The 56,128-nt window shown below is 65.5% G+C and carries 58 protein-coding genes (2 of these 58 running past the window's edge); 30 read left to right on the top strand and 28 right to left on the bottom strand.

Features of this window, described 5'->3' with window-relative positions; all coding sequences use genetic code 11:
• The 3 genes in view from apaG to IFT67_RS06385 are tightly spaced (at most 41 nt apart) and all read left to right on the top strand, a layout consistent with a single transcriptional unit that may run on beyond the window.
• Window positions 1-300 carry the 3' portion of a Co2+/Mg2+ efflux facilitator ApaG/CorD gene (apaG, locus tag IFT67_RS06395; protein WP_056488567.1) on the top strand. It extends 99 nt beyond the left edge of the window, so 300 of the gene's 399 nt are visible here — the last part of the coding sequence; its start codon lies off the left edge, out of view; the stop codon is at window positions 298-300.
• Entirely contained in the window at window positions 297-1,079 is a 783-nt protein-coding gene (locus IFT67_RS06390; protein ID WP_056055436.1) for a LysR family transcriptional regulator, read from the top strand. The genes apaG and IFT67_RS06390 overlap by 4 nt, the downstream gene beginning before the upstream one ends.
• A 41-nt stretch (window positions 1,080-1,120) precedes the next feature.
• Entirely contained in the window at window positions 1,121-1,648 is a 528-nt protein-coding gene (locus IFT67_RS06385) for a GNAT family N-acetyltransferase (protein WP_342450570.1), read from the top strand.
• A 159-nt stretch (window positions 1,649-1,807) separates the two neighbouring features.
• On the opposite strand, the gene IFT67_RS06380 is transcribed toward IFT67_RS06385, so the two are convergent.
• Complete coding sequence (locus tag IFT67_RS06380) at window positions 1,808-3,079, bottom strand: serine hydrolase (RefSeq protein WP_192145625.1); 1,272 nt, start codon at window positions 3,077-3,079, stop codon at window positions 1,808-1,810.
• Window positions 3,079-3,933 (bottom strand): ABC transporter permease, encoded by an 855-nt coding sequence (locus tag IFT67_RS06375; RefSeq protein ID WP_192145623.1) that lies wholly within the window; start codon window positions 3,931-3,933, stop codon window positions 3,079-3,081. Before IFT67_RS06375 ends, IFT67_RS06380 begins: the two co-directional genes overlap by 1 nt.
• An 81-nt stretch (window positions 3,934-4,014) precedes the next feature.
• Here IFT67_RS06375 and IFT67_RS06370 point away from each other — a divergent pair, with 81 nt between their 5' ends.
• Complete coding sequence (locus IFT67_RS06370; protein WP_192145621.1) at window positions 4,015-4,791, top strand: GcrA family cell cycle regulator; 777 nt, start codon at window positions 4,015-4,017, stop codon at window positions 4,789-4,791.
• Between the two features lie 511 nt (window positions 4,792-5,302).
• Here the strand turns inward: IFT67_RS06370 and IFT67_RS06365 are convergent.
• A complete protein-coding gene (locus tag IFT67_RS06365; RefSeq protein ID WP_192145619.1) occupies window positions 5,303-6,157 on the bottom strand; it encodes an outer membrane protein in 855 nt (284 codons plus the stop codon).
• A 159-nt stretch (window positions 6,158-6,316) separates the two neighbouring features.
• Here IFT67_RS06365 and parE point away from each other — a divergent pair, with 159 nt between their 5' ends.
• The 7 genes from parE to queE all read left to right on the top strand — a co-directional run bounded on the left by parE (window position 6,317) and on the right by queE (window position 14,396).
• On the top strand, window positions 6,317-8,323 hold the full coding sequence (gene parE, locus IFT67_RS06360; RefSeq protein ID WP_192145617.1) for a DNA topoisomerase IV subunit B: 2,007 nt from the start codon (window positions 6,317-6,319) through the stop codon (window positions 8,321-8,323).
• Window positions 8,324-8,749: 426 nt separating this feature from the next.
• Complete coding sequence (locus IFT67_RS06355) at window positions 8,750-9,580, top strand: hypothetical protein (protein ID WP_192145615.1); 831 nt, start codon at window positions 8,750-8,752, stop codon at window positions 9,578-9,580.
• An 80-nt stretch (window positions 9,581-9,660) separates the two neighbouring features.
• Entirely contained in the window at window positions 9,661-10,851 is a 1,191-nt protein-coding gene (locus IFT67_RS06350) for an acetylornithine transaminase (RefSeq protein ID WP_192145613.1), read from the top strand.
• Window positions 10,852-10,991: 140 nt separating this feature from the next.
• The gene (argF, locus tag IFT67_RS06345) at window positions 10,992-11,912 is read left to right on the top strand and encodes an ornithine carbamoyltransferase (protein ID WP_192145611.1); all 921 of its coding nucleotides are present in this window, start codon (window positions 10,992-10,994) and stop codon (window positions 11,910-11,912) included.
• A 32-nt stretch (window positions 11,913-11,944) separates the two neighbouring features.
• A complete protein-coding gene (gene hslO, locus IFT67_RS06340; protein WP_192145609.1) occupies window positions 11,945-12,862 on the top strand; it encodes an Hsp33 family molecular chaperone HslO in 918 nt (305 codons plus the stop codon).
• Between the two features lie 197 nt (window positions 12,863-13,059).
• Window positions 13,060-13,761, top strand: a complete 702-nt coding sequence (gene queC, locus IFT67_RS06335; RefSeq protein ID WP_192145607.1) for a 7-cyano-7-deazaguanine synthase QueC — start codon at window positions 13,060-13,062, stop codon at window positions 13,759-13,761.
• Between the two features lie 2 nt (window positions 13,762-13,763).
• Window positions 13,764-14,396: a 7-carboxy-7-deazaguanine synthase gene (gene queE / locus IFT67_RS06330; protein ID WP_192145606.1), complete on the top strand. Its 633-nt coding sequence runs from the start codon at window positions 13,764-13,766 to the stop codon at window positions 14,394-14,396.
• 252 nt (window positions 14,397-14,648) lie between these two features.
• Here the strand turns inward: queE and IFT67_RS06325 are convergent, their stop codons facing one another.
• The 3 genes from IFT67_RS06325 to lipB all read right to left on the bottom strand — a co-directional run bounded on the left by IFT67_RS06325 (window position 14,649) and on the right by lipB (window position 16,647).
• Complete coding sequence (locus tag IFT67_RS06325) at window positions 14,649-15,353, bottom strand: hypothetical protein (protein WP_192145604.1); 705 nt, start codon at window positions 15,351-15,353, stop codon at window positions 14,649-14,651.
• A gap of 270 nt (window positions 15,354-15,623) precedes the next feature.
• The gene (locus tag IFT67_RS06320; RefSeq protein ID WP_192145602.1) at window positions 15,624-15,890 is read right to left on the bottom strand and encodes a hypothetical protein; all 267 of its coding nucleotides are present in this window, start codon (window positions 15,888-15,890) and stop codon (window positions 15,624-15,626) included.
• Between the two features lie 103 nt (window positions 15,891-15,993).
• Window positions 15,994-16,647, bottom strand: a complete 654-nt coding sequence (gene lipB / locus IFT67_RS06315; RefSeq protein WP_342450569.1) for a lipoyl(octanoyl) transferase LipB — start codon at window positions 16,645-16,647, stop codon at window positions 15,994-15,996.
• Between the two features lie 118 nt (window positions 16,648-16,765).
• Here lipB and IFT67_RS06310 point away from each other — a divergent pair, with 118 nt between their 5' ends.
• Both IFT67_RS06310 and IFT67_RS06305 read left to right on the top strand, forming a co-directional pair.
• Window positions 16,766-17,599 (top strand): glycerophosphodiester phosphodiesterase family protein, encoded by an 834-nt coding sequence (locus tag IFT67_RS06310; protein WP_192145599.1) that lies wholly within the window; start codon window positions 16,766-16,768, stop codon window positions 17,597-17,599.
• A gap of 8 nt (window positions 17,600-17,607) precedes the next feature.
• Window positions 17,608-18,348 carry a hypothetical protein gene (locus IFT67_RS06305; protein ID WP_192145597.1) on the top strand — a complete coding sequence of 247 codons (741 nt, stop codon included), beginning with the start codon at window positions 17,608-17,610 and terminating at the stop codon, window positions 18,346-18,348.
• Between the two features lie 241 nt (window positions 18,349-18,589).
• Here IFT67_RS06305 and IFT67_RS06300 read toward each other — a convergent pair whose 3' ends face one another.
• From IFT67_RS06300 to IFT67_RS06290, 3 genes are all read right to left on the bottom strand, one after another.
• Window positions 18,590-19,183 carry a GNAT family N-acetyltransferase gene (locus IFT67_RS06300; RefSeq protein ID WP_192145595.1) on the bottom strand — a complete coding sequence of 198 codons (594 nt, stop codon included), beginning with the start codon at window positions 19,181-19,183 and terminating at the stop codon, window positions 18,590-18,592.
• Between the two features lie 4 nt (window positions 19,184-19,187).
• Window positions 19,188-20,030 carry an oxygen-dependent coproporphyrinogen oxidase gene (gene hemF, locus IFT67_RS06295; protein WP_192145593.1) on the bottom strand — a complete coding sequence of 281 codons (843 nt, stop codon included), beginning with the start codon at window positions 20,028-20,030 and terminating at the stop codon, window positions 19,188-19,190.
• 174 nt (window positions 20,031-20,204) lie between these two features.
• Entirely contained in the window at window positions 20,205-20,654 is a 450-nt protein-coding gene (locus IFT67_RS06290; RefSeq protein ID WP_192145591.1) for a tRNA (cytidine(34)-2'-O)-methyltransferase, read from the bottom strand.
• A 192-nt stretch (window positions 20,655-20,846) separates the two neighbouring features.
• On the opposite strand from IFT67_RS06290, the gene petA reads away from it, so the two are divergent.
• From petA to IFT67_RS06265, 5 genes are all read left to right on the top strand, one after another.
• Window positions 20,847-21,413 carry a ubiquinol-cytochrome c reductase iron-sulfur subunit gene (gene petA, locus IFT67_RS06285; RefSeq protein WP_056489394.1) on the top strand — a complete coding sequence of 189 codons (567 nt, stop codon included), beginning with the start codon at window positions 20,847-20,849 and terminating at the stop codon, window positions 21,411-21,413.
• 10 nt (window positions 21,414-21,423) lie between these two features.
• The gene (locus tag IFT67_RS06280; RefSeq protein WP_192145589.1) at window positions 21,424-22,734 is read left to right on the top strand and encodes a cytochrome b; all 1,311 of its coding nucleotides are present in this window, start codon (window positions 21,424-21,426) and stop codon (window positions 22,732-22,734) included.
• Between the two features lie 21 nt (window positions 22,735-22,755).
• Window positions 22,756-23,598 (top strand): cytochrome c1, encoded by an 843-nt coding sequence (locus IFT67_RS06275; protein ID WP_192145587.1) that lies wholly within the window; start codon window positions 22,756-22,758, stop codon window positions 23,596-23,598.
• Between the two features lie 139 nt (window positions 23,599-23,737).
• Window positions 23,738-24,286, top strand: coding sequence for an adenine phosphoribosyltransferase (locus IFT67_RS06270; protein WP_192145585.1), 549 nt, complete (start codon window positions 23,738-23,740; stop codon window positions 24,284-24,286).
• A 248-nt stretch (window positions 24,287-24,534) separates the two neighbouring features.
• Window positions 24,535-25,263, top strand: a complete 729-nt coding sequence (locus IFT67_RS06265; RefSeq protein ID WP_192145583.1) for a hypothetical protein — start codon at window positions 24,535-24,537, stop codon at window positions 25,261-25,263.
• Between the two features lie 272 nt (window positions 25,264-25,535).
• On the opposite strand, the gene IFT67_RS06260 is transcribed toward IFT67_RS06265, so the two are convergent.
• Window positions 25,536-25,997: a MaoC/PaaZ C-terminal domain-containing protein gene (locus IFT67_RS06260; protein ID WP_192145581.1), complete on the bottom strand. Its 462-nt coding sequence runs from the start codon at window positions 25,995-25,997 to the stop codon at window positions 25,536-25,538.
• Window positions 25,998-26,008: 11 nt separating this feature from the next.
• Window positions 26,009-27,322, bottom strand: coding sequence for an alkaline phosphatase family protein (locus IFT67_RS06255; RefSeq protein ID WP_446740806.1), 1,314 nt, complete (start codon window positions 27,320-27,322; stop codon window positions 26,009-26,011).
• 226 nt (window positions 27,323-27,548) lie between these two features.
• Between IFT67_RS06255 and IFT67_RS06250 the strand changes: the two genes are divergently transcribed.
• Complete coding sequence (locus tag IFT67_RS06250) at window positions 27,549-27,788, top strand: hypothetical protein (RefSeq protein WP_192145577.1); 240 nt, start codon at window positions 27,549-27,551, stop codon at window positions 27,786-27,788.
• Window positions 27,789-28,214: 426 nt separating this feature from the next.
• On the top strand, window positions 28,215-28,616 hold the full coding sequence (locus tag IFT67_RS06245; RefSeq protein WP_244647183.1) for an excalibur calcium-binding domain-containing protein: 402 nt from the start codon (window positions 28,215-28,217) through the stop codon (window positions 28,614-28,616).
• A gap of 21 nt (window positions 28,617-28,637) precedes the next feature.
• Here IFT67_RS06245 and ychF read toward each other — a convergent pair whose 3' ends face one another.
• Window positions 28,638-29,735, bottom strand: a complete 1,098-nt coding sequence (ychF, locus tag IFT67_RS06240; protein WP_060523892.1) for a redox-regulated ATPase YchF — start codon at window positions 29,733-29,735, stop codon at window positions 28,638-28,640.
• Window positions 29,736-30,079: 344 nt separating this feature from the next.
• On the opposite strand from ychF, the gene IFT67_RS06235 reads away from it, so the two are divergent.
• Window positions 30,080-31,144: an NAD(P)-dependent alcohol dehydrogenase gene (locus tag IFT67_RS06235; RefSeq protein WP_192145575.1), complete on the top strand. Its 1,065-nt coding sequence runs from the start codon at window positions 30,080-30,082 to the stop codon at window positions 31,142-31,144.
• A 159-nt stretch (window positions 31,145-31,303) separates the two neighbouring features.
• Here the strand turns inward: IFT67_RS06235 and IFT67_RS06230 are convergent, their stop codons facing one another.
• From IFT67_RS06230 to IFT67_RS06215, 4 genes are all read right to left on the bottom strand, one after another.
• The gene (locus IFT67_RS06230; protein ID WP_192145573.1) at window positions 31,304-31,909 is read right to left on the bottom strand and encodes a TIGR02466 family protein; all 606 of its coding nucleotides are present in this window, start codon (window positions 31,907-31,909) and stop codon (window positions 31,304-31,306) included.
• Window positions 31,906-32,475 (bottom strand): aminoacyl-tRNA hydrolase, encoded by a 570-nt coding sequence (gene pth / locus IFT67_RS06225; protein WP_192145571.1) that lies wholly within the window; start codon window positions 32,473-32,475, stop codon window positions 31,906-31,908. The genes IFT67_RS06230 and pth overlap by 4 nt, the downstream gene beginning before the upstream one ends.
• A gap of 206 nt (window positions 32,476-32,681) precedes the next feature.
• Window positions 32,682-33,380 (bottom strand): 50S ribosomal protein L25/general stress protein Ctc, encoded by a 699-nt coding sequence (locus IFT67_RS06220; RefSeq protein ID WP_056488652.1) that lies wholly within the window; start codon window positions 33,378-33,380, stop codon window positions 32,682-32,684.
• 272 nt (window positions 33,381-33,652) lie between these two features.
• A complete protein-coding gene (locus IFT67_RS06215; protein WP_192146536.1) occupies window positions 33,653-34,519 on the bottom strand; it encodes a TraB/GumN family protein in 867 nt (288 codons plus the stop codon).
• 188 nt (window positions 34,520-34,707) lie between these two features.
• On the opposite strand from IFT67_RS06215, the gene IFT67_RS06210 reads away from it, so the two are divergent.
• The 3 genes from IFT67_RS06210 to ppdK all read left to right on the top strand — a co-directional run bounded on the left by IFT67_RS06210 (window position 34,708) and on the right by ppdK (window position 40,677).
• The gene (locus IFT67_RS06210; RefSeq protein WP_093398883.1) at window positions 34,708-35,547 is read left to right on the top strand and encodes a glycine--tRNA ligase subunit alpha; all 840 of its coding nucleotides are present in this window, start codon (window positions 34,708-34,710) and stop codon (window positions 35,545-35,547) included.
• A gap of 118 nt (window positions 35,548-35,665) precedes the next feature.
• Window positions 35,666-37,921 (top strand): glycine--tRNA ligase subunit beta, encoded by a 2,256-nt coding sequence (gene glyS, locus IFT67_RS06205; RefSeq protein ID WP_192145569.1) that lies wholly within the window; start codon window positions 35,666-35,668, stop codon window positions 37,919-37,921.
• Between the two features lie 92 nt (window positions 37,922-38,013).
• Window positions 38,014-40,677, top strand: a complete 2,664-nt coding sequence (gene ppdK, locus IFT67_RS06200; RefSeq protein WP_192145567.1) for a pyruvate, phosphate dikinase — start codon at window positions 38,014-38,016, stop codon at window positions 40,675-40,677.
• A gap of 223 nt (window positions 40,678-40,900) precedes the next feature.
• Here the strand turns inward: ppdK and IFT67_RS06195 are convergent, their stop codons facing one another.
• The 8 genes from IFT67_RS06195 to IFT67_RS06160 are packed head-to-tail and all read right to left on the bottom strand — an operon-like array spanning window position 40,901 to window position 48,516.
• Window positions 40,901-41,308, bottom strand: coding sequence for a hypothetical protein (locus IFT67_RS06195; RefSeq protein WP_192145565.1), 408 nt, complete (start codon window positions 41,306-41,308; stop codon window positions 40,901-40,903).
• 54 nt (window positions 41,309-41,362) lie between these two features.
• Window positions 41,363-42,355, bottom strand: a complete 993-nt coding sequence (locus IFT67_RS06190) for a type II secretion system F family protein (RefSeq protein WP_107961511.1) — start codon at window positions 42,353-42,355, stop codon at window positions 41,363-41,365.
• A gap of 10 nt (window positions 42,356-42,365) precedes the next feature.
• Complete coding sequence (locus IFT67_RS06185) at window positions 42,366-43,337, bottom strand: type II secretion system F family protein (protein ID WP_192145563.1); 972 nt, start codon at window positions 43,335-43,337, stop codon at window positions 42,366-42,368.
• 53 nt (window positions 43,338-43,390) lie between these two features.
• On the bottom strand, window positions 43,391-44,680 hold the full coding sequence (locus IFT67_RS06180) for a CpaE/TadZ family protein (protein WP_192145561.1): 1,290 nt from the start codon (window positions 44,678-44,680) through the stop codon (window positions 43,391-43,393).
• A complete protein-coding gene (locus tag IFT67_RS06175; protein WP_192145559.1) occupies window positions 44,680-45,309 on the bottom strand; it encodes a CpaD family pilus assembly protein in 630 nt (209 codons plus the stop codon). Before IFT67_RS06175 ends, IFT67_RS06180 begins: the two co-directional genes overlap by 1 nt.
• A 34-nt stretch (window positions 45,310-45,343) precedes the next feature.
• Window positions 45,344-46,951 carry a type II and III secretion system protein family protein gene (locus IFT67_RS06170; protein WP_192145557.1) on the bottom strand — a complete coding sequence of 536 codons (1,608 nt, stop codon included), beginning with the start codon at window positions 46,949-46,951 and terminating at the stop codon, window positions 45,344-45,346.
• A gap of 1 nt (window position 46,952) precedes the next feature.
• The gene (gene cpaB / locus IFT67_RS06165) at window positions 46,953-47,993 is read right to left on the bottom strand and encodes a Flp pilus assembly protein CpaB (RefSeq protein ID WP_192145555.1); all 1,041 of its coding nucleotides are present in this window, start codon (window positions 47,991-47,993) and stop codon (window positions 46,953-46,955) included.
• 49 nt (window positions 47,994-48,042) lie between these two features.
• Window positions 48,043-48,516, bottom strand: coding sequence for an A24 family peptidase (locus tag IFT67_RS06160; protein ID WP_192145554.1), 474 nt, complete (start codon window positions 48,514-48,516; stop codon window positions 48,043-48,045).
• A gap of 19 nt (window positions 48,517-48,535) precedes the next feature.
• Between IFT67_RS06160 and IFT67_RS06155 the strand changes: the two genes are divergently transcribed.
• The 4 genes from IFT67_RS06155 to IFT67_RS06140 all read left to right on the top strand — a co-directional run bounded on the left by IFT67_RS06155 (window position 48,536) and on the right by IFT67_RS06140 (window position 51,905).
• Window positions 48,536-49,540, top strand: coding sequence for an alpha/beta fold hydrolase (locus IFT67_RS06155; protein WP_192145552.1), 1,005 nt, complete (start codon window positions 48,536-48,538; stop codon window positions 49,538-49,540).
• A 38-nt stretch (window positions 49,541-49,578) separates the two neighbouring features.
• A complete protein-coding gene (locus IFT67_RS06150; protein WP_192146534.1) occupies window positions 49,579-50,628 on the top strand; it encodes an NAD(P)/FAD-dependent oxidoreductase in 1,050 nt (349 codons plus the stop codon).
• Between the two features lie 283 nt (window positions 50,629-50,911).
• Entirely contained in the window at window positions 50,912-51,517 is a 606-nt protein-coding gene (locus IFT67_RS06145) for an MraZ-related protein (protein WP_192145550.1), read from the top strand.
• A gap of 28 nt (window positions 51,518-51,545) precedes the next feature.
• Window positions 51,546-51,905 (top strand): hypothetical protein, encoded by a 360-nt coding sequence (locus IFT67_RS06140; RefSeq protein ID WP_192145548.1) that lies wholly within the window; start codon window positions 51,546-51,548, stop codon window positions 51,903-51,905.
• Window positions 51,906-52,029: 124 nt separating this feature from the next.
• Here the strand turns inward: IFT67_RS06140 and rnhA are convergent, their stop codons facing one another.
• The 3 genes from rnhA to ispH are packed head-to-tail and all read right to left on the bottom strand — an operon-like array spanning window position 52,030 to window position 54,399.
• Window positions 52,030-52,494, bottom strand: a complete 465-nt coding sequence (gene rnhA, locus IFT67_RS06135) for a ribonuclease HI (RefSeq protein ID WP_192145546.1) — start codon at window positions 52,492-52,494, stop codon at window positions 52,030-52,032.
• A complete protein-coding gene (thrB, locus tag IFT67_RS06130; protein WP_192145544.1) occupies window positions 52,491-53,441 on the bottom strand; it encodes a homoserine kinase in 951 nt (316 codons plus the stop codon). Before thrB ends, rnhA begins: the two co-directional genes overlap by 4 nt.
• A 1-nt stretch (window position 53,442) precedes the next feature.
• Window positions 53,443-54,399 (bottom strand): 4-hydroxy-3-methylbut-2-enyl diphosphate reductase, encoded by a 957-nt coding sequence (gene ispH / locus IFT67_RS06125; protein ID WP_192145542.1) that lies wholly within the window; start codon window positions 54,397-54,399, stop codon window positions 53,443-53,445.
• 157 nt (window positions 54,400-54,556) lie between these two features.
• Here ispH and IFT67_RS06120 point away from each other — a divergent pair, with 157 nt between their 5' ends.
• The gene (locus IFT67_RS06120) at window positions 54,557-55,159 is read left to right on the top strand and encodes a hypothetical protein (protein WP_446740805.1); all 603 of its coding nucleotides are present in this window, start codon (window positions 54,557-54,559) and stop codon (window positions 55,157-55,159) included.
• Window positions 55,160-55,257: 98 nt separating this feature from the next.
• On the opposite strand, the gene IFT67_RS06115 is transcribed toward IFT67_RS06120, so the two are convergent.
• Entirely contained in the window at window positions 55,258-55,866 is a 609-nt protein-coding gene (locus tag IFT67_RS06115) for a Dps family protein (RefSeq protein WP_192145540.1), read from the bottom strand.
• 176 nt (window positions 55,867-56,042) lie between these two features.
• Between IFT67_RS06115 and IFT67_RS06110 the strand changes: the two genes are divergently transcribed.
• Window positions 56,043-56,128 carry the start of an ROK family protein gene (locus tag IFT67_RS06110; RefSeq protein WP_192145538.1) on the top strand. 829 nt of this gene lie beyond the right edge of the window, so the window shows 86 of its 915 coding nt (coding positions 1-86); the start codon lies at window positions 56,043-56,045; the stop codon falls past the right edge of the window.

Below are 56,128 nucleotides of genomic sequence, written 5' to 3'. Positions count from 1 at the left end.
TGGTTCTGGGCCTATCACATCCGCCTCGAGAACGAGGGCACCGAGACCGTCCAGCTGCTCACCCGCCACTGGGTGATCACCGACGGCCGCGGCGCGCGTCACTCGGTCGAGGGCGAAGGCGTGGTCGGCGAACAGCCGGTGATCGAACCGGGTGCGAGCTTCGATTACGTCTCGGGCTGCCCGCTCGCGACCCCGTCGGGTGCGATGCAGGGGAGCTACCAGATGGTCCGCGAAGACGGCGCCGTGTTCGCGGTCGAGATACCCCGCTTCTCGCTGTTCGCCCCCGCGGTGCTGAATTGAAGCGCACGCATCTCCCGCTCAATGGCCTGCGCGTGCTCGATGCGGCGGCGCGGCATCTGTCGTTTACGCGCGCAGCAGACGAGTTGGCGGTGACGCCGGCGGCAGTCGGGCAGCAGATCCGTGCGCTGGAAGATACGCTGGGCGTCGTGCTGTTCCGCCGTACGACGCGCGGGCTCGAACTGACGCCTGAAGCGGAAGCGGGTCTAGGCGCGCTCCGTGGCGGGTTCCTGCAGTTCGAGGAAGCCGTGCGCGCCATGCAGGCGGGGCAGTCCTCCAAATCGTTGACGATCGCCGCGCCGCGCGACCTGACCGAGAAGTGGCTGATGCCGCGGCTCGCCCAGATCGCCGAGGCCGATCCCGAACTGCGTTTCGTGCTGATCACCGCCGACGAGAATGTCGATTTTACCGAAGCCAATCTCGACCTCGCAATCCGCTGGGGCGATGGTCCCGGCGAGCATGAGGGTGAGGCACTGGAATCAGAGGGCATGGTGACGATCGCCAAGCCCGGCACCGATAGCGAAGCCGCGATCGCATGGTCGGGCGAGGACGGCGTAGCGCTGGTTCGCGTCACTGACGCTGGGCTCGCGATCGATGCGGCGGCGGCGGGGCTCGGTCGCGCGACGGTGCCGGAACTTCTTGCTCGCCGCGATCTGGCGCAGGCCCGCGTACGGCTTATCGGCGAGTCGCAGCCCTCGAAGGGGGGGTATTGGCTCGTCGCCCCGCTCCCGCAGTGGCGCCAGAAGAAAGTCCGCGCGCTCGTGGATGCGCTTACCGCGTGAGGCAACCCGGACGCAGACCACGGCGCGCCGGCGTATCGCCGGTGCTGAAGACGCGACGGCTGCGCTTGCGCCCGCTCGTCGAGGGCGATGCGCCTGCATTGCACCCGATGCTCGCCGATGCGGAGCTGATGGCCTATTCCGCGGACGGCCCCTTGGGCTCGGTCGACGACGTCCGCACCTACCTCGCCGAGGAAGCCGCACCGGGTAACCAGCGCACTTGGGCGATCACCCGCACCGGCGACGACCGCGCGATCGGCTGGGTCTCGGGCAGCGAGGCCGATGGAGCAGGGGTGACGGAGATCGGTTTCATCCTCGCGCGCGAAGCGTGGGGGCGAGGGATCGCGCGGGAGGCTGTGTCGGCAGTGATCGATCGCCTGTTCGCGGAAGGTCGCAGCCGCGTGTTCGCCGACGCGGATACCGAGAATACTGCGTCGATCACGTTGCTGGAACGTCTCGGTTTCCGTCGCGAGCGTCTGTTACGCGACGAGTGGGAAACGCATCTGGGGTTGCGCGACAGCCTGATCTACGGACTCTGCGCCGATAGCTGGCAGGCGGCTGGGCGGGCCTGAGCCCACTTAATAAGCTGTTCTCCTGCGAACGCAGGAGCCCAGGATCACAAACGCCGTCTTCAGTTACCCTGGACCCCCGCCTTCGCGGGGGAACGGCATGGGTTGCGTTCGCGCTGTATTTGATCAGCCTATGGGGGCATTCAGCGAAAAGCAGCGACCCTACCGGGCCGCCAGCAACGCCAGCGCCCGCCCCATCAACCCCGCAAACCGCACCTCGTTCACGCCGTCGTCCGTCCGGTGCCAGTTCCCGGTCGCCGCATACCAGCGCCCGTCCTTCGCCTGCACCAGGTAGTTCAGCGTTAGCACCCCAGGCTCGCCACCTCCCTTGAACCCGACATACCCAAACCGCTTGGCGATCGCCGGATCGACCCCCGCATTGACCGCCAGCACCGCCCGAGTCGTAGCGTCCGCTCCCCGCAGCGCGTTCAGCACGACAGCCATCGCCGCCGAACTCGCAAACCATTCGACGCTGTCGATCGCCACCGGCTTCCCCGCGAACACGGTAGGATCCAGCTTGGCGGTGGAAATTTTCACCGCATTGTCCACCAGCAGCGCCCGCCGTTCGTCCACAGACCCAGCCGCCCAGGCCTTCGTCAGCGCCGGATCGCCCTTCAGCGCAAACATCTCGCGCGTGGTCATTACCGGCACGCTGCCGCCAGCAGCCTCCGCCATCGCATCGACCTTCGCGCGTCCGAGCGTCGTCAGCAGCGTATCCGTCGCGGTATTGTCGCTGATCGAGATCATCATCGTCGCCAGCGTCTGCACCGTCACCGGCGACCCGGCAGGCCAGCTCTGCAAAACACCGGACGGCAGGGACGGCGCCCCGACCTTCACGACGTCCTCCCAATGCCGCTCGCCGCCTGCCACCTGCCGCGCCAATTCCGCCAGCACCCAGAGCTTGAACGCCGACCCCAGCGGCGCCGCAACGTCCGCACGGTATTCGAGGATCGGCTCAGGCCTGCCGCTGCCCAACGCGTACAGCCCGAAACCGCTAGCCCCCGGCAGTGCACGAAACTCCGCCTCGACCTTCGCCAAAGTATCGTACCGCGCGCCCGTACCCGTAATCAGCAACCCGGTCGCAGCATGCGGCGCCTCGGGGGCTATCACCAGCCGAACGCTCGCCGTCCCCCGCGCATAGCCAACGACCAGATCCGCGGACCACGCCGACGTCGCCGCCAGCGACTCGATCTTCTGCGGGGCGCCCAGCGTCGTCTTCAGCTTCTCGGCGATCACCGAAAACTGCGCCTTGGGCACCTTTTCGCGGAAGCTCGCCGCAAAATACGTGTCGTAGGCACCGCGCCCGTCGAGGATCGCGACCAGCGCATCCGCCTTAGCCCGCAAAGCCGGGTCCGCCACCGCACCCTGCGCTACCGCACCGACCGGCAGCAAAGCCACCGCCAACGCCACCAGCCAAAGCGCGAGCCTGTGCATCAGTTCTTCAGCTTCCAACCGCTCTTCAGCAACCGGTAGCACAGCGTCGCGAGCACGAGATCGATCACCAGGATCACGATCCCGCCGACCATCACTGGCGAGTCGGCAATGCCGAGGAACCCGTAGCGAAAGCCCGAGATGATGTAGAAGAACGGGTTCGCATGGCTGAACGCGCGGAACGCCGGGGCGAGCTTGTCGACCGAGTAGAACGTCCCCGACAACAGCGACAGCGGCGCGATCACGAAGTTGGTGACCGCCGCGGCATGATCGAACTTGTCCGCCCAGATCGACGTCAGCACGCCCAGCAACGCGAGGAACGTCGCGCCCAGCAACCCGAACCAGATGATCGCGAGCGGTGCATGCGGCGTCACGTGCACACCCGGATACAGCGCCATCGCCGCCCACACGACGATCCCGACGATGACCGCACGCGTGATCGCGCCGCCGACCAGCGCGGCCAGCAACTCACCCGTCGACAAGGGCGGCTGAAGGTAGTCGACGATCGTCCCCTGCATCTTGCCGGCCAGCAGCGAGAAGCTCGCATTGGCGAATGCCGGACCCATCATGCCCTGCGCGATGATCAGCCCCGGCGCGATGAAATCGGCAAAATCGACGATCTGGCCATCGACCGGTACCGGGCTTTTCGCGCCGGTCGCGATGGTGAACACGATCAGAAACAGCAACGTCGTGATCGCCGGCGCCCACACCGTCTGGAGCTGCACCTTGAAGAACCGGCGCACCTCCTTGATATAGAGGGTTCGCAGTCCCTCCCAGTTCACGCTCTTTATGACGGGAACACCGGGGGCGGAATGCACCGCCGACTGGATTTCACCGATTGGGGGCTGGCTGCTCATGGGAGTTGCGGGTAATCCCTGCCGCTGCCGCCCGCAACCCGGCTTGAAGATTGGCCGACTGACGTAGACTAAGGAACGAACATGTCCTGGACCGACGAGCGCATCGCGACGCTCAAGACGATGTGGGAGGCCGGCCAGACCGCCAGCCAGATCGCCGAAGCACTGGGTGGCGTCAGCCGCAACGCCGTCATCGGCAAGGCGCACCGCCTCGAACTGCAGGCGCGCCCGTCGCCGGTGAAGCCGAACGATCCCGAGGCCAAGGCAGCAGCTGCTGCCGAAGCATCGGCGTCGGTTGCGGCGGCGGCCCCCGAACCGGTCGCGGCATCGGAGCCGGTCGAGGTCGAAGCCCCCAAGCCCGCCCCGGTCGCGCCGCCCGTCGTCGCAGCGGCCAAGCCTGCGGTACCGGTCGAACCAGAGCCGGTCGCCGAAGAGCCTGAGGACGACGAGGACGAGGACGAGGATGAGGACGAGGATGAGGACGAGGCTGCTCCGGCCGTCGCCGCACCCGTCCGCGCGCCGCAGCCGATCCTGCGCTCGGTCGGCCCCGGCGGCTTCCTTCGCCAGGCACCCGGCGAGCAGCAGCCGCCGAGCACGCCGGCCCCGCCGCGCCGCCTCGTGCCCGCCAAGCCGTCGGCCGAGATGGCGAACAAGACGAGCCTGCTCGAACTGAACGATCGCATCTGCAAATGGCCGCTCGGCCATCCTGGCGAGCCCGACTTCCACTTCTGCGGCAAGGCGGTGAACCCGGGGTTCCCGTATTGCGTCGATCATTGTGGCCATGCCTACCAGGCGCAGTTGCCGCGCCGCGATCGCCGTCCGACTCCGCCGCTTCCGTTCGGCGGTCCGCGGCCGAGGTGAGGCGCAGGGCGGCCTGCCCCAACCTCGCGCAGGACTCGCCCAAGCCCGGCCGGCGCGGCTAGCCGCGGCCGACGACATGGGCTTTGCCCATGGCTAGCTTGGTATAGAAAAGGCCGTTTCCTCGGGCGAGGAAGCGGCCTTTCTCTAACTGCTACCACCCCGGCGAAGGCCGGGGCCCAATTGGAAAGGTAGCGGTTACTGAGCGCCGCGCCCGTTTGGCAACGTTTCCCAACGGGGCCCCGGCCTCCGCCGGGGTGGTGATTCTTGCAGCTCAACGCGTCTTCCGCCCCTTCCTTGTTCTCCCGCGAAGGCGGGAGCCCAGACTGGGTCCCCGCCTTCGCGGGGAAACAAATTTTGCATGCAATCAAAGAAGGCCGCTTCCCCGTGTGAGGAAGCGGCCTTTTTGATATCACGCTAGCCATGGGCAAAGCCCATGTCGTCGGTCGCGGCGAGCCGCGCCGGCCGGGCTTGGGCGAGTCCTGCACCAGCTTGGTGCGGGCCGCCCTGCGCCTCAGAACCGGAACGCCACCGTGCCGCGCAGGCTGTGCCAGCGGAAGTTGTCATCCGAGCGCTTGAACGCGGTACCAGCCGTGTTCGGCGCGAGCACGAACGGGTTGTTCGCCGGCTGCGTGCCGCGCGTCACGAGAACGCGCGCGTCGTCGTCCTGATACTGGTGGAACATGTATTCCATGCCGACCGAGATGTTCTTGCCGAGCTTCTGCTCGATGCCACCGCCGCCGGTGATGCCGAACTGATTCTTCTTGCCGCTCTGCGCATAGGCGTTGGCCGTGTTGCTCGAATAGAAATCGCGGTTGATGCGCGCATAGCCCGGACCGAACGTGCCGTAGAACAGCGTCGTGTTGACCGCATAGCCCACACGGCCACGGATCGAGGCTTCCCAGTCGAGGTCGCGCGTCATCGTGTAGAAGGCGGGCGTGGTCGAGAAGGCGGTGACGCTGTCGCGGATGTTCGACTTGCCGAACTCGCCGACGACGCCGACGACGATGTTGCCACGCTGCTGGTCGATGCCGACGCGCGCGTAATAGGCGGTGTTGTCCTTATCGTTCCGGCAGCCACGGCCACCGACGGCAGGAGCCGTGCTGCTCCGTGCGGCGCCGTTGCAGAAACCCGGCGAGAACGCGTTGGCGCCGGCAGCGGTCGTGACGGCGTCACCGAAGCGGCCATCGAGATTGCGATCGAACAGGATCGACGAACCCTCGTCGTTCGGCTGGACGTCATAGCCACCGGCCGCACCGAAATAGATGCCGCTGAACGGCGCGTCGGCCGTAACTTCCTGCGCAGCGGCAGGTGCCGCGAACCCCAGCGTAGCGGCGCCAGCGAGCGCCACCATCATCGTCTTGCTCATATTCACTCCCGGAAACTTCATGACAGGTTTTTCATAAACGGCGGATCGCTCGAAATTTATCCCATCGATGCAACAATCTACATCAATGTGGCTTTCCGGTAACACGGAGAACAAACAGAGCCTGTGGCTTTGTCGCAAGCCAGCGGCTACGTTCGCTCCATGGCTGAAGATCTGTTCGCGTCCCCGGGCGCGTCTGGCGGGAAGACCGCTGCAAACACCTATGACGCGTCCTCGATCGAGGTGCTCGAAGGCCTCGAACCCGTACGTCGCCGCCCTGGCATGTACGTCGGCGGTACCGACGAGCGCGCGTTGCATCACCTCGCCGCCGAAGTGCTCGACAACGCGATGGACGAGGCGGTCGCCGGCCACGCGACGCGGATCGAAGTCACGCTGGAGGCGAACAACCGCCTGACGATCGTCGACAACGGCCGCGGCATCCCGGTGGACCCGCACCCGAAGTTCCCCGACAAGTCCGCGCTAGAGGTGATCCTCTCGACGCTCCATTCGGGTGGCAAGTTCGCGGGCAAGGCCTATGCGACGTCGGGCGGCCTGCACGGCGTCGGCATCAGCGTCGTCAACGCGCTGTCGTCCGACACCGTCGTCGAAGTCGCGCGCGATCGGCAATTGTACCGCCAGCGCTTCGCCAAGGGGCTGACGCTCGGGCCGATCGAGCATCTTGGGGCCACGCCCAACCGTCGCGGGACTAGCGTCGCCTTCACGCCCGATACCGAGATCTTCGGCACCGAACTGAACTTCAAGCCGCAGCGCCTCTACAAGCTCGTCCGCTCGAAGGCGTATCTGTTCGCCGGCGTCGAGATTCGCTGGCACTGCGCACCCGACCTGATCGCGGACGATACCCCCGCACACGCCGTGTTCCAGTTCCCCGGCGGCCTCGCCGATCACCTCCGCGACCAGATCGCCGGCCGCGAATGCGCGACCTCCGACTTCTTCTCCGGCTCGCAGGATTTCCCGAGCGCGAACGGCGAAACGCAGGGCCGCGTCGAATGGGCGGTCGCGTGGCCGCTGTGGAGCGACGGCTCGTATAGCTGGTATTGCAACACCATCCCGACCCCCGACGGCGGCACGCACGAACAGGGCCTCCGCCAGGCGCTGGTCCGCGGCCTGCGCGCGTTCGGCGACCTCGTCGGGAACAAGAAGACCAAGGATATGAGCGCGGACGACGTCATGGTCGGCAGCGAACTGATGCTGTCGGTCTTCATCCGCGAGCCGCAATTCCAGAGCCAGACCAAGGATCGCCTCACCAGCCCCGAAGCCGCCGGCCTCGTCGAGAAGGCAGTGCGCGATCATTTCGACCATTTCCTCAGCCACAACATGGAGCGCGGCAAGGCGCTGCTGAATTACGTGCTGGAGCGGATGGACGAACGCCTGCGCCGCAAGCAGGAGCGCGACGTCAAGCGCAAGACCGCAACGTCCGCACGGAAGCTGCGCCTGCCCGGCAAGCTCACCGACTGTTCGGCGAACTCGCCCGAGGGCACCGAGCTGTTCATCGTCGAGGGCGATTCGGCAGGCGGCTCGGCGAAGCAGGCGCGTGACCGCAAGACGCAGGCGATCCTCCCGATCCGCGGCAAGATCCTCAACGTCGCGTCGGCCACCAGCGCGAAGATCTTCGCCAACCAGGAAATCGCCGACCTCACCCTCGCTCTCGGCTGCGGCACGCGAAAAGACTGTACGCCGGACACGCTGCGCTACGAACGCATCGTCATCATGACCGACGCAGACGTCGACGGCGCGCACATCGCCACGCTGCTGATGACGTTCTTCTTCCAGGAGATGCCCGAACTCGTCCGTCGTGGGCATCTCTACCTCGCGCAACCGCCGCTCTACCGCCTCACCGTCGGCACCAAGAGCATCTACGCGAGAGACGACGCGCACCGCGCCGAACTCGAACGCACCGTGTTCAAGGGCAAGAAGGTCGATGTCGGCCGCTTCAAGGGCCTCGGCGAGATGAACCCGAGCCAGCTCCGCGAAACCACGATGGACCCCGCCACCCGCGGCATGCTCCGCATCACGCTCCCGCAGGAATATGAGGAGCGCGCACAGGTGAAAGACCTCGTCGACCGCCTGATGGGCAACAACCCCGCCCACCGCTTCGCCTTCATCCAGGAGAACGCGGGACGAATGGACGAGGAAGCGATCGACGCGTGAGCGATGACGTGCACCTCGACGCCGTTGTAGACACCGTCGATGGACAAGTGTGCGCCGTCGGGTACAGTTGCTCCCGATGTTGCTTGCGTAGGGCCTAACCGCATGATCCTGGTCGTCGTTGCTCTTCTCCAGGCCGCCGCCGTGGTCCCACCCGCCCAAATGCCAGGGGGTGACACGACGATCGTCGTTGTCGGACAGCGGCTCTCGAGCACCGAGCACGCACTCGCCTAATGCATCGCGCGGGGCTGCTCGCCCAAGGAGGAAATTGCGGCATCGCTCGCGCATGCCGAGAATCAGTTTCTGGTCGGCGACTATGCGGCCTCCCGACAGACGCTTCTGAAGGCGCGCAGCCGCAACGAGAAATACGCCAAGGACATACCCGTTGATGTCGCCAACCTGATCCGCGCAAGCGGGCGACTGGCGAGCTTGAACGGCCAGTCGGACTCGTCGCGCATCAATTCGATCGACTCGCTGGACGTTCTCAAGGGCGGCCTCGATCGGAGTGACCCCCGAGTCCTGACGCAACGCCTGCTCGTCGGCGATACCTTTGCCAAAGAGCGCCGCTATACCGCAGCCGAGGACGTCTACAGCACGGTTGCGAAGCAGGCCCACGCCGCCAAACTAAAGCAGGTGGAGGGGCTTGCGATGCTGAGGACTGCAGTGCTGTACGCCGCGCTGGCCAGCGTAGACTCCACTTACAACTACCAGGCGCGCAAGGCCGTCCGCAATATACAGGAGACGACGGATCCCGAACTGGCGCCGTTTCGCGAGGCGACGGTGACGCTGGACCGACGCATCAAGGCCGGTGACAAGGCGCACGACGTCGAGAAAGCCGAACTTGCCAAGGTTCCACCGGGGCAACGGACCGACGAAGCGATACTCGTCTATGCGCCGCCGATCGATCTGCCGGACCGCTCGGCAAGCGGATCGAAGGTCGTTGCGATGTCCGGCGATCCGGTGCCGCAATGGATCGACGTCACGTTCGTGGTTCGACCGGACGGCACGGTGCAGGATATCGATGTGGCGCGGCAATCCGACAATGTCCGGGGGGCTTGGGTTGAGGCTGTTAAGGTGTCGCTTGCAAAACGGCTGTACAGGCCACTCGCCATGGCTGCGGACCGGCCGGGGCTACGGCGGATCGAGCGCTACTCTCTGGTCTATGACGTAACCTATGCGTCGGCATCGCGTGTGCAGGTACGCTCGAGCGTACCTCGGATAGAGATGACCGATCTTACCGTTGAAAAACCCTCTGGTTGACGCGTCGGCTACCGCACTCGTATCAGGCGGTTCGGGCGGCCGATAAGGGTCGCCCTCGCTGTTTGAAGGAGCTTGCCGTCGTGACCATCACCCCGCTCATGCCCGTCTACCCGCGGTGTGGCGTGCGTCCGGTCCGAGGCGAGGGCGCGTACCTCTTCGGCGAGGACGGCCAGCAGTATCTCGATTTCGCCAGCGGTATCGCGGTCAACGCGCTCGGCCACGGCCACCCGCATCTGACCAAGGCGATCGCCGAGCAGGCGGCGACGCTGATGCACGTGTCGAACCTGTACGGGTCGCCGCAGGGCGAGCACCTCGCGCAGCGCCTCGTCGACAACACATTCGCGGACACGGTGTTCTTCACCAACTCGGGTGCCGAGGCGGTCGAGTGCGCGATCAAGACCGCGCGGCGCTATCATTTCGCCAACGGCAATCCGCAGCGCCACACGCTGATCACGTTCGATACCGCGTTCCACGGGCGTACGCTCGGCGCGATCTCGGCGACCAATCAGGCGAAGATGCGCGACGGGTTCGAGCCGCTGCTGCCGGGGTTCGCCTATGCCAAGTTCAACGATCTCGAAGGCGCGCTGGCGCTGATCGACGACAATACAGCGGGCTTCCTGGTCGAGCCGATTCAGGGCGAGGGCGGCATCCGCCAGGCGAGCCACGAGTTCCTGACGGGCTTGCGGAAAGCCTGCGACGAGCACGGCCTGTTGCTGGTGCTCGACGAGGTCCAGTGCGGCTATGGCCGCACCGGCAAGTTCTTCGCGCATGAACTGTACGGCATCACGCCGGACATCATGGCGGTCGCCAAGGGTATCGGCGGCGGCTTCCCGCTGGGCGCCTGCCTCGCGACCGAGGAAGCGGCCAAGGGCATGGTCGCCGGCACGCACGGCTCGACCTATGGCGGCAATCCGCTGGCGATGGCGGCGGGCGAGGCGATCCTCGACGTGATGCTGGAGGACGGCTTCCTCGACAACGTCACCGCGATGGGCGACCGGTTGCGGCAGGGGCTCGAACAGATGATCCCCAACCACGATCACCTGTTCGACAGCGTTCGCGGCACCGGGCTGATGCTCGGGCTAAAGCTGAAGAGCGACAGCCGTGCGTTCGTCGCGTTCGCGCGCGACAACCACAATCTGTTGCTGGTCTCGGCGGGCGAGAACGTCGTCCGAATCCTGCCGCCGCTGGTGATCGACGAGAGCCACATCGCCGAGTGCATCGACAAGCTGTCGACCGCCGCGCGTGTCTACGTACCCGCCGCCGACGATTAACTTAAATCCTCCCCGGCACGGGGAGGGGGACCATGCGAAGCATGGTGGAGGGGGTTTTCCCCGCAGCGTAGCGCCCGTGGAGGTCCCCCTCCACCCCGCTCTGCGAGCGCGGTCCCCCTCCCCGTGCCGGGGAGGATATTATGACCCGCCATTTCCTGAATCTCACCGACGCCGGAGCCGACGGCATCGCCGCGATGCTGTCCGATGCACTCGACCGCAAGGCGGCCCGCGCCGGCTTCCCCAAGGGCCGTACCGACACCGATGCGCCGCTCGCCGGCCACACGCTCGCGATGGTCTTCGAAAAGAGCTCCACCCGCACGCGCTTCTCGTTCGACATGGCGATCCGCCAGCTCGGCGGCACGTCGATCGTGTCCGACGGCGGCTCGATGCAACTCGGCCGCGGCGAGTCGATCGCCGATACCGCGCGCATCTTGTCGGGCTATGTCGACGCGATCATGATCCGCACCGACGATCACGCCAAGATCGAGGAGATGGCGCACTACGCCTCCGTCCCGGTCATCAACGGCCTGACCGACGCGTCGCATCCGTGCCAGATCATGGCCGACCTGCTGACGATCATCGAAAGCGGCAAGACGCTGCCCGGCCTCAAGGTCGCGTGGCTCGGCGACGGCAACAACGTGCTCGCGTCGATCGTCGAGGCGGCCGGCCTGATGCAGTTCGACGTCGTCGCGGCCTGCCCGCAGGGGTTCCAACCGGAGGAAGAGGCCATCACGCGGTCGTCGGGTCGGGCGCGCGTCGTATCCGATCCACGCGAGGCGGTTGAGGGTGCGGATATCGTCGTGACCGACACGTGGATCTCGATGGGTCAGGCGCATGCTGAGGCGAAGCTGAAGGCGCTCACCCCATACCAGGTCGACGCCGCGCTGATGGCACTCGCCAAGCCCGACGCGAAGTTCCTCCACTGCCTGCCCGCGCACCGCGGCGAGGAAGTCACGCCCGAGGTGATCGACGGCCCACAGTCGCTGATCTGGCAGGAAGCGGAGAATCGCCTCCACGCGCAGAAGTCGGTCCTGCGCTGGTGCTTCGGGCAGATCGGTTGACCTGAACGGGCAGGGTCACCATCTGGCGGACGATGAACGATACGCCAAAATTCGATCCCAACGTGACCGATCTCGACCGTGCGCTGGCTTTCGCGATCCCCGCGCGCAGTGCACGCGGGCGGATCGTGCGGCTCGGCACCGCGCTCGACGAAGTGCTTGCCGCGCACGCCTATCCGCCCGCGATCGAGAAACTGCTCGCCGAAGCGCTGACGCTCGCCGCGCTGATCGGTTCGACGCTCAAGGACTCGAGCGGCCAGCTAACGATGCAGACGCGCACCGACAACGGCGTCGTCCAGTTGCTCGTCTGCGACTATCGTGGCGGCGAAGTGCGCGGCTATATCGAGTACGACGCGGACAAGCTCGCCGAAGCCCCCGCCGAGCCGTCGCTGTTCGCGCTGTTCGGCGCCGGCTATCTCGCGATCACGTTCGACATGGCGACCAGCAACGAACGCTATCAGGGGATCGTGCCGCTCGATGGTGATACGCTTTCGCAGGCCGCGCAGAGCTATTTCACGCAGTCCGAGCAGATCCCGACGATGATCCGCACCGGCATGGCGAAAGGCCCCGACGGTCGCTGCATCTCCGGCGGGCTGTTCCTCCAGCATCTTCCCGAAGGCGAGGACGGGCGCGAACGCCTGCATACCAAGCTCGATCATCCGGAATGGGAGCATGTCGCCACGCTCGGCAACACGATGGGCGTCGATGAACTCACCGATGCGACGTTGCCGCTGGAAACGCTCGTCTGGCGCCTGTTCAACGAGGAGAAGGACGTTCGCATCCTCGCCGATATCCCGATCACGCGCGGGTGTCGCTGCGATCCCGAGTACATCAAGGGCGTGATCTCGAAATTCCCATTGGAGGAGCGCCAGTCGATGGCGGACGAAACCGGCTTCATCATCGTCGACTGCGCGTTCTGTGCGACAAAATTTCCGGTGCCAGTTGACGGCTAAGCGACTGGACTAAAAGGAAAAACAGGCGCGCACCGCCGAATTAACGTGATCTTTACTTCCAGTCGGCATAGGTGACTCCGTGCTCTTATTCAGCACGTTTTTTCTCCCTTGTGGCGCGCTTGCGCGCCAACCTTCAGGGCCGCTCCACAGGGCGGCCCTTTCTTTTTGGCCGCTGCTGGCCTAGCGGACTCCGCATCATGACATCCTCCCCTTATGCGGTCGCCCTCGTCTCCGGCGGCCTCGACTCGATGGTATCCGCGGCGATGGCGCGCGACGCCGGACAGCGCGTGCTCGCGCTGTCGTTCGACTATAACCAGCGTCACCGCGTCGAGCTTGCCGCCGCACGCCGGATCGCCGACGCGCTCGGCGTCGAGCGCCATATCGTCCTGCCGATGGATCTGTCCGCGTTCGGCGGCTCCGCGCTGACCGCCGATATCGACGTGCCGAAGGACGGCGCGGGTACCGAAGACGGCGGCGGCATTCCCGTCACCTACGTGCCGGCGCGCAACACGATCTTCCTCAGCCTCGCGCTCGGCTGGGCCGAAGCGGCGGGTGCGCGCGACATCTATATCGGCGTCAACGCGCTCGATTATTCGGGCTATCCCGATTGCCGTCCCGAGTTCATCGCCGCGTTCGAAGGTCTCGCCGAACTCGCGACCAAGGCCGGTGTCGAAGGCGACCCGTTCCGCATCCAGGCACCGCTCCAGCATATGACGAAGGCGGATATCGTCCGCGAAGGCACGCGTCTCGGGCTCGATCTCGGGCTGAGCTGGTCATGCTATGATCCAGCACCTGGCTCCCTGCATTGCGGCGAATGCGATAGCTGCCGGCTGCGCGCGAAGGGCTTCGACGAGGCCGGGATCGCCGATCCGACGCGCTATGCCGTGAAGCCGATCTGACGATGAGTTATGCGGTCAAGGAGATGTTCCTGACGCTGCAGGGCGAGGGCGTGAACGCGGGCCGCCGTGCGGTGTTCGTGCGCTTTGCCGGGTGCAACCTGTGGTCCGGCCGCGAACAGGATCGCGCCACCGCGGTGTGCAAATTCTGCGATACAGAGTTCGTCGGCACCGATGGGCTCGGCGGCGGCAAGTTCGCCGATGCGCAGGCGTTGGCGGATGCGGTCGCGGGGTTCTGGGGCGAGGGTACGATCGACCGGTTCGTAGTGCTCACCGGTGGCGAGCCGATGCTCCAGATCGACGACGCGATCGTCGAGGCGCTGCATGCGGCCGGCTTCCGGATCGCGATGGAGAGCAACGGGACGATTGCCGCACACCCCGGGATCGACTGGGTCTGCATCAGTCCCAAGGCCGGCAGCATCGTGGTCCAGCGCACCGGCGACGAGCTGAAGCTGGTCTGGCCGCAGCCGGGCACCGATATCGCCGATGTCGAGACATGGGACTTCGCGAACCTGCTGCTCCAGCCGCTCGACGATCCGAATGCGGATGCGAACCGCGAGGCGTGCGTGGATATGGTGATGGCGCGGCCGCAATGGCGGCTCTCGCTCCAGACCCACAAGCTGCTGGGCTTGCGCTGAGGCGTTCGGGAGGGGGGGCTGGACGTTTTCGTCCCGTCCAAGCGCGCTCCACTCCGCCCCCTGATCGACGCCCCCCCCGTCATCCCAGCGAAAGCTGGGATATCCCCGTTTGACTCCGGTCGTCTGACCCGAGGGATACCCCAGCTTTCGCTGGGGTGACGGGATGGGGGAGGCGGAATAAAGATACGCGATAAGGGCAGGGGCCGGAAGAAGTCGACGCAGACTTGGTCCCGACTCACAACCCCCGATGCCTTACCGTCCGGCGATCCCGACGCCTGCTGGCGGCCAGTTCTGCGCCCCGCACTTCTTGTCGACCCACTCGCCCTTCTTGTTCCAGCAGATCACGTCGAGGCGCGGCATCGCGGCCGTGTCGCGACCGATGCGACGCGGGAAGCGCTGCTCGCCCCAGGGGATCAGGCTGTTGCGCAGCTCACGCGAGCGCGCCAGCGCGACCTCGGAGAAATGCCCGCGCGGCGTGAAGATCGCGTCGCGACCGATCGAGGCGGCAGTCTGGCAGAAGCCGTACTGCGCAGCGACCGTGGCAAAGCTCGAATAGGTGCGCGTGCCGAACTGGTCGAGCGCGGTCTGCCCGGCCTTGGGGCCCGCCGCCTTGTTTACGCGAACGAAGTATTTGGTCAGCGTGTCGAACGAATTCTTCAACTCGTCACCGTGATCGGCGAGGATCGAATTGTAGGTCGGCACGGTCAGCAGGGTCGGCTCGAACTGGCACTGCAGCGCCGCAACGTTCAGTGCCGCACGCATGTGCCATACGAGTGCGGCGCGCGTCTCGGCCGGGGTCGCACCGGGCAAGGGCTGCCCCAGATCCGCTTCGTCGCCGGTCACGGCAGCGGCCGAAAAATCGCGCGACTGTAAAAAGAACTGCGCCGACGCCGACTGCGCGACAGCGAGCCCGCTCGACGCGACGCAAAGCGCGAGCGCGGTACGCAACACTTTCATTCCAACCTCCCCAGGGGCATTCCAAGGGACCGAATCTAAAGCGTTTCGCGGAAACTCCCAAGCGATTTTAACCTTTTCCGACCGCCGCGAGCACATCGGCCGCACCGCGCCGGAAAACTCGATTCGTCGCGTCCGGAACGATCGCTGCATGCGCCCGGATCGGGGGCGGCATGCCACAACGGAAAAGGGCCGCCCGGTTGCCCGGGCGCCCCTTCACACCGCGTAGGTCCTGTCGGAAACTACCCGCCAAAGCGGGTAATCTCCACGGGATTACATTGCGTTGTTGGTCATCATGGTGTCGTTCGATATCATCGTGTCGTTCGCCATCATGGTGTCGTTGGCCATCATGCCACCGTTCGACGCGCCGTCGACTGCGGTCATGTTGTCGGTCATGGTGTCCATGCCTTCAGTGGCGTTCATGTCGGTGACCATCGTGTTGTCGGTGGTCGTCTCGGTCTTCGGACCGCAAGCCGAAACGGCAAGTGCTGCGCTGGCGATCAGCGAACCGGTCAGGACCTTGGAAATGAGTGCACGCATGTGGAAGCTCCCTAGATAGAGGATTTGGCTGGCTGCTCGCCCTTAATACCCAAATCGTAGTGGACATTAATCCGATAACGCCTTGCCCTCAAGCCTCGTTTTCTCAAGGACAAGAAACTGTTTCAAGAAAAGCGTCGTTTGTTAACGCGAGGGCTGCATCGAAAGTTGCAAGATCGGCTTTAATGCCCAGCGATTGCAGGCTGGTAACGCCGAACTCGGGCAAGCCACAGGGGACGATACCGCCAAAGTGCGACAGATCGGGGTCGACGTTCACCGAGAAGCCGTGGAGCGTGACCCAACGTCTGACCCGAACGCCGATCGCCCCGATCTTGGCCTCTCGTCCCCGATCGAGCGTCCAGATGCCGACCCGGCCATCGACCGCGAACGCCTCGACGCCGAGTTCGCCGAGCGCCGCGATCACCCAGGATTCGAGCGCGTGGACATAGCGGCGGACGTCGCGCCCGCGCTTGGTCAGGTCGAGCACGACATAGCCGATCCGCTGGCCCGGCCCATGATAGGTGTATTTCCCACCGCGCCCGGTCGGGATCACCGGAAAGCGCGCATCGATCAGGTCGCCCGGTTCGGCGCTGGTGCCTGCGGTGTAGACCGGCGGATGTTCGAGCATCCACAGCAGCTCGCGCGCATCGCCGGTGCCGACTGCGGCCGCGCGCGTCTCCATTTCCGCCAGCGCGTCGGCATAGGGCGTCAGGCCGGCGCTGGTCCGCCATTCGATATCGGAGGGGAGGGGGGTGGTCACCGATCCCAATTGCGCACCCGCGCGCCAAGTTGCAACTCCGGCGCGTGTCGCAACCATGTGGTCAAGTGCAGGGGCTTGGGCTAACCCGCGAGCCGAGATCAGCGGGGGAGCAAGACGCATGGTGAAGATGGGGACGGTCTGGGATCGCACGGTCGAAGTGCTCAACGGGCGCACCGGCATGATTACGCCGATCGCGCTGCTCGGCATGGTCGTGCCCAGCGTGATCCGCGACGGCTATGTCGCGTTCTCGACGCCGGGGACGATCAGCTTTGCCCTGGTCGGTAGCGTGCTGGCGATCGGGACGCTGGTCGCGATGCTCTGGTCGCAGCTCGCGATCGTCGCGATCGCGACCGACCCCGCCACCGATGCCGCATCCGCACGCCGCCAGGCTGGCTCGCGCGTGTTGCCGGCGTTCGGCATCACCGTGCTGATCACGCTCGTCGCGGTGCTCCTCGTCATACCGCCGGTCATCGTGCTGATGTCCTCGTCGGGAACGATCCCGTACGTCGGATTCTCTGCTGCCGGCAGTGCGATGCTTCGTACGGCGCCGTCGCAAGGCCGTGCCGCGCAGTTCGCCATACTGTACTTCTCAGTGTTCACGCTGATCGCGATCTGGATCGGCGCGCGACTGGCGCTGCTCAACGCGGTCATCCTCAACGAACGCCGCAGGGTCGGTGCGATCCGCCGCTCCTTCCAGCTGACCAAGGGGCTGACGTGGCGGATCATCGGCGTGCTGATCCTGTTCGCGATCGTCATGCTCGTGTCCACCTGGGCCGCGCAGTCGGTGACCGGGATCATCTTCCGCCTCGCGCTCGGCGCAAAGGGCATTGCGACCGCGACGTTCCTGTCGGGCGTCGTCGCCACGATCGTCACCACCGTCTTCACCGCGCTCGCCGCGGTCTTCACCGCGCAGCTCTACGTCGCGGTCAGAGAGAAACTTCCCCAGGAATGAAATCCCCGATGAAGCTCGATTTCGCGACCGTCCTCACCGACGCCTGGACGCTGTTCAAGCGCGACCGCGACCTGTTGCTGCGGATCGCCGCGCCGTTCCTGTTCCTGCCCGCGTTCGCGCTCGCGCTGGTCGTCCCCGATCCGCCGATGCCCGATGCCGCGGCAGGCAATAACGAGGCGCAGGCGCTGGTCTGGGCCGACGCGGTACAGACCTGGGCGGCGGCGCATGGCGGCTGGTATCTGCTGGCCTATGTGATGAGCTTCTTCGGCACGTCCTTGTTCTACGCACTGTATCTCGATCGCGAGCATCTCGACCTGCGGCAGGCGTTGACGCGCTGCCTGCGAATCTTCCCGCGTTTTCTGTTGGCGATGGTGATCGTCTCGCTGCCGGCCGGCGCAGGGCTGCTGCTGTACGCGATCCCCGGCCTCTACATCCTCGGCCGAACGATGCTGACCGGCCCGGCGCTCTTCGCCGAAGCCCCGCTCGGTGCATTGGGAGCGATCCGCCGCAGCTTCACGCTCAGCCGAGGTTCGGGGCTCCCACTCATGGGATTGGCCGCGTTCAGCTACATCAGCGGCTGGCTCGTCGGCGCGCCGTTCATGATGCTCGACCGAGCCCTCCGCGAAGGCGGGCAGGCCAACCCGGTCGCGCTGGCGATCGTCGATGCCGGCGCCGCGGTGGCGGCCATGGCAGCCGGCATCGCGATGGCCCTGATCGCCATCTCCGCCTACCGCCGCCTGGCGCGGTAGGGGCCGGCCTCCGCCAATGTCTGCGGAGGAGGCACGCACCAACTGCTCCCTCTCCCCTCCGGGGAGAGGGTTGGGGTGAGGGTTTGGGGCAGTTGCCAGCGTTTCCGCCTGGGGCGCCCCTCACCCCGCCCCTCTCCCCAAGGGGGAGAGGGAGTTTCGGTTGCGACCTCTTCGACGCCCGACTTCTCGGCTTCGTAGTGCGCCTGCTGCCTTTATGCTCGCGGGGAAACACGTCTCACGCTTACCCCCGCTTCCCCAGATACGGAATCTGTGGCGCGGTCTCCGGCGGCAGCAACCCGGAAGCCCGCGGGTCGGGAAACGTCTCGATCGTCCGCTTCACCGCCACGAACCCCTGCGCCCGATAAAATCCCAGCGCGCTTGGATGATCGAGCGTGCAGGTATGCAACCAGACCCGCTCCACCCCCTTCGCCCAGGCCCGCGCGCACGCTTCGGCCATCAGCCACCGCCCATGACCTTGCCCGGCAAGCTCCGGGATCAACCCGAAATACGAAATCTCGCACGCGCCCGCCTCGCGGAAATCGAGTTCGAGCATCCCGACCTCGATTCCCGCCGGATCGAGCACCGCATACACCGCGATCCCCGGATCATGCACGATCGCCGCGAGTACATCGTCCGCCATCACCAGCCGCGAAAACCACAGCCACGGGCTCCCCACCCGCCGGAACAGCGCACGGTATTTCTCCAGCGCCGGCCGCTCCCACTTCACCAGCCGCAACCGCGATCCCGGGCTCGGCCGCAGCGGCGGTCGCTTGCGCATTTCCAATGTCGTGACGATCGTCGCGAGGACGTCGTCGGCAACCGGGATCAGCGCCACTGGATCACGACCACGTCGCGCGCGGCGGCAGGCTCATCAGGATCGCGTCGATGTTGCCGCCGGTCTTCAACCCGAACAGCGTGCCGCGATCATAGACGAGATTGAACTCGGCATAGCGCCCGCGCCATTCGAGCATCCGCGCCTCGTCGACCGCATCGAACGGCGTATCCATCCGCCGCCGCACGATCCGCGGATAGGCATCCAGAAACGCCTCGCCGACATCGCGCGTGAAGGCGAAATTGGTGTCGAAATCGCCATCGAGATGATCGAAGAAAATTCCGCCGACACCGCGGCTCACTTTCCGGTGCGGGATGTAGAAATAGGTCTCCGCCCAGTCCCTGAACCGCTCGTAATGCGCCGGATCGTGCGCGTCGCACGCCGCCTTCATCGTCGCGTGAAAGTCGGCCGTATCCTCCTCGATCGGCAAGGGCGGGTTGAGATCGCCGCCGCCGCCGAACCAGCGCTTGGTCGTGTTGAGGAAGCGGCAGTTCATGTGCACCGCCGGCACATGCGGGTTGGTCATGTGCGCGACCAGGCTGATCCCGGTCGCGAAGAAGCGGGGGTCGTCGCCGGCCCCGTGGATCGACTTGGCGAAGTCGCCTTCGAACGTGCCGCCGACGGTCGAGACGTTGACGCCGACCTTCTCGAAGACCTTGCCCTTCATCACGCCGCGGACGCCGCCGCCGCCCGGTTCACCCGACGGATCGATCCGGTCCCACGGCGTATATTCAAACGACGCGTCGGAACCCGCCTCCCGCTCGATCGCCTCGAACTCCGCACAGATACGATCGCGCAGGGATTCGAACCAGGTTCGGGCGGCGGCTTGCTGGGGGTCGAGATCGGTCATGCGCAGGTCCCTACCAAATCCTCCCCGGCACGGGGAGGGGGACCGTTCGGCTACTTGGCCGAAGGGTGGAGGGGGGCTTCCACGAGCGTACCAGTTGTGATGACGAAGCGGTACGTTCGAGGTGAACCCCCTCCACCATGCTTCGCACGGTCCCCCTCCCCGTGTCGGGGAGGATCAGCTCGGCCAGCCACCCGTCTGCCGCAACGCCTCCGCCGCAACGATCCCCGTCGCCACGGAAATGTTCATCGACCGCAACCCAGGCCGCATCGGGATCAGCACCCGTACGTCGGCGCGCGCGTGCACCTCCTCAGGAACCCCAGTCCCCTCGCTCCCCATCAGCAGCACGTCGTCCTCGTGAAACTCCGCGACATCCAGCCGCACCGCGCCCTTGGTGGTCAGCAACACGATCCGCCCCTGCACCTGCGCTAGGAACGTGTCCCAATCGACATGCCGCACCACGTCGACCACCCCCACATAATCCATTCCTGAGCGCGCGACCGCCTTCTCGCTCCAGGTGAATCCCATCGGTTCGATCAGGTCGACGCCGATCCCCATGCACGCGGCGGTCCGCAGGATCGCGCCGACATTTCCGGCGATATCGGGCTGATAGAGGGCAATTCTCATGCCCGATCCCCTAGCAAGGCGGTAACCCAAAGCAAAATGCAGTTGGCAAACCCGCGCCCCGCCGTCTATCAAAGCACAGCCTCCGTGGGGACGGTCGGACGGATTGGGGATATGGTTTCGCGAAACCGAAAGCCCAGCCCGTCACGAAAAAAATAACGTGCAAGGGCGAGATGAATGGCGACAGTCGACGACATGGTTCCCCCCGGCGAATCGCCAGAGCCGTTTCACGAAGAGGCCCATGATCCTCGCCGCCGTGATTTCATCAACATCGCCGCGGTCTCCTTTGCAGGGGTAGGTGCGGTTGCGATCGTCCTGCCGCTGATCAACCAGATGAACCCGAGCGCAGACGTCCTCGCACAGTCGACCACCGAGATCGACCTGTCGAAGATCCTTCCCGGCCAGGCGATCAAGACCAGCTTCCGCAAGCAGCCGCTGTTCGTGCGCAACCTGACGCCGAAGGAAATCTCCGAAGCCGACGCGGTCGATATCTCGACGCTGCGCGATCCGCAGACGCTCGAACAGCGCACCAAGGCGGGCAAGAAGAACTGGCTGATCACGCTGGGCGTCTGCACCCACCTCGGCTGCGTCCCGCTCGGCGCGGGCGAGGGTGAGAACAAGGGACCGTTCGGCGGCTATTTCTGCCCGTGCCACGGCTCGGCCTACGACACCGCCGCGCGCATCCGCAAAGGCCCCGCTCCGTCGAACCTCCACGTTCCGGACTATGCCTTCAACTCCGACACCGTCGTCACGGTAGGCTGAGGAAAACATCATGAGCTTTCCCTGGGCCAAGCAATACGAACCGAAGCTGCCGCTGACGCGGTGGCTGGATGAGCGGCTTCCCGTTCCCCGGCTCGTCTACAATTCACTCGGCGGCGGCTATCCCGTCCCGCGCAACCTCAATTATTTCTGGAACTTCGGCGTGCTCGCCGGCGCCGCACTGGCGATCCAGATCGTCACCGGCATCGTCCTGGCGATGCACTATGCCGCCAACGGCCTGGTCGCGTTCGACTCGGTCGAGAGCATCATGCGCGACGTCAATGCGGGCTGGTTCCTGCGCTACGCTCACGCGAACGGCGCCTCGATGTTCTTCATCGTCGTCTACACGCACATCTTCCGCGGGCTCTATTACGGCTCGTACAAGGCGCCACGCGAGATGGTGTGGCTGCTCGGCGTGGTCATCTTCCTGCTGATGATGGCGACCGCATTCATGGGCTACGTGCTTCCCTGGGGCCAGATGAGCTTCTGGGGCGCGCAGGTCATCACCGGGTTCTTCTCGGCGATCCCGCTGGTCGGCGACACCATCCGCATCTGGCTGCTCGGCGGATTCGCGCCGGACAATGCCGCGCTCAACCGCTTCTTCTCGCTGCATTACCTACTGCCGTTCGTGATCGCGGGCGTCATCATCCTGCACATCTGGGCGCTGCACATCCCCGGCTCGAACAACCCGACCGGCGTCGACGTGAAGGGCGAACAGGACACCGTCCCGTTCCACCCCTATTACACCGCCAAGGACGGCTTCGGGCTTGGCATCTTCATGCTGATCTTCGCGGGCTTGCTGTTCTTCTTCCCGAACTATCTCGGCCACCCGGATAACTACATCCCGGCGAACCCGCTCTCGACGCCCGCGCATATCGTTCCCGAATGGTATTTCTGGCCGTTCTACGCGATCCTGCGCGCCTTCACCGCGGACTTCATCCTGCCGGCCAAGCTCTGGGGCGTGCTGGCGATGTTCGGCTCGATCCTGCTGCTGTTCTTCCTGCCCTGGCTGGACAGCTCGCCGGTCCGTTCGATGAACTATCGGCCCAAGGCGCGGATCGCGTTCTGGGTGCTGGTCGCCGACATCCTGATCCTCGGCTATTGCGGCGGTGCACCGGCGACGGCGACCTACGTGATCCTGAGCCAGATCTGCGCGGCGTACTACTTCGCGCATTTCCTGATCATCCTGCCGCTGATCTCGCGCTCCGAGCGTCCGCGGCCGCTGCCCAACTCGATCACCGAGGCCGTCCTGGCCAATCACGGTGGCACGAGCCCGGCCCAGACCGCGCTGTCGACGGCTTCTACGCCGCACGCCGCGCACTGATACGAACTAGAGGACACACACATGGTTCGTCTCATCGCATCCCTGGTCGGCGCGGCCTTCGTGCTGGTGCTCGGCATCGCGCTGTTCGGCAGCGTCTACGGGGCCATCACCGACCCCGTCGCACCGACCGCCGAGAGCGAGTATCATCTCCATCCGAAGGAGCTGGACCTCGCCTCGAACGGCGTGTTCGGCAAGTTCGACCGTCGCCAGCTCCAGCGCGGTTTCCAGGTCTACAAGGAAGTCTGCGCCGCCTGCCACTCGCTGCGCCTGGTGGCGTTCCGCGACCTGCAGAAGATCGGTTATTCGGAGCCCGAGGTTAAGGCGATCGCCAACCAGTGGGTGATCGAGCAGCCGTCGATCAACCCGGAGACGGGCGAAGCGGCCACGCGGAAGAACATTCCGTCGGATCACTTCCCGCTGCCGTTCGCCAACGACGTCGCCGCCCGCGCCGCCAACAACAACGCGCTGCCGCCCGACCTGTCGCTGATGACGAAGGCACGTCACGACGGCGCGGCGTACATCCATTCGCTGCTGACCGGCTACCAGCCGCAGTCGGCAAAGATGTTGAAGGAATTCCCGGACATCAAGACGCCAGAGGGTCTTCACTACAACCCGTATTTCGCGAACCTCAACATCGCGATGCCGCCACCGCTGACCTCCGATGGCCAGGTCGGCTATGCGGACGGGACGAAGGCGACCAAGGAGCAGATGTCGACCGACGTCGCCGCGTTCCTGACCTGGACCGCCGAGCCGAACCTCGAGGCACGCCATGCCGCCGGGTTCGCGTCGATCATCTTCATCCTGATCTTCTGCGGCCTCGCCTGGGGCGCCTACCAGAACGTCTGGCGCGACGTTAAGCATTGATGACGGCCCGGCTCCCGCGGTAAGGGCGCACGGATAGAGGGAGCGGCGGACGGGCAAACAGCCTGATCCGCCGCTTTCGTTTTGGCCGTCGCGCGGCGCCGCGCGACGGCCGCCGCTTCGTGCGAAGAAGGGAACGCCCATGTCCGATATCAACGAGCGCAACGCCGACCTGAAGGCGCTGATCCGCACCATCCCGGACTTCCCCAAGCCCGGCATCCAGTTCCGCGACATCACCACCTTGCTGCTCGACCCGAACGGCTGGGCGACCGCGATCGAGCGGATGGTCGCGGCAGTCTCCGGCCCCGTCGACCTGGTCGCCGGCATCGAAGCCCGCGGCTTCCTCTTCGCCGCCGCGCTAGCCGCACCGCTCAGGGCCGGCGTCCTGCTGATCCGCAAGGACGGCAAGCTCCCCGGCGCCACCATCGCCGAAGACTATGCTCTGGAGTACGGCACCGACCGCATCGCGATCCACGCCGACGCCTTCGCCCCCGGCGCTCGCGTCCTGCTGGTCGACGACCTGATCGCCACCGGCGGCACCGCCCGCGCGGCGGTCCGCCTGCTCCACAAGGCCGGCGCGGTCGTCACGCAAGCCCAGTTCCTGGTCGACCTCCCCGACCTCGGCGGAGCAGACGCGCTCCGCTCGGATGGCGTCGAAGCAATCGCCCTGATCCACTTCCCCGGCCACTGACCGCGCGCTTGCCGCGGAAGCCCGCGGCCTCGTTCCCCCGCGGACGCGGGGGCCCAGCTAGATACCGCAGCGACCGCTACCCTGTACCCCCGCGTGCGCGAGGGAACAGCAGAGGGATGCGGTCCCTTCGAGCTCCCATGGAACCCAAACCTCGTCAGACCCCATTCATGGAACTTGCGATATAAGGACTCCGTTGTGCGATGAATGGCGGCCCGTTGTGTCCGCTCTCCACGTACGGGAGAACCTCCATGTTTATGAAGCGCTTCGGCATTATCGGCCTAGCCCTGGGTCTCGGACTGGGCGTCGCGGGCTGCACCGACGGGTACGGCTATGGCGGCGCGGGCGTCGGCTATGCCAGCGATCCCTATTACGGCGGCGGCTATGGCGACGGCTATTACGGCGCGGGCTATTACGGCGCGGGCTATGATGGCTTCGCAGGCTATGGCGGCCTGAACTCCTACTACGGTTGGAGCGGCGATTATTATTATCCCGGCTCGGGCGTCTACGTCTACGATCGCTATCGCCGCCCGCACCGCTGGAACGGCAACCAGCAACGCTACTGGCAGGGCCGCCAGCAATATCGCGGCAACCGCAACGATGGCGGCCGCGGCAACTGGGGCGGCTTTGGCAACCGAGGCAATGGCGGCCGAGACGGCGGCTGGCGTGGCAACCGTCCAGGCTATCAGGGCAATCCCGGCACGCCCGGTCAGGGCCAGTTCGGCAACGGCCGTCCCGGCCGCGGCGACGATCGCGGCCGTGGTCCCGGTCGCGGCCAATTCGGTCAACCAGGCCAGCCTCCGCAGCCCGGCCAGGTCGCCAACCCGCAGCAGCCCCAGGTCCAAGGCGGCTTCCGCGGCAATCGCGGCGACGGCGCATTCCGAGGCAATCGCGGCGGCGGCCAGCGTTTCGGCGGTGGACGGCAAGGCGGCGGTCGTCAGGGCGGCGGCAACCGCGGCGGCGGTCGTCCGGCGCAGTAACTAGAGCAGGTTGGTTCACGCGAAGGCGCGAGGGCGCGAAGAGAAGGATTAGTTTTCACGCGGAGACGCGGAGACGCGGAGAGTAGTTCAGGAACGGCGCGGTCCACTCATCGCGACAGTGAAGCCCACGACGAAGCTCTGCCATTCTAAATTTCTCCGCGCCTCCGCGCCTCCGCGTGAACAAATCTTCTCTTAGCGCCTCTGCGCCTTTGAATTGAAAACACCGACGTCAGACCAAAAGCCGCATATCGTGAGGGGCAATAGACCGTCTATCAACCGGCGGGTGTCCCGGCAGGGCGCGTCGCGACGAGGCCGTTCGATACGAACGTCATCACCATCACGTCGTCCTGATTAAACACCCGCATCCGGCTCTTGAAGATCCCCATCTCCGGCCGGCTCGCCGACACGCGCTTTTCCAGGATCTCGGTCTCGCACCGCAAAGTGTCCCCCGGATACACCGGCTTCACCCACTTCAATTCGTCGATCCCCGGCGACCCGAGCCCGGCCTGCTGGTTCTCCTTCAAATTCGCGACCACCATCGACATCACCATCGCGCACGTATGCCAGCCGCTCGCCGACAACCGCCCGAAATGCGTCTGCGCGGCCGCCTCGTCGGACAGATGAAACGGCTGCGGATCGTATTTCGCGGCGAAGTCCATCACCTCCTCGCGCGTGACCGCGTAGGAACCGAACGACGCGGTCCGACCGACCTCGATATCCTCGAAATACTGCACAACCTCTCCTCTTATCGTTGCAGAACCTTCTGGAAGGGTGCGTCGGTGCCGTCCAGCCCCGCTTCGGCCGGCAACCCGATCAGGTCGCGCAACAAGGGCTCGATCGCCACGTTGTCGAAGCTGGCAATCGTCTTGCCCGCCACGAACGCCGGCCCGTTGGCGATGAACAGCGCGCGCATCTCCGGCGCCATGTTGTCATAGCCGTGCATCCCGCCGACCGAAGCCTTGGTCGGCGCGCTCGGATCGACCCGCCAGCCGACATCGGCAAGGCACAGATAGCTGGGCACGCGCGGATTGCGCCCATAATGGAACCGCGCCGGGATCTCCCCCTTCCGCCAGCATTGCAGATGATCGTGGCGGGTCAGCAACCGCGCCTCCAGCGCCGCCTCATGCCCCGGTACCGCGAACAGAGTCGCGTACGGCCCGGTCTCGACCGTGCGATAGTCCGCCTTGTCCGCAATCGCGTCGAGCGCCACCACCCGCGTGCTGCTAGTCGCCGCCATGCCGTGATCCGCGACGATCACTAGGTTCGCCCGCTGCCCCAGCGCGGCAAGCCCATCGACCAGCGCGCCAATGCTCGCATCGACATCCGCCACCGCCTGCGTCACCCCAGCGCTCTCCGGCCCACCCGCATGACCCGCGCTGTCGACCGTATCGAAATACAACGTCACCAGTTTAGGCCGGATCGCGGCGGGCCGCCGCATCCAGTCGAGCACCGCGTTGACCCGCTGCGTCCCCGAGACCTGCTGGTTGAACTGCTGCCAGTCCTCCGGCCGCGTCCCGCCGTCGATCGCGCCGTGGCTGTCCGGCTTGACCTTGCCGCCGACCGCAACATTCGCGCCCGGCCAGAACATCGTCGCGGTCCGGATCCCCGCCTTCTCCGCATCGACCCAGATCGGCGAACTTTCGCTCCACCAGAACGGATCGTCGGTCGCCATCGTGAACGTCTCGCCCGTCCGCGCCGGGTCCTCCATCTTGTTGCCGACGATTCCGCTGCGATCTGGCCGCAGGCCGGTCACCAGCGTCCAGTGATTGGGAAAGGTGATGCTCGGAAACGACGGCCGCATGCTCGCGAACACCCCGCCAGCCCGCAGCCGGTTGAGGTTGGGCGTCACGCCACGATCAAGATAATCCGGTCGGAAGCCATCGATCGACACGAGGATCGTGACCGGCGCGCGAGTCTCGCCCGGCGTCGCAGCCGCCGCCATCATCGCGGTCGGAGCAGGTGCAGTAATCGGCGCAAGGGCGGGGGGCGTATACGGATAGGCACACCCGGCGAGCGTCAGCCCGAGTGCCGAACCGAGGAGAGCCAGCGCGTTCTTCATCATAACCGTTCGTCCCAAGCAGGTGGCGACTTCGCGCGATCCCTACTCGGCACGACAGGGGAGGGAAACCCGTTCGCGGCTCTTCTCCCGCGTCTACCTCATCGGCATCCGCCACGGCCCCGCCCGATCCGCCACACCTACGCGGGCGCACCTGGAGTTCATCGCAACCGCAGCCACGCCCAATCGCCGACTTGCCCGAAAGCCGCGAAAGGTTCAGCCTCGGCCGATGAAGACCCCAACGCCCCCCGCACGAAACGAAACCCGCCAAGCCCCCGCCGCCAAAGTCTCGATCCGGATCGGCAAGCGCACCACCTTCGACGCCTCGGTCACCACCGTCGGCCTGCTGTCGGTCGGCGCGCTAGTGTCGAGCATCCTCCTGTCCAGCGCAGTCATCGTCGCCGCAGCAGGGCGCAAGGCCGCAAGACGGCCGCTGGCATTGCCCGATCATACCAGGACCGTCGGCTAACGCCCAACCGGCTTACCCGCCCTGAGGCTTCTTGCTCAGCTTATGGGCAATTCGAGCCCACTCGTCGCGCGTCCGGCATTCCCGTGCACCGTTGCTGGTTCGCGTAAGACAGATTTTAGGCTCGCTGCTCAAGCTTAAGGGGTAGGCGCCATACCCTGCCGACTGAAAGATAGGTGTTCCCGTGAGCGACCGAGTCTGTGCCGTGGCAGCGCCGATCGGTGACAGGATCAAAACAGCAGCTATGGGACACATGACTTTGCGGCGCATCGTTCTCTCCGTCGTGATGTCCGCTTACACTAAGTCTCGTCTGCAAAGCCGACAATCCGCTTTTCCCATCATAGCGGCATCGCGTAACCTGCCGTCCCGGCTGTTCAGGCAGCAACCATCGATAAATATTCGTCAACCACTCCGCCCGTATAGTGCGTTATGGAGCGCTCTTTTATCGCGGTCACGGCGATCGCCTCGACATTGATGTTTGCCGGTGTCTGGAAAGCCACCGAACCGCGGCCGACCGCAGTTTCGGCTGTCGTCGATACCACGGCCGCTCCCGAAGCAGCGGTGGCCGCGTCGCCGGCGTTGCGGCGGCATGTGGTCGCGCCTCCCCGGCAAGTCGCCGACGCCGAGCCGTACAACGTCGTTCGACCGGCATACGGACCATCTACCCCGGCCCGTCGTTCGACCAACGCCGGATCGGAAAGCTCGGTATTCTACAGCGGGTGCCGCGAAGTACGCGCGGCAGGCGCAGCGCCGCTACACCGCGGCCAGCCGGGCTATCGCACCGGCATGGACGGCGATGGCGACGGGATAGCCTGCGAAAACTATCGCTGACCCGCCGCCGCCGCCTAACCCTCAGCTATGCAGGAAGTGCATAACGTCGCCGTCGTGGACGACGTACGCCTTGCCTTCCGCGCGCAGCTTGCCCGCCTCGCGTGCCTTCGATTCGCCACCCAGCGCGATGAAGTCGTCGAACGCGATCGTCTCGGCGCGGATGAAGCCCTTTTCGAAATCGCCGTGGATCTCGCCCGCCGCCTGCGGTGCGGTCGCGCCCTCGTGGACGGTCCAGGCACGCGCTTCCTTCGGCCCGACCGTGAAGAACGTCAGCAGGTGGAGCAGCTTGTACCCCGCGGTGATGACGCGCGCGAGGCCAGTCTCCTCCAGCCCCAGCTCGCCAAGAAACTCGCCGCGATCCTCCGCTGGCATCGTCGCGATTTCTGCCTCGATCGCCGCCGACACCACGACCGCCTCGGCGCCCTCGGCCTTCGCCTTCTCGAACACCCGCGCCGACAGCGCATTGCCGTTCGCCGCATCGCCCTCGTCGACGTTGCACACGTACAGTACGGGCTTTGCCGTCAGCAGCTGCGCCTGTGCGAACACGCGCGCCTCGTCCTCGTCCTTCGGTACGGTCAGCCGCGCGGGCTTGCCTTCGCGCAGCAGTTCGAGCGCTTGGCCGAGCACGGCGGCGCCGATCTTGGCCTCCTTGTCGCCCTGCATGCCCTTCTTGGCGAGGTTCGGCACGCGCTTCTCGAGGCTTTCGAGATCGCTCAGCATCAGCTCGGTGTCGACCGTCTCGGCATCGGCGATCGGATCGACCTTGTTGTCGACATGCGTTACGTCGCCGTTCTCGAAACAGCGCAGCACGTGGACGATCGCGTCGACCTCGCGGATGTTGCCGAGGAACTGGTTGCCGAGCCCTTCGCCCTTCGACGCGCCGCGCACGAGGCCGGCGATGTCGACGAAGCCGAGCTGAGTCTCGATGATCTTCTGCGATCCGGCGATCTTGGCGAGCGCGTCGAGCCGCTTGTCGGGCACGCCGACGTTACCGACGTTCGGCTCGATCGTGCAGAACGGATAGTTCGCCGCCTGCGCCGCGGCCGTCTCGGTCAGCGCGTTGAAGAGAGTGGACTTGCCGACGTTCGGCAGCCCCACGATGCCGCAGCGAAAACCCATGATATGCCCTTGGTATAAGAATGTGCGGGCGCTTTAGGGCAGGGCGGTCCGGAAGGCCAGCAAGGACGCTTGTGCATATCGTTGGGCGCCACTCCGCCTATGTCCACCACCCCGGCGAAGGCCGGGGCCCAATTGGGGGACGTTGCTGACGATGGTCAGCACGTCGTTATTGCCACCTTTCCAATTGGGCCCCGGCCTCCGCCGGGGTGGCGTCCCTGCTCGATGCCGAGCCTGATCGAACCACTCGATTGCCGCAATGCAGCAAAATTATCATACCGCTCGGTAGAGATATCGTCGCTCGATGGTTATCATGAGCCTCTCCCCCAGAAATCCCCAGGAATTCCATGACCACGACCGCCAACGGCTACGCCGCGCAATCCCCCGAAACGCCGCTCGCCCCCTTCAGCTTCGAGCGCCGCGAACCCGGCAAGACCGACGTCGCGATCGACATCGCGTTCTGCGGCGTCTGCCATTCCGACCTCCACACCGCCAAGGGCGAGTGGGAAGGCACGCTCTACCCCTGCGTCCCCGGCCACGAGATCGTCGGCCACGTCACCGCCGTCGGCAGCGACGTCACCAAGTTCGCGGTCGGCGACGTCGTCGGCGTCGGCTGCATGGTCGACAGCTGCGGCGAGTGCCCGTCGTGCAAGGACGGCGAAGAGCAATATTGCGAAACCACCGGCTTCGTCGGCACGTATAATGGCCCCGATCCCGTGCTCGGCGGCCACACCTTCGGTGGCTATTCGGACCAGATCGTCGTCGACGAGGGCTTCGTGCTGAAGGTCTCGCATCCCGAAGCCGACCTCGCCGCGGTCGCGCCACTGCTCTGCGCCGGCATCACCACCTATTCGCCGCTCAAGCACTGGAAGGTCGGCCCCGGCCAGAAGGTCGGCATCGTCGGTCTCGGCGGTCTCGGCCACATGGGCGTCAAGATCGCCAACGCGATGGGTGCCGAGGTTTATGTCTTCTCGACCTCGCCGAACAAGCGCGACGATGCCAAGCGTCTCGGCGCGAAGGACCTGATCGTGTCGAAGGACGAGGCCGCGATGGCCGAACACGCGAACAGCTTCGACTTCATCCTGAACACCGTCGCGGCGAGCCACAACCTCGACACCTTCACCGCGTTGCTCAAGCGCGACGGCACGATGACGCTGGTCGGCGTGCCCGAGCACGCGCATCCATCGCCCTCGGTCGGCAACCTGATCTTCAAGCGCCGCGCGATCGCCGGCTCGCTGATCGGCGGCATCGCCGAGACGCAGGAGATGCTCGATTTCTGCAACGAGCACGGCCTGGTGTCGGACATCGAGATGATCCGCATGGACGAGATCGAACCCTCGTATCAGCGCATGGTGAAGAGCGACGTGAAATACCGTTTCGTCATCGACATGGCCTCGATGAAGACGGCCTGATCGGGCAGGGGGCGGCGCTCAACGAGTGCCGCCCTCATTCGAGAGAGCACCGTTCTCCTGCGAACGCAGGAGCCCAGGGTCAGGAACGTCGCACTATGTAACCCTGGGTTCCTGCGTCCGCAGGAAAACGAGACGCGGACCGGTAGCGAGCCGCCCCAATCACCACCGATAGTTAAAACTAATACTGATCCGCTCGCCCTTGGCAGCATTCGGCACGACCTCATGCCGCAACCAGCTCTCCCAGAGAAAAACGCTCCCCGGCTTAGGCTCCGCATAGACGAACGTCCGCAGATCCTCCGCCGCATCCTCCAGCCGCGTTGGCGCCGCCATCATCATCGGCAACCGCGGATCCTCCAGCTTGAGCGCCCCAGACCCCTCAGGAATCGCCACGTACATCGTCCCCGACACGACGCTATGCGGATGAATATGCCCCGAATGCGCGCCACCCGGCTTCAGGACGTTCACCCAAAGACTGTCGAGCTTCAGCTTCCGCCCGCCGAGATCGAACGCACAGTCCTTCGCGAACTGCGCGACATGCTTGTTCAGCAGCCGCACGAGATCCCCGAACCGCGGATCGCGGAGTGGCAGGTCGTTCAGCGACGCATACGACGTGTACCCGCGATATCCATGCGCCTTAGACCAGGCGACGCCCGCACGATCGGCCTTCGCCAGTTCGAGCGCGGCGTCCTCGAGTTCCTCGACCAGATCGTCGTCGCCGAGATCGGCCTCGTAGAACCGCGTGGCAAACAGAGAGCGGGTGGTCATGGCTGCATCCTCAACGCGACATCGTTCATGAAGCGGACGTCGTCGCCTTCCGCCAGCCACTTCGCCTCCGCCGCGACCGCGCCGAGCATGTCGGACAGCGGCTCGATCTCGGCCTTCGCATAATTTCCGAGCACATAGCCGGTCACGCGGTCCTTGTGCCCCGGATGCCCGATCCCCAGCCGCACGCGGCGAAACTCGGGTCCCAGATGCTGGTCGGTCGAGCGCAAGCCATTATGCCCCGCGGTCCCGCCGCCGGTCTTCACCTTCACGCGGAACGGCGCGATGTCGAGCTCGTCGTGAAACACCGTCAGCGCCTCGACCCCGAGCTTGTAGAAGCGCAGCGCCTCGCCGATCGCGCGACCGCTCTCGTTCATGAAGGTCGCAGGCTTCAGCAGCAGGATCTTGGTCGACCCCATCCGCCCCTCCTGCGTCCAGCCCTGGAACTGCTTCTTGACTGCGCCGAAGCCGTGCACCTCGGCGATCGCGTCGGCGACCATGAACCCGACATTGTGCCGGTGCATCGCATATTGCGCCCCCGGATTGCCGAGTCCCGCCCAGATCTGCACGTGTGATTCTCCAAAAGACCGCGTCGGCTACGTAACCGTGTTCTCCTGCGAACGCAGGAGCCAAGGGTAACGGGCGGCGGCGCTGCTTGATCCTGGACGCCCGCGTTCGCGAGGGAACAGTAAGGGGCAGCCCCATAAAACGAAACGGGCGGGAAAGCCCTAGCTTTCCCGCCCGCCAGATCATCCTAAGACGAAGGGCTGAACCCTCAGTCCTTCTTCTGCGGCGTGATCTTGTCGTCGTCGTTGTCGTCGTCGTTCGGCTCAACGACCGGCTCTTCGTCCGAAGCAGCCTCGGCAGCCTGAGCTTCGGCGACTTCAGCCTCGAGCTCTTCGTCCTCGACGGTCGGCACGGTCGGCGGCACGATCGTGGCGATCGCGAAGTCGCGGTCGTCGATCGCGGGCGTTGCGCCCTTGGGCAGCTTCACGTCGCTGATGTGGATCGAATCACCGATCTCCAGACCGGCGAGCGAAATCGTGATCTCGCTCGGGATGTCCGAAGCGTCGACGACCAGCTCGATCTCGTGACGCGTGATGTTGAGGACGCCCTTGCCCTTCTTGATGCCCGGTGCGTCGTCCTCGTCGGTGAACGCGATCGGCACCGCGACGGTGACGGTCGAATGCTCGCCGATGCGCAGGAAGTCGACGTGGATCGGGCGATCCGAAACCGGGTGGAACGACACGTCCTTCGGCAGCGTGCGCACGCCGTTGACCATCACCACGGAATTCATGAAATGGCCGGTCATCAGCGCCTTCATCAGCGCCTTTTCCTCGAGGTGAACCGAGGTTGGTTCCTGGTTCAGGCCGTAGATCACGGCAGGCACGCGGCCATCACGACGCAGCGCCCGGGAGGCTCCCTTGCCAACCCGGTCACGCGTCTCGGCTGCGAGCGTCAACTGGTCGCTCATCTGTATTCTCCGAAACTCGTTTGTTGTCCTTCCCGCCCACGCCTCCAGGGATGACCATGGACCGGAAGCGCGGGCGCATAGCGGAAAGCGGCGTTAGAATCAACTAAACCTGACCCCTCGCCCCTCCGGGGAGAGGGAGGGGCCCGCACGCACTTGCGGGTGGGAGGGTGAGGGGTGGTGAGGCTCGGGACGTTTTATCCCAACTCCCCCCTCACCCTTCCGTCGCAAGGGCTCCTCCCTCCCTCTCCCCGAGGGGAGAGGGACTCGGGAGCTCAATACTGAACCCGCTCAGCCTTCACCCCGAGCTTCGCCAACTGCGCCTGCACGCTGTCCTTACCCGCCAGATGCCCCGCACCGACCGCGACAAACACAGTCCCCGGTGTCCCGAGCCGAGTCTTCACCCACTCCGCCCACCGCGCATTGCGATCCACCAGCAGCACCTTCGCCACCTCCGGCGAGTCCTTCAAACTGTCGTTCATCTCTTTGGCGAGCGCTTCAGGATCCCCCTTCGCCCACTCGTCGACCATCGTTGCCATCGTCGTCTCCAGCTTGGGCAACTCGTCGATCGTGCTCCCCAGAAACTGGATCTGCGCCTTTTGTGAAAGTCCCCCGAAATACCCCAGCTGCTGCTCCGCGGTCTCCAGCCCGATCACCGGCTTCCCGGCAGCCTTTGCCGCCGCCGTAATCACCTGCTCGGGCCCGTTCGCCGCATCATACCCCAGCTTGGACAGCGGCGCGATCGACAGGTTGGTCGCCGCCAGCCAAGGCTTGAACCGGTCGAACGCATTCGCCGGCAGCCCTAGGTCCGTCACCGCCTTCGCATACGCCGCACGCTTGTCCGCGGGCAGCTGTTCGGTCAGCGTCGGGCCATCCTTCGACACCCCCGTCGCCATCACCAGCGACTGCATCTTCGTCGGATCAGGCATCACCAGCTCCAGCACCACCTGGTTCGAGCGATCGAACGCGGTCTTCACCGCCTCGTCGAACCACGTCATGCCGGGCTTCAACACATGGATCGTCCCGAACAGGTAGATCGTCGTGTCCTTGTCCTTCACCACCCACAAGGCCGGATCGGCATCGTTCGCGGCCTGAGCCGGCTTCGGCGAGACCTGCGCACAGGCGGGCAGGGCGAACGCCATGGCAATTGCGGACAGCGCGGATCGGAACGAAACGATCTTCGAGAACAGCTTCAAGGTGACGGCATCCTTATCGTTGGTGCAGCCCATGTAGGACGCCGGACCTTAACGCACCACTTGCCTCCCGCACCCCCATCCGCCAAAGCCCGCGCGTGACCCAGCCCGTGATAAAGCCTCTTAGCTTCCAGCGCATGATCCTCACGCTCCACGATTACTGGAGCGAACACGGATGCCTGATCCTGCAGCCCTACGACATGGAAATGGGCGCGGGCACCTTCCACACCGCCACGACGCTCCGCGCGCTCGGCCCGAAACCGTGGAACGCCGCGTTCGTCCAGCCCTGCCGCCGCCCGACCGACGGCCGCTACGGCGAGAACCCCAATCGGCTCCAGCATTACTACCAGTATCAGGTCATCCTGAAACCATCCCCCGCCAACCTCCAGGAACTCTACCTCGGCAGCCTCGCGGCGATCGGCATCGACATGCTGAAGCACGACATCCGCTTCGTCGAGGACGACTGGGAAAGCCCGACGCTCGGCGCCTGGGGGCTCGGCTGGGAGGTCTGGTGCGACGGCATGGAAGTGACTCAGTTCACCTATTTCCAGCAGATGGGCGGCTTCGACATGAAGCCCGTCGCCGGCGAACTCACCTACGGGTTGGAGCGCCTCGCGATGTACATCCAGGACAAGGACTCGGTGTACGACCTGGCGTTCAACGACGCCGGCGTGACCTACGGCGACGTGTTCCTGGAGAACGAGCAGGAGATGTCGAAGTGGAACTTCGAGATCGCCGACACGGACTCGCTGTTCGACCAGTTCCGCAAGCACGTCGCCGAATGCGAGAACTCGCTGGCCGCCAAGCTCCCGATCCCTGCCTACGAGCAAGCGATCAAAGCCAGCCACATCTTCAACCTGCTCCAGGCCCGCGGCGTAATCTCGGTCGCCGAACGCCAAGCCTATATGGGCCGCGTCCGAGACCTCGCGAAGGGCGCCTGTGCAGCATGGATGGACAAGCACGGATGGGCGGCGTGATGCGCCCCCGCGCCGCAGGCCTCAATCAATCCTTCTTATCTCTTCGCGCCTTTGCGCCTTCGCGTGAGAAAATCTTGTTCACGCAAAGGCGCGATGGCGCGAAGATGGAGCGTTCCGCGTGACTGATTTCCTCCTAGAACTCCGCTCCGAAGAAATCCCGGCACGCATGCAAGCGCGTGCGCGCGAAGATTTGTCGAAGCTGTTCACCGCCGAGCTGGCCAAGGCCGGCATCGCCACCAGCGCCATCGTCACCTACGCGACCCCGCGTCGCCTGACGCTGATCGCGCGCAACCTGCCGCTCGAGACCGCCGCCGTCTCCGAGGAAACCAAAGGCCCCAAGACCTCCGCGCCCCCGCAAGCGCTCGAAGGCTTCCTCCGAAAAACCGGCCTCACGCGAGAGCAACTGATAGACCGCAACGGCACGCTGTTCGCGGTCACCGAGAAGCCCGGCCGCGCCACCGCCGCCGTGCTCGCAGACGCGATCCCCGCGATCGTCCGCGCGTTCCCGTGGCCGAAGTCGATGCGCTGGGGCGACGCCTCCGCCAGCACTGAATCGCTCCGGTGGGTCCGCCCGCTGCAAGGCATCGTCGCGCTGCTCGGCGAAGAGATCGTGCCGTTCGAGATCGCCGGGATCGCCAGCGGCGCCGCTACGCTCGGCCACCGCTTCCACCACCCGTACCAGATCACGATCGGCGGCGCGCACGACTATGTCGAGAAACTGCGCGCCTGCCACGTCATCGTCGACCACGACGAACGCGCCACGCTGATCCGCGACCACGCCCGCGAAGCCGCGATGCAAGCCGGCCTCGAACTGATCGAGGACGAAGGACTCGTCGCGGAGAATGCCGGGCTGACGGAATGGCCGATTCCCCTGCTAGGCCAGTTCGACCCCGCGTTTCTCGACGTCCCGCCCGAGGTGATCCAGCTCACGGCGCGCGTAAACCAGAAATATTTCGTCTGCCGCGGGGCCGACGGAAAACTGGCGAACGCGTTCGTCTGTACCGCTAACATCGCCGCGCACGACGGCGGCGCGAAGATCGTCGAGGGCAATCGCAAGGTCCTCGCCGCCCGGTTGTCGGACGCGAAATTCTTCTACGACACCGACCTCAATACCAAGCTCGACGACCTTCGTCCGAAGCTCGAAAAGATCGTCTTCCACGAAAAGCTCGGCACGGTAGCCGACAAGGTCGACCGCGTCGCAAAGCTCGCCCGCTGGCTGGTAGAAGAGGGCATAATCACGTCTGCTCCCTCTCCCCTCCGGGGAGAGGGCGGGGGGGAGGGGCTGCCAAGCAGCGCCACGCCCGGAACAGCCCCTCACCCCAACCCTCTCCCCGCAGGGGAGAGGGAGCAGTTGGCAACCCAAGCAGACCGCGCAGCCCGCCTCGCAAAGGCCGACCTCGTCACCGGCATGGTCGGCGAGTTCCCCGAGCTGCAAGGCCTGATGGGCGGCTACTACGCCGCCGCGCAGGGCGAGCACCCGGCCGTCGCCACCGCCATCCGCGACCACTACAAGCCGGTCGGCCAAGGCGACGACGTCCCCACCGACCCGGTAACGGTGGCCGTGAGCTTGGCCGACAAGCTGGACACGATCGTTGCTTTCTTCGCGATCGGTGAGAAGCCGACCGGATCCAAAGATCCGTTTGCATTACGCCGCGCTGCGCTCGGCCTTGTTCGACTAGTCATCAGCGCTAACCTACGATTCAGCCTTAGACGTTCAATCTACCACGCTGGCCATCATTTTAAGCTTGCTTCAGATCTTCGTGGTGAAGAAGTGCTCGACTTCTTCGCTGACCGCCTAAAAGTCCAGCAACGCGAAGCCGGCGTCCGTCACGACCTGATCGATGCGGTGTTCGCACTCGGTGGCGAGGACGATCTTGTCCGCCTGCTCGCGCGCGTCCACGCGCTTCAGGCGTTCGTGACCACCGAGGACGGTGCGAACCTGCTCGCCGGCTACAAGCGCGCCGCCAATATCCTGAAGAAGGAAGCGCCTTCTGCTCCCTCTCCCCCTCGGGGAGAGGGTAGGGGTGAGGGGCAGCCAAGCAGTGCAGCGCCCGGAACAGCCCCTCACCCCGCCCCTCTCCCCGCAGGGGAGAGGGAGCAGGAAACGCTGTCCTACACCCCCGAACCGGCAGAGGCTGCGCTGATGACCGCGCTCGACTCCGCCGAACCCCGCGCCACCGCCGCGATCGAGCGCGAGGACTTCGCCGCCGCGATGGCTGCGCTTGCAAGCCTCCGCGCGCCGATCGACGCGTTCTTTGATAGCGTTATCGTCAACGACTCCGATCCCGCCAAGCGCTCCGCCCGTCTCGCACTACTTGAGCGAGTCCGCGCCGCAGTGCACAACGTCGCAGATTTTTCGAAGATCGAGGGCTGACTGGGGTGGAAGTGCAGACGGCTCCCAGCGTCTGCACTTTCTATACTTCACTTTTGCCCCGCCCATAAAAACAAGCACTTAGAGGACCCGCGATGACCCAATATGTGTACCGCTTCGGCGGCGGTGTTTCGGATGGCGGCAAGGGCGACAAGAACCTGCTCGGCGGCAAGGGCGCGAACCTCGCCGAGATGGCGTCGATCGGCCTGCCGGTCCCGCCGGGCTTCACGATCTCGACCGACTTCTGCGCGGTCTATTACGACGAGGGCGGCCAGTTCCCGCAGGGCCTGCGCGACGAGGTCGCCACCGGCCTCGCGCACATCGAGGGCGTGACGGGGAAAAAGTTCGGCGACCCCGCCGACCCGCTGCTCGTCTCTGTCCGGAGCGGCGCCCGCGCGTCGATGCCGGGAATGATGGACACCGTCCTCAACCTCGGCCTCAACGACCAGACCGTCGAAGGCCTCGCCGCCAAGTCCGAGGACGCGCGCTTCGCCTGGGACAGCTATCGCCGCTTCATCCAGATGTACGCCGACGTCGTGCTCGAACTCGATCACGGCGCGTTCGAGGAAGCGCTGGAGATCGCCAAGGAAGACCAGGGCTTCACGCTCGACACCGAACTCTCCGCCGACGACCTGCGCAAACTCGTCGCCGAGTATAAGGGCCTCGTCGAGAAGCTCTGGGGCAAGCCCTTCCCACAAGACGTCCACGATCAGCTCTGGGGCGCGGTCGGCGCGGTGTTCGGCTCGTGGCAGTCCGAGCGTGCGAAAGTCTATCGCCGCCTCAACGACATCCCCGGCGGCTGGGGCACCGCGGTCAACATCCAGGCCATGGTGTTCGGCAACATGGGCGACACCTCGGCGACCGGCGTCGCGTTCACGCGCGACCCGTCCAAGGGCGACCGCGCCTATTACGGCGAATTCCTGATCAATGCGCAGGGCGAGGACGTCGTCGCCGGCATCCGCACGCCGCAGTATCTGACCAAGACCGCGCGCGAAGACGCTGGCGCCAAGCCCGCCTCGATGGAAGAGGCGATGCCCGAGGTCTATCATCAGCTCGCCGACGTGTTCGACACGCTCGAAAACCACTATCGCGACATGCAGGACATCGAGTTCACGGTCGAGAAGACCAAGCTCTGGATGCTCCAGACCCGCGCCGGCAAACGCACCGCCAAGGCCGCGCTCAAGATCGCCGTCGACATGGCGAACGAGGGTCTGATCACCCGCGAGGAAGCGATCCTGCGCGTCGAGCCGATGGCGCTCGACCAGCTGCTCCACCCGACGCTCGATCCCAAGGCGCATCGCGACGTGCTGACCAAGGGCCTCCCCGCCTCGCCGGGTGCAGCCTCAGGTGCGGTCGTGTTCGACGCCGATGCCGCCGAGAAGAAGGCCGCCGATGGCGTTGCCGTGATCCTCGTCCGGACCGAGACCTCGCCCGACGACATCCACGGCATGCACGCGGCGAAGGGCATCCTGACCGCACGCGGCGGGATGACGAGCCACGCGGCCGTGGTCGCCCGCGGCATGGGACGCCCCTGCGTTTCGGGCGCCGGCACGCTCTCCATCGACGCGAAGGCGAAGATCATGCGCTGCGGCGGCCGCGAGGTGAAGGAGGGCGACCTGCTCACCATCGACGGCACCACCGGCGAAGTGATGATCGGCGCGGTCGCGACCGTGCAGCCCGAGCTGTCAGGCGATTTCGCGACGTTGATGGTCTGGGCCGACGAGGTCCGCCGCCTGAAGGTCCGCGCCAACGCCGAGACGCCGGAGGATTGCCGCGTCGCACGCGAGTTCGGCGCCGAGGGCGTCGGCCTCTGCCGCACGGAACACATGTTCTTCGAGAGCAGCCGCATCACCAACGTCCGCCAGATGATCCTGGCATCGGACGAGAAGGGCCGCCGCGTCGCGCTCGAAAAGCTGCTCCCCGAACAGCGCAAGGATTTCACCGAGATCCTCGAGGTGATGGCCGGCCTCCCGGTGACGATCCGCCTGCTCGACCCGCCGCTCCACGAATTCCTCCCGCACGAGGAATCCGAATTCGCCGAAGTCGCGACCGCGGCGGGCGTCGACGTCGACACCTTAAAGCGCCGCGCGGCGGAACTGCACGAGTTCAACCCGATGCTCGGCCATCGCGGTTGCCGTCTCGGCGTGACCTATCCCGAGATCTACGAAATGCAGGCTCGCGCCATCTTCGAGGCGGCAGTCGACGTCGCCGAGAAGTCCGGCGCCGCCCCGATTCCCGAAGTCATGATCCCGCTGGTCGCCACCCGCCGCGAGCTCGAACTGATGAAGGCCGTCGTAGACAAGGCTGCCCAGGCGGTGTTCGCCGAAAAGGGCCGGACGATCGAATATCTCGTCGGCACGATGATCGAACTCCCCCGCGCAGCACTCCGCGCCGGTGAAATCGCGGAAGTCGGCGAGTTCTTCTCGTTCGGCACCAACGACCTGACGCAGACCACCTTGGGTGTCAGCCGAGACGACGCCTCGCGCTTCCTCGGCGCGTATGTCGAGCAGGGCATTTACGCGAAGGACCCGTTCGTCAGCATCGACGTCGAAGGCGTCGGCGAACTGATCGAAATCGCCGCGGAGCGTGGGCGCAAGACGCGGGCCGGTATCAAGCTCGGCATCTGCGGCGAACACGGCGGCGACCCGGCGAGCATCGCGTTCTGCGAGAAGGTCGGCCTCGATTACGTCTCGGCGTCACCCTATCGCGTCCCGATCGCCCGCCTTGCAGCGGCACAAGCGGCGCTGTCGAAGAAGTAAGATCCACCTAAAGAACAGCACCACCCCGGCGAAGGCCGGGGCCCAATTGGAACGTCCAGAGTAACGAAGGACCATCCCCAGTCACTCAGCGCTCCCAATTGGGCCCCGGCCTCCGCCGGGGTGGAAGAACAAAAGAATGTTTCCCCGCGAAGGCGGGGACCCAGACTGGACTCCCGCCTTCGCGGGAGAACAACGGGGCAGGGGCTAACCTACCCCCAGCAACCTACCGACGCTGATCGAAATCGAACCACCCACGCTTGGTCCCATCGGCATTATAAGCCGGCCGAGCATAACCCGCCCGTGCCGAAGACAGCGCCCCAGTCCGCGACGTATCCACAATTGGCGCCCGCTCCAAAACCGGCTGACGCTCGACAACCGCCGGAGCAACCCGCGCAGCCTCGGCCGCCTTCACCAGCCGGCCATTCTCATGCTCGGCCTCGACAGCCCGCTTCTCCGCCGCCGCCGCCCGAACATCGCCATCCTTCTTCACCGCAGCATGCGCATCCCGCTCGGCCAGATACCGCGCCTTCCACTTCTTGCCCCCCGGATGGCTCGCCAGTCCGAACAGCCAGCCGGCAACGAAGACCAGCGCAAGCGCCGCGAACTGCGTAGGTGTGGAAAACAACGGCATCGTAAAAACCCTCCTGTTACGGGAGCTCAACGATCCGCCGGCGCTGCGGTTGCCTCAGCCCTTGATCAGGTTGTCGGAGATCGAACACGCCGCCGGTCCGAGGATGACGACGAACAGCACCGGCAGGATGAACAGGATCAGCGGGACGGTCATGATCGCCGGCAGTCGCGCGGCCTTTTCCTCGGCGCGCATCATACGCTCGTTGCGGAACTCGGCCGACAGCACGCGCAGCGCCGATGCCAGCGGGGTGCCGTATTTCTCGGTCTGGATCATCGTCGTGACGACGCCCTTCACCGCGTCCAGCTTCACGCGCAGGGCAAAGTTCTCGAATGCGCTGCGCCGGTCGGTCAGGAACCCCAGCTCGATCGCGGTCAGCGTGAACTCCTCGCCGAGTTCGGGATAGGCACGCCCCAGTTCGCGCGCGACGCGGTGGAATGCGGCATCGACGGTCAGACCGGCTTCGGCGCAGATCACGAGCAGATCGAGCGCATCCGGCAGCCCCTTGCGGATCGCGTCCGAGCGCTTCTTGATCTTGTTGTCGAGATACAGGTCCGGCGCCTTGTAGCTCAGGATGAACGTCATCGCGACGAGCCCGTATTTCTTGAGCGGCCCCCAGGTCGCGAAGCCGTCGGTGCCGTACACCCAGTACAGCATCGCCCCGCCGAGCACGATCGGCAGCACGAGCCGACCGAAGATCACCGACGGTGCCCATTCCTTCGAACGGATGCCGGCCTGCATCAGCTTGACCTGGACCGCCTTGACCTGGCTATCCTGCAACACCTTCATCGACGACAGGATGCCGCGCATGCGGTCCGCGGTATCGTTGCGCTGGACCAGCTTCGCGCGGCGTTTGGTGGACGCGGTGATGCCCGCCTTCAACTGCTCGCGCCGGTCGTTCAACGCCTTGACGCGCTTGGCCATCGGATCGTTGACGGTCATCACCGCGTAGATCGCGATCATCACCGCGAACGCGGCGACGCCCGACAGGATCGTCGCGACCCAGAGTACATCGATCCCGAGCAGGGTAGGTCCGGCGGTCTCGCCCATGTCGTATCCCTCAGATCTCGAAGTTGATCATCTTGCTCATCACGAAGGCGCCGATCCCCATCCAGATCAGGCCGCCTATGCCGGTGACGATGAGCCGTGGATCGATGAAGAAGTTCTGCATGTAGGTGCCGTTGACGAAATAGATCAGCCCGAACACGATGAACGGCAGCGCGCCGATGATGTAGGCGGACGCTTTCGATTCCGACGACATCGCCTTGATCTTGAGCTTCATCTGGCCGCGTTGACGCAGCACGGTGGCGAGGTTCGCGAGCGTCTCCGCCAGGTTGCCGCCCGTCTCGCGCTGGATCGCGATGGTGATGACGAAGAACTGGAACTCCGGCGTGCCGAGACGGTCGGCGGTTTCCTGCAGCGCGGCGTCCATCGTCCGGCCGATCTTCATCTTGTCGCTGACCGACCGGAATTCTTCGCCGACCGGCCCGTCGAGTTCCTGTCCGACGACCCCGATCGTCTCGCTGATCGGCAGGCCCGAGCGCAGTCCGCGCACCAGCAGTTCGATCGCGTCCGGGAATTTCACGGTGAACTTGCCGATCCGCCGCTGGATCGTCTTGCCCACCACGAGATGCGGCAGGCCGACGCCGACGAACAGCCCGAACAGCAAGGCCAGCAGGATCGGCATGCCCTTGAGCAGCATCAGTGCCGCAACGACCACTGCGATCCCGGCAGTCGCCATGCCGTATTGCCCGACGGTCCAGTCCTTGCCGGTCATCGCCAGCCGCTTGGCGAGCAGCACCGGGTTCGGCAGGATGCGGCCGAACGCGATGTCCATCTTGGTATCGCGGTTGTTCGAGATGCGGCGCATCTGCGCTTCCGCGACGATCAGCGCGTCACCGTGGCGCTCGCGCAGCGACGCGATGCGCCGCGACTTGGCGCGCCCGGCCGATGGCCCCGCAAATGCGAACACCACCATGGCAAGCACCACGCAGGCACCGATCATGACCAACAGCAACGGCAACAGCGGCATGGCCTAGCGGTCCCCGATTGCGGCAAGCCGGCGATCGGATCGGGCGCGCATGGTCACTTCGCCTTTGCCGGTTTCGCCGCGCGCTTCGGGATCAACCCCCTCAGCTCGCCGAACTTGCCCATCAGCGACTTGCCCTTCGCGCCCTTCGCGCCATCGACACCGCTGTCCGCGACCGCGGCCGCCAATGCGCTCGCCAGTGCGACGATCGGCGTGATGGTCTTGGAGTTCTTGCCGGTTTCGACCAGCGGCTTGCCCAGCTTGGCCGCCTGCGCCGCGAGTTTCTGGTCGAACGACACGAGATAGTCGATCTTGCGCTCGATCGAGCCTTCGAAGTCCTTGCGTGTGATCTCGAGCTGCCCGCCGACATGAACCCTGTTGGCGACCACGAACAGCTCGGTCTGCGGTGCGTTCGACTTCATCCACGACAGGATGCGGATCGTATCGCGCGCCGCGGCCAGCGTCAGGTCGGTGACGATCACCGCCAGCTTCACGTCGCTGATCAGATGCGGGTGCTGGATCAGCATCGCGCGCGGCAGATCGACGACGGTGCATTCGAACGCCGCGCGCATCTCCCCCTGCAACTGGTAGAAGGCGGCACCATCGGTGACCAGCGGCGTGCTGATCGGGGCCTCGGCGCTCAATACGGACAGCTTCTCGGAGGCCTTGACCATCGCCCGCTCGATGAACAGCCCGTCGATCCGGCTAGGATTCTCGATCGCATCGGTCAGGCCGCGTCCCGGCTCGAGATCGAGGCTGAGTGCGCCGGTGCCGAAATGCACGTCGAGATCGAGCAACGCGGTCGATCGCTTCTCCTTGTCCGACAGCAGCCACGCGATCGACGTCGCGATCGTCGACGCGCCGACTCCGCCGCGCGTACCGATCACGCCGACCGAACAATGCGGGCGCTCCGGCGATACCTCGACGTGCTTGGGCGCGTTCAGCATCGTCTGCGCATGTACGAACGCCTCGCGCAGCATGTCCGGATGCAGCGGCTTCAGCAGATAATCCTGGATCCCGCTCGCGACGAGATCGCGGTACAGACGGACATCGTTCACCTGGCCCGCGGCGATCACCACGGTGCCCGGCTCGCAGACTTCGGCGAGCGCGTGGATGTCGTTCAGCGGATCGCCCGATTCGGCGAGGTCGACGAACAGGATCTGCGGCGAGGCAGATACCGACAGCGACTGGATCGCGTTGCGCAGGCCGCCCTTGTGGATCTTCTCGACGGGCCAGCCGAGCTCGGTCGCGATCGGGCGCAACGCCTCGGCGGTCGTCTCGTCGCAGACATAGGCGATAAAGGGTTCGCGGTGCGCGATCCCACCCGGTTTCCAGGGCGCGTTCATCACTTCCCTCCCGTGCTGGCGGCGGCCAGGCCGCTGGCACCGGTCGGCGCTTTCTTGCGGTACGTGTCGATCGCCTTGTACGAGACCGCCGCATCCGTGGTTTCCGTACCCGGCGCACCGCGCACCAGATCGGCGGGATTGGCGACCATCGCAGCCAGGTTGCGATTGACCGCGCAACCATAGTTGGAGGACGTGTTCGACTCGAATTCGTTGGTCGAATCGCGCGACCAGTCCGGGCAGCGCGGCACGGCGGCGCGCATCCGGCTGACCACGACGCGGATCGTTCCGGGGGTGACGGCCGCGGGCGTCACCGGCGCGTCGTCGCTCAACAGCAAGCCGTATCCCGCGATCACCGCGGCGACGGCGTCATGCGCGCGGAGGCCTTCGCCCGCAGGATCGTCGATCGCGACCCGGTCGCCATATGCGAGCCGCATCGTCGTCATCCAGCCGGCCAGACGGCGTTCTTCGCCGGGGGCCAGCGCACCCCCGGATACGCCGAGATCCAACGCATAGTCGGATCGGCTGACGACCGGCTGGTGGACCGATTCGAGACCGCGATTCTCCGTCCCCATGCAGCCCGCGAGCAGCAGTGCGGACGCGAGGGGCGCTAGGATCGATTTGTTGATCATCGGAAATCCTTGGTGCGTTGGGCGCATGACGGGCTCAATTCGAGAAGCCGGGGGCGGGCACGGCGCCCTTTTTCGGTTTGGCATTGCCCTTGGTCTGAACGGCCGGGGTGGCGTCGGCTTCGCTGCGGCGAACGTCGCTGCGGGGCACGGGCATGACGGGTGCGGCCGCTCCGATCGCAGGGCGCGCATAAGTTGGCGGCGCGAGAGTCGGGACGGGACGCTTGCCGCCGTCGGTCGCGCTCAGCCGCCCCAGCAACACCCGGTCGAGATCGGTCGGCGCACGCGCGCCGTCGGTCGGCAAGGCGATGTCGCTGGCGTTGTTGACCGGCTTCACCAGATACGGCGTGATGACGATGACCAGCTCGGTTTCGTTGCGCTGGAAGGCGTTCGAGCGAAACAGCGCGCCGATGATCGGTAGGTTCGAGAGGCCGGGCGTCTTGTCGTAGGTGTTGTTGTTGTTGTTCGACAACAGGCCACTGATCATCATGCTCTGGCCCGAGCCGAGTTCGACGGTGGTCTCGGTCCGCCGCGTGGTGATGCCGGGCACGCGGGTACCGCTCAGCGTGATGGCGTTCGCATAATCGAGCTGCGACACTTCGGGGCGCACACGCAACGAGATGCGGCCGTCGGACAATACCGTTGGGGTATAGGCCAGGCTGATTCCGTATTGCTTGTACTCGACCGAGATCGTGCCGAGCGCCTGCGCCAGCGGGATTGGAATTTCGCCGCCTGCCAGGAACGTGCCGGTCTCACCCGACAAGGCGGTCAGGTTCGGATTGGCGAGCGTGGTCACCTGACCCAACGTCTCGCCCAGGTCGATCGCGCCGAGCAGGTCGACACCCAGCAATTTGCCGGCGAGGCCGAATGTCGACCCCAACGCGCCCTTGGCCACACCCGTATTGCCAGCCGTCGGCGTAGCACCGCCAACGAACATTCCGCCACCGGGTGCAAATATCGTAGCGTCTCGTCCTTGCCCCAGTCCGAACTTGAAACCACCAGTCCGGTCGAAGGATTGGATGTTCACGCCGATATTCTTGACGAAGCTGCGGGTGACTTCGGCGACGCGCACCTGCAGGTTCACCTGCAACGGCGTCGCGGTCTTCAGGCGCGACAGCACCTTGGTCGATTCGCCGACGAACGCCTGCACCAGCCGCTCGGCTTCGGCGGCATCCTCGGGTGCCGCAACCGTTCCCGTCAGGAGGATCAGTCCGTTCATCGGCGTCGCGACGACCTGCGCCTCGGGCATCGCCAGGCCCAGCATCTGCTGGACCGAATCGAGGTTGTTGCCGACGCGGACGGTGGCGGAATACACGACGGAGCCACCCCTTGCGGTGGCCGAGATCGTGGTCTCGCCGGTCTTCTTGCCGAACACGTAGAGCTGGGTTGGCGACCGCACCTGGACATCGGCGATCGCGTCGTCGGCGACGAACAGGTCGGTCATCGGCTGCGCCAGCGTCACCAGCCGGCCACGGCCGGTGTTGACCTGTACGATCGGCGAGCCGGCTGCCGCTGTGGTCGCCCTGCCGCGCTGCGCCAGGGCAGGGACGGACGGTGCTGCCGTCGCTGCGACCAGGGCGACCGCGAGCGGCCAACCGAGCGGTTTGCCGATCCGCGTCGCGAGGAGAGTGGTTGCAATACGCATCTTAATTCTTCCCCCCGACCGGAACGACGGTCAATGCGTTGCCGCGGGCGACCCGCACCACCGGTCCCTGGACGGCAACCGCGCCGCCAGCGGATGGCGCGACCGGCACGCCCTGCATCGACGGGCCGCTCATCCCGCCACCCTGAGCCTCTTTGCCGGGCACGCTGCTGCGCTGATAGCGCGAGACGTCCGCCCCGGTCTGGTAGGTAGAGGCGCCGGCCGAGGGCTGGCTCGCGAGCCTAACCATCATCGCCTTTTCCGCCTTGGGATCGTTGCCGTCCGGCACCTTGACGGCACCCGAGGCGATTGCTTCCTCCAGTTCGGCCGAATTGTCCGCGATCGAGCGCAGCGACAGCGACAGCGTTCCCAGCGTCTGCGCGACCGCAACCTGCTCCGCCATCTTCGGCGTCGCCTCGATCGTCACGTTGGAGAATGTCTGGACCTTGGTCTTGCCGTCCTCGCCGACGAGGTTATCGGTCCGCTGGTCGGTGGCGAGCACGCGGATGTTGCGCATGATCGTCTCGGAGACCTTCAACGGCTGGCCGTCGCCGCCACCGGCGACCGTCTGGGTCAGGACCAGGTCGATCCGGTCACCCGGAAACACGAAGCCCGCGACCGCAGCCTGCGCCGACACCGGGACGGTCACCGCCCGCATGCCCGGCCCGAGGGCCGCCGCCAGGAACCCGCGATCGCCGGGCTTCACCAGCGAGCCTTGCGTCACCGGCTGCCCGGCGGTGATGATGCTCCGCACCACCGTGCCCTGCAGCGACTGGAGGTTGGTCTTGTCCTTGAGGTAATAGGCGTTGTCGACCAGCTCCTTGGGCCAGGGCTGATATTTCAGCGCAGTCGCGTCGAGGATCGTGCCGACCGGCAGCGAACGTGTCGCGACGAGAACTTCCGGACCATCGATGACGGGCGCGGCGACGACTACGGCACCGGCTTGCGGTGCAGAACTCCCGGCGATGAGCGTCCTGGCAAAGAATGCTGTGATGGCTGCAACTATCAGCGCGCCAACCAGCAAAATTATCTTGCGACTATCCATGACTACATCGTGCCTTTCAGGCGCCGGGAGTGTGTTCCGACATTAATCATCACTGAAACTGGTTAAGGAGTGGTTCGCGGATCGCAAGAAGCCCGGCGAATGCTATCGCTACGCCGTATGGAACTTCGATCTGTCCTGGGTTTTTCTTGATTCTGCGTTCGATCATCATCACGATGGTGACGACGCCGCCGGCGATCGACATCACCATCAGCATCGACAGGAACGCCGGGAACGGCAGCCACAGCGCCAACGCGACGATCAGTTTCACGTCGCCGCCACCCATCATCCCGAAATGGAACGCGACCAGAAATACCGCGAACACCGCCAGTGCGCAGCCGACCTGCAGTGCCATGTCCGGCCAGAGGTCCAGCCCGTTGGCGTACCACCAGACGGGCGCCAGCAGCGCGACCGCCGCATTCTTCCAATTGGCGATCTCACGCGTCCGCGCGTCCTGGATCCCGGCGGAAACCAGCAGGCCACCGAGCATCACGATCAAAATTGGAAGAGCAATGTTCCACCCCATCGGCTAGGTCCTAACGGAGATGGCTTTCGAAAAAGTAACCGTCCCCGGTAATTTCCTTCCCAATTCCGGGACCTTCGCCGGGCCGGATGCCCTCCAGGCCGTGCGTCGTGCGATTCCCGCCGATGCACGCGTGAGATGGTGGACGGCACCCGATGGCTGGAAGCTGCGACGTTTCGACTGGCTCGCGGCCAGCCCACGTGGGCGCCTGTTGTTCCAGACCGGTCGCGGCGATATCTTCGAGAAATATCTGGAGACGCTCGCATGTTTCCACGCAGGCGGCTGGTCGGTCACCGCGTTCGACTGGCGTGGGCAGGGTGGTTCGGGGCGGCTGTCGGCGGATCCCCATGTCGGCCATGCGAGCGATTACGGCGTTTTCGACTCGGATCTCGCGGCGTTCTGGGCGGACTGGATCGCGGACGGTGATCTGCCCAGCGTCGTACTGGGCCATTCGATGGGCGGGATGATGGTCATGCGCGCGCTTGCGAATCGCGCGATCCGTCCCGATGCAGCGATCCTCGTTGCGCCGATGATCGGGTTGAAAGCGCCGCTAGGCGCGGCGTTCAGTGGTACCGTTGCTCGGTGGATGGCGAAACACGGCGATCCCGCTCGCGCGGCCTGGCGTAACAACGAACGCCCCGGCTCGGTCGCATCGCGGCAAACGCTGCTGACGCACGATGTCGACCGCTACGCCGACGAAGGTTGGTGGCAGCGGCAACATCCCGAGCTGGTGCTGGGCCCGCCAAGCTGGGCATGGCTCGCGCAGGGGTTTGCAGGCGCCGCCGCACTCGCCGTCGATCCGCGGATCGAGTCGGTCGACACGCCGGTGCTGATGCTGGTCGCTGAGGCCGACAAGCTGGTCGATCCTCCCGCGGCGCTTCGGCTCGCGGCGCGGTTGCCGGACGCGCAAGTCGTGCGCTTCGGTCCGGAATCCGCGCACGAGATCCTCCGCGAGGCAGATCCGGTGCGCAACCGCGCGTTGTCGGCGATCGACTCGTTCCTGGCCGCGTGCGTGCCATCGCAGTGACGGCGTCCGTGTACGATATCGCGATCGTCGGTGCCGGCATGGCGGGCACCAGCCTCGCTGCGGCGATCGGATCGCAGGCGCGCACGCTCGTGCTCGAAGCCGAGGATGCGCCCGGCTATCATGCGACCGGGCGTTCGGCGGCATTCTGGTCGGAAACCTATGGCGGCCCCGGTATTCAGCCGTTCACTACTGCGTCGGGCCCGGTCCTCCAGGCCGGCGGGCATCTGGCGCCGCTCGGCTCGCTGCATGTCGGTCGCGCCGAAGACGAGCCCGCGATGGACGCGTTCCTCGCCGAATTCGCCGGCAGCGACGTCGTCCTTGACCGCGTCGATCCGGCGGCGTTCATCCCCGGCCTCCGCTCCGCATGGACGCTGGGCGTGCAGGAGGCGAGTTGCGCGTATATCGACGTCGCCGGTCTGCATGCCGACGGCATCGCCCTGGCCCGGCGTGCAGGCGTGGACTTCGTCACCGATGCCGCGTTGGTGAGCGCAACGCGTGCGGATGGCGTCTGGACGATCGAGACGAAGGCCGGCGCCTTTCGTGCGCGCACGCTCGTCAACGCGGCGGGGGCTTGGGCCGACGCGGTTGCGATCCGCGCCGGCGTCCGTCCATTGGGGCTGCAAGCCTATCGCCGAACGATGGCGCAACTCCGCACCGATCCCGGCGCACCGGTGGGCTTGCCGCACGTCGCGGACATTGCGGGCCGCTTCTATTTCAAGCCCGAGCCCGGTGGTCGGCTCTGGCTCAGTCCGCACGACGAAACCGCGACCAACCCGTGCGACGCGGCGCCCGAGGAGATCGACATCGCGATCGCGGTCGACCGGTTCGAGCAGGTCGTCGACTGGCGGGTCGCTGCGGTCGAACGAAGCTGGGCGGGGCTGCGCACGTTCGCGCCCGATCGCCTGCCGATCTATGGCTTCGACGTCCGTATGGCTGGCTTTTTCTGGTGCGCGGGGCAGGGTGGCTTCGGCATACAGACCGCACCCGCCGCAGCCATGCTCGCGGCCGGTCTCCTGCTCGATACTCCGCCCGATCGCGCTATCGCGGCCATCGATCCCGCTCGCTATTCGCCGAGTCGTTTCCGCTAAACGCGCAACAACAGCATCAAAGCGACGTCCGGAGATACAAAGCGATCTGGATGTTTGTGCGATTTCGACCACCAAATCGGTAGATGAATCCGGCGCTGGACTGGATAATTTCCGGCGCAAGCTCCGCGCAAACGAACAGCAATGAACTAGTCAGCAAAACTAGAAAAATGTTAGTTTTCGTTCGTGGTTAACGCTTCATAACCATGACCTCATCTTAGGCGATGTCGTCGGGATGCCAAGGCAACGACGAAGTTGGTTTGGCTGTAGTGGTGGTGGAAGCACAATGGACAAGCTTTTCGTGGGAAGTGCCGTCGCGACGATCAGCGCGCGCGGCGAACTGGTGCTTCCGGAGCAATTCTGCATCGCGATACAGTCACGCGGCGCCCGCGAGGATCTGTTCATCGGTCTTCACGCCGACGATCCCTGCATGCTCGTCTATGACGGCACGAGCGTCGTCGATCAGCACCGCGAACTCGCTGCGAACTGGGAAAGCGGTGCGCGCGATACGCTGCTGCGAAGACGCCTCGGCTTCGTCGCGCCCGCGCAGATGGACGGCAAGGGGCGGATCGCGATCGCGTCGTGGATGCGCGCGCGCCGCGGCGTCCGACAGCGCGCGCTGCTGGTCGGCATGGGACATCATTTCGAGGTCTGGAATCTCGATCAGGTGCTCGAACAGGGGCCGGGCGACCTGATCGTGCTGGCCGCACTGCATCTCGATACATCGATCATCAAGGAGGATCATCATGAACCTGCTCTGTCACGCCTCGGGGCACGTCGCCGCGCCGCTCGTCCTGGAAAATCAGGGGTTCCTGTTCAGCCGCTGCCAGCGGTGCCGGCACGACCTGATTCGCTCCGTCCGATCGTCAACAGGGTCGTCGGAAGTCGATAGCTGGACAGGGGTTCCGGAGGGCCTGCGCGTGGCGTGGCGCTCAGCCGATGTGTCCGCGTTCGACCAGCCGTCTTGGTTGCAGCGATCGTGGGAACGGGTGCGGGATCGCGGCCATCAGTCGAGCGTCGCGGTCACCGATGCGGCGCAGGTCGCGCTGGCGATCGTTGGCTGGCACGTCACCGACGCGACCCGGCGTGCAAAGGCAACGACGCTCGCCGCCTATCGTTCAGGCCAACAGGTCATCCGCCTGCCACGTCCGGCGCCGCGTCCGGCGCCACGCCCACCGCATGCCGGCGTCGTCATCATCAACCTGACGATGAACCGCGAGCCGTACGCCCGTGACGCCGTTCACACCGATACGCAGTTCGGCGACATGGTCGGCGCGTAAGACGGAACATGCGTCCCCGGCGGAGGTCGGGGCCCAGTCGGGATACGGCGCTAAGGGAGGGTGACGCGCCGTGGCCTCCACATCCTGCTGGGCCCCAACCTGCGCCGGGGACGTGCCGAATGGGCTAGCGTCGCCCGGCAGCCACCGCGGCATCGCTCGCGAGCTTGTCGGCGCGCTCGTTCTCCGGGTGGCCCGCGTGCCCCTTCACCCACTGCCACTCGATCTTGTGCCGCGCGACCGCTGCCAGCAGCGCGTGCCACAGTTCGGCGTTCTTCACCGGCTTTTTGTCGGCGGTCTTCCAGCCATTGCGCTGCCAGCCCTTCACCCACTTGGTGAGGCCGTCCATCACGTATTTGCTGTCGGTGTACAGCGTCACCGCACACGGCCGGGTCAGCGCGTTAAGTGCCTCGATCGCTGCGGTCATCTCCATCCGGTTGTTGGTCGTCGGCGTCTCGCCGCCCGACAATTCCTTCTCGTGCGCGCCCATGCGGATCACCGCGCCCCAGCCGCCGGGGCCAGGATTGCCCTTGCACGCGCCGTCGGTGAAGATCTCGACCTTGGTGATGGAAACGGGAGCTTCGTCAGTCATGCGAATAGATCGTCCTTGCGATACGCCTCGAACCGCCGCCAGTACGCCAACGGATCCTTGCGCGTCACCAGCGCATCCGCCGGCGTGTTGAGCCAGTCCCACGCGCGCGTCGCCAGGAAGCGGAGGCACGCCCCCTGCGCCAGTACCTGCAGTGCGGCGCGCTCGGCGGGGGACAGCGAATGCCGATCGACATAGCCCGCGACCAGCGCCTTGCCGACCGCCGCGTCGTAATTTTCGCCGTGCGCATCGAACGCCCAGGCACTGTGCATGATCGCCAGATCGTACGCGCGGACGTCGGTGCACGCGAAATAGAAGTCTATCAGCCCCGTTACCCGGTCGCCGAGCATCAGCACGTTGTCGGGAAACAGATCGGCATGGATGACGCTGCGCGGCAGGTCCGCAGGCCACGCCGCCACGACCGCGTCGGCCGCCGCACTCACCGTGTCGAACAACCCCGGCTCTATCGCATCCAGATCGCGGCCGCACTTGGCCAGCAACGCGCGCCACCCGTCCGGCCCCAGCGTATTGGCGCGCTCCTGCGCAAACCCGGCAAGGCTGACGTGCATCGACCCCATCGCCGCACCGGCCGCGCGTGCCTGCGCTTCGGTCGGATGCGACACCGATACCCCGGTAAGGAACTCGATCAGGCAGGCCGGTCGCCCGCACAGCTCGTGGATCAGCGCGCCGCTGCGATCGGGCAGCGCACGCGGTACCGGATTCCCGTCGACCGCCAGATGATCGAGCATCGCCATGAAGAACGGCAGGTCGTCCGCCGACACGCGCTTTTCGTACAGAGTCAGGATGAACCGCCCGGTCGTCGTATCGACCAGATAGTTGCTGTTCTCGACCCCCTCGGCGATGCCCTTGGCCGAGACGAGGTCGCCATGATCGAACTTGGCGAGGAACGCGCCCAGCGCCTCCGCCGACACCTGCGTATAGACCGCCATGCTAGGCGGCCGCCTCCAGTCCGCGTGGCAGCTTGAACGCGATCGTCTCGCGGTTCGTCTCGACCTCGCGCTCCGTCACCGTGAAGCGCTCCGACAGCCGGTCGACCAGTTCGCGGACCAGCAATTCGGGTGCCGACGCGCCGGCGGTGATCCCCAGCGTGCCGACACCGGCAAGGAAGTCCCAATCGAGTTCGCTCGCGCGCTGGATCAGCATCGCCGGCGTCCCCTCGCGCTCGGCGACCTCAACGAGACGCACCGAGTTGGACGAGTTCGGCGCACCGATCACCAGCACCGCATCGACGCTGTGCGCGATTGCCTTGACCGCGGTCTGGCGGTTCGACGTCGCGTAGCAGATGTCCTCGCCCCGCGGCGGCAACATCTGCGGGAAGCGGCGCTGCAACGTCGCCACCACCGCCGCGGTATCGTCCACCGACAGCGTCGTCTGCGTCAGGAAGGCGAGGTTGGTATGATCGATCGGCATGAACACCTCGGCGTCCTCGACCGTCTCGATCAGCGACATCGCGCCTTCGGGAACCTGCCCGAACGTACCGATCACCTCGGGATGCCCGGCATGGCCGATGAACACGATATGACGTCCGGCAGCCACCAGACGCTCGGCCTGCCGGTGCACCTTCGATACCAGGGGGCAGGTCGCGTCGAGATATTCGAGCCCGCGATTCTGCGCGTCGAGCGGCACCGATTTGGGCACGCCATGCGCGGAGAACACCACCGGGGCGCCGTCGGGCACCTCGTCCAGTTCCTCGACGAAGATCGCGCCTTGCGCCTTCAGCGTGTCGACGACGAACTTGTTGTGGACGATCTCGTGGCGGACATAGACCGGCGCCCCGTGTTTCTCGATCGCCAGTTCGACGATCCGGATCGCGCGGTCGACACCTGCGCAAAAGCCTCGGGGTGCTGCGATCAACAGTTCGAGCGGCGGCTTGTCGATTGGGCTCATGATGGCTTGCCTCTACGCGATTGCTTGCCTGGACGATAGCCGGTTCCTATGGTGTGCCGCGACAGGGGCCGCTTGCGATATGCGGCGGCCCTTTCGCTCGTTCGAGAAGGTAAGCGTCGCCGTGAAAGCCCCTATCCTAGCCGTTTCCGCGTGTGCGATCCTGTTGAGCGGGTGCGCCACCAAGGGCGAAGTCGACGCGACCGGCGGTATCTCCGCGGTCCGTTCGGTTTGCCCGCCAGTAGCGATCCCGGCCGCCACCGGCGACATCACGCTGTTCAATCCGACCACCAGCCGGGACCAGTCGGCGATCGACGTCGCCGCGTTGATGACCAACGTCCGGTCGACCTGCGCCGACGCCACCGATCAAATCGTCACCAGCGTCACCTTCGACATTCGCGCCCGTCGCAACCGCACCGAGGGTGCACGCGACGTGACGTTGCCGTACTTCATCACGGTGGTTCGCGGCGGCAGCGCGGTCGTCGCCAAGCGCGTCGGCCGTGTCGCGTTGCACTTCGATGCAGGCCAAACGCTGGCCTCCGCTTCGGCGACCGCCTCCGCGACGGTCGCGCGTTCGGCCGCGACGCTGCCCGACGACGTCCGCGAAAAGCTCACGCGCAAGCGCAAGGCAGGCGATCAGGATGCTGCTGTCGATCCGCTGAGCACCCCCGAAGTCCGTCAGGCCGTCCTGCGGGCCAGCTTCGAGGCACTGGTCGGGTTCCAGCTGACCGACGACCAGCTCAAGTACAACGCCACCCGCTAAGACAAATCGCCCCGACGGTTTACCGTCGAGGCGATTAAGTCGACTCGATTAGAGCGAAGCGCCCCTCTCCCGACGATATGCCGGAAGAGGGGCATCGCTTACTTGTCGCCGCGCACCAGTTCGGTTGCGGCCAGATGCTCGGCCAGGAACCACACCTGCGGCTCGTGCGTGCGAACGATGTTGCTCACCAGCAGATCGTTGGTGCCGTCGTCGCCGGATTCGTCAGCGGCTTCCGCACCCTCATGCGCCTGACGCAGGATGATTTCGTGTGCTTCGAGCAGACGCGCGAGCTGCGTCGGCACGTCTTCGCGACCCTTTGGCGGACGCGGGATGGTCGTCATTTCGGCGACGTCGGGCGCCATCGCGATCGAGATGCCACCAAGCGCCATGATGCGCTCCGCCACGAGATCGACCAACGCGGCCTGCTCCTCGTAATGCTTGTCCAGCAGCAGATGCAGTTGGTAGAACGTCGCGCCCGACATCTGCCAGTGATGCTTCTTGTACATGTCGCGAAGCGTCATCGTGTCGGCCAGCACCTGGTTCAGGATCGACACGCTCTGCGCGCGCGCATTGTCCTCGAGTGCGATCGGCAGGCGCTTCAGCGTGCCGTACGGCTGGATTTCGCGATACTCGACCTGGTATTGCGGCTGCGCCTCGCTCGATACGTTCGTGTCGACCTTGGGCAGCTTTGCGGGTTTCTTCGCCATCGGAAATTCCTGTCTGTTCGTGTGAACTCGACGGTCTTAACGCATGATCGGCCATATCGACAGCAAGCGAAATCCTCGCTCACGGTGATCGCAATCACGCCGGAACGCGGGCTCGCCTCTTGACGGGAGCACCGCAGCAAAGGAAGCGGGCCGCGACAACGCGTTGGGAGTTGAGGATGACGGAAGCACCACTGGTCGCAGGAATCGAACTCGGTGGCACGAAATGCATCTGCATTCTTGCGCGCGGACCCGACCAGATCGA

Source organism: Sphingomonas sp. CFBP 13728 (assembly GCF_014841895.1).
GTDB lineage: Bacteria > Pseudomonadota > Alphaproteobacteria > Sphingomonadales > Sphingomonadaceae > Sphingomonas.
Note: the sequence above shows the minus strand (reverse complement) of the source record. Positions and strands in the feature narration are given on the sequence as shown.

Coding starts and splice junctions, on each gene's coding strand:
- IFT67_RS06380 (WP_192145625.1), bottom strand. CDS start 3,079: ATGCACAGGCTCGCGCTTTGGCTGGTGGCGTTGGCGGTGGCTTTGCTG.
- IFT67_RS06375 (WP_192145623.1), bottom strand. CDS start 3,933: ATGAGCAGCCAGCCCCCAATCGGTGAAATCCAGTCGGCGGTGCATTCC.
- IFT67_RS06370 (WP_192145621.1), top strand. CDS start 4,015: ATGTCCTGGACCGACGAGCGCATCGCGACGCTCAAGACGATGTGGGAG.
- IFT67_RS06365 (WP_192145619.1), bottom strand. CDS start 6,157: ATGAGCAAGACGATGATGGTGGCGCTCGCTGGCGCCGCTACGCTGGGG.
- parE (WP_192145617.1), top strand. CDS start 6,317: ATGGCTGAAGATCTGTTCGCGTCCCCGGGCGCGTCTGGCGGGAAGACC.
- argF (WP_192145611.1), top strand. CDS start 10,992: ATGACCCGCCATTTCCTGAATCTCACCGACGCCGGAGCCGACGGCATC.
- hslO (WP_192145609.1), top strand. CDS start 11,945: ATGAACGATACGCCAAAATTCGATCCCAACGTGACCGATCTCGACCGT.
- queC (WP_192145607.1), top strand. CDS start 13,060: ATGACATCCTCCCCTTATGCGGTCGCCCTCGTCTCCGGCGGCCTCGAC.
- queE (WP_192145606.1), top strand. CDS start 13,764: ATGAGTTATGCGGTCAAGGAGATGTTCCTGACGCTGCAGGGCGAGGGC.
- IFT67_RS06325 (WP_192145604.1), bottom strand. CDS start 15,353: ATGAAAGTGTTGCGTACCGCGCTCGCGCTTTGCGTCGCGTCGAGCGGG.
- IFT67_RS06320 (WP_192145602.1), bottom strand. CDS start 15,890: ATGCGTGCACTCATTTCCAAGGTCCTGACCGGTTCGCTGATCGCCAGC.
- IFT67_RS06310 (WP_192145599.1), top strand. CDS start 16,766: ATGGTGAAGATGGGGACGGTCTGGGATCGCACGGTCGAAGTGCTCAAC.
- IFT67_RS06305 (WP_192145597.1), top strand. CDS start 17,608: ATGAAGCTCGATTTCGCGACCGTCCTCACCGACGCCTGGACGCTGTTC.
- hemF (WP_192145593.1), bottom strand. CDS start 20,030: ATGACCGATCTCGACCCCCAGCAAGCCGCCGCCCGAACCTGGTTCGAA.
- IFT67_RS06290 (WP_192145591.1), bottom strand. CDS start 20,654: ATGAGAATTGCCCTCTATCAGCCCGATATCGCCGGAAATGTCGGCGCG.
- petA (WP_056489394.1), top strand. CDS start 20,847: ATGGTTCCCCCCGGCGAATCGCCAGAGCCGTTTCACGAAGAGGCCCAT.
- IFT67_RS06280 (WP_192145589.1), top strand. CDS start 21,424: ATGAGCTTTCCCTGGGCCAAGCAATACGAACCGAAGCTGCCGCTGACG.
- IFT67_RS06275 (WP_192145587.1), top strand. CDS start 22,756: ATGGTTCGTCTCATCGCATCCCTGGTCGGCGCGGCCTTCGTGCTGGTG.
- IFT67_RS06270 (WP_192145585.1), top strand. CDS start 23,738: ATGTCCGATATCAACGAGCGCAACGCCGACCTGAAGGCGCTGATCCGC.
- IFT67_RS06265 (WP_192145583.1), top strand. CDS start 24,535: ATGTTTATGAAGCGCTTCGGCATTATCGGCCTAGCCCTGGGTCTCGGA.
- IFT67_RS06255 (WP_446740806.1), bottom strand. CDS start 27,322: ATGAAGAACGCGCTGGCTCTCCTCGGTTCGGCACTCGGGCTGACGCTC.
- IFT67_RS06250 (WP_192145577.1), top strand. CDS start 27,549: ATGAAGACCCCAACGCCCCCCGCACGAAACGAAACCCGCCAAGCCCCC.
- IFT67_RS06245 (WP_244647183.1), top strand. CDS start 28,215: ATGGAGCGCTCTTTTATCGCGGTCACGGCGATCGCCTCGACATTGATG.
- ychF (WP_060523892.1), bottom strand. CDS start 29,735: ATGGGTTTTCGCTGCGGCATCGTGGGGCTGCCGAACGTCGGCAAGTCC.
- IFT67_RS06235 (WP_192145575.1), top strand. CDS start 30,080: ATGACCACGACCGCCAACGGCTACGCCGCGCAATCCCCCGAAACGCCG.
- IFT67_RS06230 (WP_192145573.1), bottom strand. CDS start 31,909: ATGACCACCCGCTCTCTGTTTGCCACGCGGTTCTACGAGGCCGATCTC.
- IFT67_RS06220 (WP_056488652.1), bottom strand. CDS start 33,380: ATGAGCGACCAGTTGACGCTCGCAGCCGAGACGCGTGACCGGGTTGGC.
- IFT67_RS06215 (WP_192146536.1), bottom strand. CDS start 34,519: ATGGCGTTCGCCCTGCCCGCCTGTGCGCAGGTCTCGCCGAAGCCGGCT.
- IFT67_RS06210 (WP_093398883.1), top strand. CDS start 34,708: ATGATCCTCACGCTCCACGATTACTGGAGCGAACACGGATGCCTGATC.
- ppdK (WP_192145567.1), top strand. CDS start 38,014: ATGACCCAATATGTGTACCGCTTCGGCGGCGGTGTTTCGGATGGCGGC.
- IFT67_RS06195 (WP_192145565.1), bottom strand. CDS start 41,308: ATGCCGTTGTTTTCCACACCTACGCAGTTCGCGGCGCTTGCGCTGGTC.
- IFT67_RS06190 (WP_107961511.1), bottom strand. CDS start 42,355: ATGGGCGAGACCGCCGGACCTACCCTGCTCGGGATCGATGTACTCTGG.
- IFT67_RS06185 (WP_192145563.1), bottom strand. CDS start 43,337: ATGCCGCTGTTGCCGTTGCTGTTGGTCATGATCGGTGCCTGCGTGGTG.
- IFT67_RS06180 (WP_192145561.1), bottom strand. CDS start 44,680: ATGAACGCGCCCTGGAAACCGGGTGGGATCGCGCACCGCGAACCCTTT.
- IFT67_RS06175 (WP_192145559.1), bottom strand. CDS start 45,309: ATGATCAACAAATCGATCCTAGCGCCCCTCGCGTCCGCACTGCTGCTC.
- IFT67_RS06170 (WP_192145557.1), bottom strand. CDS start 46,951: ATGCGTATTGCAACCACTCTCCTCGCGACGCGGATCGGCAAACCGCTC.
- cpaB (WP_192145555.1), bottom strand. CDS start 47,993: ATGGATAGTCGCAAGATAATTTTGCTGGTTGGCGCGCTGATAGTTGCA.
- IFT67_RS06160 (WP_192145554.1), bottom strand. CDS start 48,516: ATGGGGTGGAACATTGCTCTTCCAATTTTGATCGTGATGCTCGGTGGC.
- IFT67_RS06155 (WP_192145552.1), top strand. CDS start 48,536: ATGGCTTTCGAAAAAGTAACCGTCCCCGGTAATTTCCTTCCCAATTCC.
- IFT67_RS06150 (WP_192146534.1), top strand. CDS start 49,579: ATGGCGGGCACCAGCCTCGCTGCGGCGATCGGATCGCAGGCGCGCACG.
- IFT67_RS06145 (WP_192145550.1), top strand. CDS start 50,912: ATGGACAAGCTTTTCGTGGGAAGTGCCGTCGCGACGATCAGCGCGCGC.
- rnhA (WP_192145546.1), bottom strand. CDS start 52,494: ATGACTGACGAAGCTCCCGTTTCCATCACCAAGGTCGAGATCTTCACC.
- thrB (WP_192145544.1), bottom strand. CDS start 53,441: ATGGCGGTCTATACGCAGGTGTCGGCGGAGGCGCTGGGCGCGTTCCTC.
- ispH (WP_192145542.1), bottom strand. CDS start 54,399: ATGAGCCCAATCGACAAGCCGCCGCTCGAACTGTTGATCGCAGCACCC.
- IFT67_RS06115 (WP_192145540.1), bottom strand. CDS start 55,866: ATGGCGAAGAAACCCGCAAAGCTGCCCAAGGTCGACACGAACGTATCG.